Annotated in this window: 52 protein-coding genes and 4 pseudogenes (1 of these 56 cut by a window edge); 41 read left to right on the top strand and 15 right to left on the bottom strand. The window is 56.2% G+C overall.

The window, feature by feature from the left end; all coding sequences use genetic code 11:
- The 3 genes in view from ATY79_RS16400 to ATY79_RS16390 are tightly spaced (at most 59 nt apart) and all read right to left on the bottom strand, a layout consistent with a single transcriptional unit that may run on beyond the window.
- Positions 1–19 carry the beginning of an amino acid ABC transporter permease gene (locus ATY79_RS16400; RefSeq protein WP_245312396.1) on the bottom strand. The gene continues 1118 nt to the left of window position 1, outside the view, so the window shows 19 of its 1137 coding nt (coding positions 1–19); the start codon lies at positions 17–19; the stop codon falls past the left edge of the window.
- Positions 19–1203 carry an ABC transporter permease subunit gene (locus ATY79_RS16395; RefSeq protein WP_245312395.1) on the bottom strand — a complete coding sequence of 395 codons (1185 nt, stop codon included), beginning with the start codon at positions 1201–1203 and terminating at the stop codon, positions 19–21. The genes ATY79_RS16400 and ATY79_RS16395 overlap by 1 nt, the downstream gene beginning before the upstream one ends.
- Positions 1204–1262: 59 nt before the next feature.
- The gene (locus tag ATY79_RS16390) at positions 1263–2285 is read right to left on the bottom strand and encodes a transporter substrate-binding domain-containing protein (protein ID WP_088704438.1); all 1023 of its coding nucleotides are present in this window, start codon (positions 2283–2285) and stop codon (positions 1263–1265) included.
- A gap of 204 nt (positions 2286–2489) precedes the next feature.
- Here ATY79_RS16390 and ATY79_RS16385 point away from each other — a divergent pair, with 204 nt between their 5' ends.
- The 3 genes and pseudogenes from ATY79_RS16385 to ATY79_RS16375 all read left to right on the top strand — a co-directional run.
- A complete protein-coding gene (locus tag ATY79_RS16385; RefSeq protein ID WP_088704437.1) occupies positions 2490–3425 on the top strand; it encodes a LysR family transcriptional regulator in 936 nt (311 codons plus the stop codon).
- 409 nt (positions 3426–3834) lie between these two features.
- Positions 3835–4989, top strand: coding sequence for a M20 aminoacylase family protein (locus tag ATY79_RS16380; protein WP_088704453.1), 1155 nt, complete (start codon positions 3835–3837; stop codon positions 4987–4989).
- Between the two features lie 583 nt (positions 4990–5572).
- Positions 5573–5799 (top strand): annotated as a pseudogene (locus ATY79_RS16375) (L-serine ammonia-lyase, iron-sulfur-dependent, subunit alpha); the annotation flags it as partial.
- A gap of 139 nt (positions 5800–5938) precedes the next feature.
- Here ATY79_RS16375 and acs read toward each other — a convergent pair.
- Positions 5939–7906: an acetate--CoA ligase gene (gene acs, locus ATY79_RS16370; RefSeq protein WP_088704436.1), complete on the bottom strand. Its 1968-nt coding sequence runs from the start codon at positions 7904–7906 to the stop codon at positions 5939–5941.
- 295 nt (positions 7907–8201) lie between these two features.
- On the bottom strand, positions 8202–8630 hold the full coding sequence (locus tag ATY79_RS16365; RefSeq protein WP_189638031.1) for a hypothetical protein: 429 nt from the start codon (positions 8628–8630) through the stop codon (positions 8202–8204).
- 132 nt (positions 8631–8762) lie between these two features.
- Between ATY79_RS16365 and ATY79_RS16360 the strand changes: the two genes are divergently transcribed.
- From ATY79_RS16360 to ATY79_RS16340, 5 genes are read left to right on the top strand one after another with little or no spacing between them, the layout of a single operon-like run.
- Positions 8763–9665 (top strand): branched-chain amino acid ABC transporter permease LivH, encoded by a 903-nt coding sequence (locus ATY79_RS16360; RefSeq protein ID WP_088704434.1) that lies wholly within the window; start codon positions 8763–8765, stop codon positions 9663–9665.
- A gap of 52 nt (positions 9666–9717) precedes the next feature.
- Positions 9718–11064 carry a high-affinity branched-chain amino acid ABC transporter permease LivM gene (gene livM / locus ATY79_RS16355; protein WP_189638037.1) on the top strand — a complete coding sequence of 449 codons (1347 nt, stop codon included), beginning with the start codon at positions 9718–9720 and terminating at the stop codon, positions 11062–11064.
- A 1-nt stretch (position 11065) separates the two neighbouring features.
- A complete protein-coding gene (locus tag ATY79_RS16350; protein ID WP_088704432.1) occupies positions 11066–12058 on the top strand; it encodes an ABC transporter ATP-binding protein in 993 nt (330 codons plus the stop codon).
- Complete coding sequence (locus tag ATY79_RS16345) at positions 12058–12786, top strand: ABC transporter ATP-binding protein (RefSeq protein WP_088704431.1); 729 nt, start codon at positions 12058–12060, stop codon at positions 12784–12786. Before ATY79_RS16350 ends, ATY79_RS16345 begins: the two co-directional genes overlap by 1 nt.
- Before the next feature lie 17 nt (positions 12787–12803).
- On the top strand, positions 12804–13151 hold the full coding sequence (locus tag ATY79_RS16340) for a DUF6867 family protein (protein WP_088704430.1): 348 nt from the start codon (positions 12804–12806) through the stop codon (positions 13149–13151).
- Between the two features lie 513 nt (positions 13152–13664).
- On the opposite strand, the pseudogene ATY79_RS16335 reads toward ATY79_RS16340, so the two are convergent.
- Positions 13665–13961, bottom strand: a pseudogene (locus ATY79_RS16335) (transposase); the annotation flags it as partial.
- A 140-nt stretch (positions 13962–14101) separates the two neighbouring features.
- Here ATY79_RS16335 and ATY79_RS16330 point away from each other — a divergent pair.
- Positions 14102–15220, top strand: a complete 1119-nt coding sequence (locus ATY79_RS16330; protein WP_088704429.1) for a branched-chain amino acid ABC transporter substrate-binding protein — start codon at positions 14102–14104, stop codon at positions 15218–15220.
- Between the two features lie 287 nt (positions 15221–15507).
- Here ATY79_RS16330 and ATY79_RS16325 read toward each other — a convergent pair.
- The 3 genes and pseudogenes from ATY79_RS16325 to ATY79_RS16315 form a co-directional block, all read right to left on the bottom strand.
- A pseudogene (locus ATY79_RS16325) lies at positions 15508–16408 on the bottom strand (IS110 family transposase).
- A gap of 564 nt (positions 16409–16972) precedes the next feature.
- Complete coding sequence (locus ATY79_RS16320; protein WP_088704428.1) at positions 16973–18169, bottom strand: amidohydrolase family protein; 1197 nt, start codon at positions 18167–18169, stop codon at positions 16973–16975.
- Positions 18170–18178: 9 nt separating this feature from the next.
- Entirely contained in the window at positions 18179–18784 is a 606-nt protein-coding gene (locus ATY79_RS16315; protein WP_088704427.1) for an amino acid synthesis family protein, read from the bottom strand.
- A 130-nt stretch (positions 18785–18914) separates the two neighbouring features.
- Between ATY79_RS16315 and ATY79_RS16310 the strand changes: the two genes are divergently transcribed.
- Positions 18915–19589: a GntR family transcriptional regulator gene (locus tag ATY79_RS16310; RefSeq protein WP_088704426.1), complete on the top strand. Its 675-nt coding sequence runs from the start codon at positions 18915–18917 to the stop codon at positions 19587–19589.
- A gap of 37 nt (positions 19590–19626) precedes the next feature.
- Here the strand turns inward: ATY79_RS16310 and ATY79_RS16305 are convergent, their stop codons facing one another.
- From ATY79_RS16305 to ATY79_RS30555, 3 genes are read right to left on the bottom strand one after another with little or no spacing between them, the layout of a single operon-like run.
- Positions 19627–20328, bottom strand: coding sequence for an aspartate/glutamate racemase family protein (locus ATY79_RS16305; protein ID WP_210421406.1), 702 nt, complete (start codon positions 20326–20328; stop codon positions 19627–19629).
- Positions 20329–20337: 9 nt separating this feature from the next.
- The gene (locus ATY79_RS16300; protein WP_088704424.1) at positions 20338–21786 is read right to left on the bottom strand and encodes an NAD-dependent succinate-semialdehyde dehydrogenase; all 1449 of its coding nucleotides are present in this window, start codon (positions 21784–21786) and stop codon (positions 20338–20340) included.
- 30 nt (positions 21787–21816) lie between these two features.
- Positions 21817–22149 (bottom strand): hypothetical protein, encoded by a 333-nt coding sequence (locus tag ATY79_RS30555; protein ID WP_141105731.1) that lies wholly within the window; start codon positions 22147–22149, stop codon positions 21817–21819.
- 202 nt (positions 22150–22351) lie between these two features.
- Here ATY79_RS30555 and ATY79_RS16290 point away from each other — a divergent pair, with 202 nt between their 5' ends.
- From ATY79_RS16290 to ATY79_RS16210, 16 genes are all read left to right on the top strand, one after another.
- Positions 22352–22855, top strand: a complete 504-nt coding sequence (locus ATY79_RS16290) for a type II 3-dehydroquinate dehydratase (protein ID WP_088704422.1) — start codon at positions 22352–22354, stop codon at positions 22853–22855.
- 20 nt (positions 22856–22875) lie between these two features.
- Positions 22876–23373, top strand: a complete 498-nt coding sequence (locus ATY79_RS16285) for a type II 3-dehydroquinate dehydratase (protein WP_141105730.1) — start codon at positions 22876–22878, stop codon at positions 23371–23373.
- Positions 23370–24623 carry an FAD-binding oxidoreductase gene (locus ATY79_RS16280; protein ID WP_088704421.1) on the top strand — a complete coding sequence of 418 codons (1254 nt, stop codon included), beginning with the start codon at positions 23370–23372 and terminating at the stop codon, positions 24621–24623. Before ATY79_RS16285 ends, ATY79_RS16280 begins: the two co-directional genes overlap by 4 nt.
- Positions 24624–24768: 145 nt before the next feature.
- Complete coding sequence (locus ATY79_RS16275; RefSeq protein WP_088704420.1) at positions 24769–25119, top strand: RidA family protein; 351 nt, start codon at positions 24769–24771, stop codon at positions 25117–25119.
- A 120-nt stretch (positions 25120–25239) separates the two neighbouring features.
- Complete coding sequence (locus ATY79_RS16270; protein ID WP_189638030.1) at positions 25240–26115, top strand: FAD binding domain-containing protein; 876 nt, start codon at positions 25240–25242, stop codon at positions 26113–26115.
- Entirely contained in the window at positions 26112–26597 is a 486-nt protein-coding gene (locus tag ATY79_RS16265; protein WP_088704418.1) for a (2Fe-2S)-binding protein, read from the top strand. Before ATY79_RS16270 ends, ATY79_RS16265 begins: the two co-directional genes overlap by 4 nt.
- Positions 26594–28846: a xanthine dehydrogenase family protein molybdopterin-binding subunit gene (locus ATY79_RS16260; protein ID WP_088704417.1), complete on the top strand. Its 2253-nt coding sequence runs from the start codon at positions 26594–26596 to the stop codon at positions 28844–28846. The genes ATY79_RS16265 and ATY79_RS16260 overlap by 4 nt, the downstream gene beginning before the upstream one ends.
- 144 nt (positions 28847–28990) lie before the next feature.
- Complete coding sequence (locus tag ATY79_RS16255; protein WP_088704416.1) at positions 28991–29317, top strand: XdhC family protein; 327 nt, start codon at positions 28991–28993, stop codon at positions 29315–29317.
- Positions 29317–30015: an XdhC family protein gene (locus ATY79_RS16250; protein ID WP_088704415.1), complete on the top strand. Its 699-nt coding sequence runs from the start codon at positions 29317–29319 to the stop codon at positions 30013–30015. Before ATY79_RS16255 ends, ATY79_RS16250 begins: the two co-directional genes overlap by 1 nt.
- A complete protein-coding gene (locus ATY79_RS16245; RefSeq protein WP_088704414.1) occupies positions 30012–31622 on the top strand; it encodes a molybdopterin-binding/glycosyltransferase family 2 protein in 1611 nt (536 codons plus the stop codon). The genes ATY79_RS16250 and ATY79_RS16245 overlap by 4 nt, the downstream gene beginning before the upstream one ends.
- Positions 31623–31746: 124 nt before the next feature.
- Positions 31747–32538, top strand: coding sequence for an SDR family oxidoreductase (locus tag ATY79_RS16240; protein ID WP_088704413.1), 792 nt, complete (start codon positions 31747–31749; stop codon positions 32536–32538).
- 314 nt (positions 32539–32852) lie between these two features.
- Entirely contained in the window at positions 32853–34952 is a 2100-nt protein-coding gene (locus tag ATY79_RS16235; RefSeq protein ID WP_245312394.1) for a methyl-accepting chemotaxis protein, read from the top strand.
- 305 nt (positions 34953–35257) lie between these two features.
- A complete protein-coding gene (gene gabD, locus ATY79_RS16225) occupies positions 35258–36709 on the top strand; it encodes an NADP-dependent succinate-semialdehyde dehydrogenase (protein ID WP_088704411.1) in 1452 nt (483 codons plus the stop codon).
- A gap of 640 nt (positions 36710–37349) precedes the next feature.
- Positions 37350–37775, top strand: coding sequence for an Rrf2 family transcriptional regulator (locus tag ATY79_RS16220; protein ID WP_088704410.1), 426 nt, complete (start codon positions 37350–37352; stop codon positions 37773–37775).
- A gap of 188 nt (positions 37776–37963) precedes the next feature.
- Positions 37964–38725: a nuclear transport factor 2 family protein gene (locus ATY79_RS16215; protein WP_088704450.1), complete on the top strand. Its 762-nt coding sequence runs from the start codon at positions 37964–37966 to the stop codon at positions 38723–38725.
- Positions 38726–38774: 49 nt separating this feature from the next.
- Positions 38775–39158 (top strand): nuclear transport factor 2 family protein, encoded by a 384-nt coding sequence (locus ATY79_RS16210; protein WP_088704449.1) that lies wholly within the window; start codon positions 38775–38777, stop codon positions 39156–39158.
- Between the two features lie 1095 nt (positions 39159–40253).
- Here ATY79_RS16210 and ATY79_RS16200 read toward each other — a convergent pair.
- A complete protein-coding gene (locus tag ATY79_RS16200; RefSeq protein ID WP_088704408.1) occupies positions 40254–41567 on the bottom strand; it encodes a glutamine synthetase family protein in 1314 nt (437 codons plus the stop codon).
- Positions 41557–42465, bottom strand: coding sequence for a MurR/RpiR family transcriptional regulator (locus ATY79_RS16195; protein WP_088704448.1), 909 nt, complete (start codon positions 42463–42465; stop codon positions 41557–41559). The genes ATY79_RS16200 and ATY79_RS16195 overlap by 11 nt, the downstream gene beginning before the upstream one ends.
- 286 nt (positions 42466–42751) lie before the next feature.
- Here ATY79_RS16195 and ATY79_RS30890 point away from each other — a divergent pair, with 286 nt between their 5' ends.
- The 11 genes from ATY79_RS30890 (at position 42752) to ATY79_RS16145 (ending at position 50948) form a co-directional block, all read left to right on the top strand.
- Positions 42752–42916 carry a hypothetical protein gene (locus ATY79_RS30890; RefSeq protein WP_189638029.1) on the top strand — a complete coding sequence of 55 codons (165 nt, stop codon included), beginning with the start codon at positions 42752–42754 and terminating at the stop codon, positions 42914–42916.
- Between the two features lie 2 nt (positions 42917–42918).
- Complete coding sequence (locus tag ATY79_RS16190) at positions 42919–43140, top strand: hypothetical protein (protein ID WP_088704407.1); 222 nt, start codon at positions 42919–42921, stop codon at positions 43138–43140.
- The gene (locus ATY79_RS16185; protein ID WP_088704406.1) at positions 43137–43346 is read left to right on the top strand and encodes a M20/M25/M40 family metallo-hydrolase; all 210 of its coding nucleotides are present in this window, start codon (positions 43137–43139) and stop codon (positions 43344–43346) included. The genes ATY79_RS16190 and ATY79_RS16185 overlap by 4 nt, the downstream gene beginning before the upstream one ends.
- Positions 43347–43472: 126 nt before the next feature.
- On the top strand, positions 43473–44276 hold the full coding sequence (locus tag ATY79_RS16180) for an N-formylglutamate amidohydrolase (protein ID WP_088704447.1): 804 nt from the start codon (positions 43473–43475) through the stop codon (positions 44274–44276).
- The gene (locus ATY79_RS16175) at positions 44266–44931 is read left to right on the top strand and encodes an isochorismatase family cysteine hydrolase (RefSeq protein WP_088704405.1); all 666 of its coding nucleotides are present in this window, start codon (positions 44266–44268) and stop codon (positions 44929–44931) included. The genes ATY79_RS16180 and ATY79_RS16175 overlap by 11 nt, the downstream gene beginning before the upstream one ends.
- A 62-nt stretch (positions 44932–44993) precedes the next feature.
- The gene (locus ATY79_RS16170) at positions 44994–46166 is read left to right on the top strand and encodes an ABC transporter substrate-binding protein (protein ID WP_088704404.1); all 1173 of its coding nucleotides are present in this window, start codon (positions 44994–44996) and stop codon (positions 46164–46166) included.
- Positions 46167–46219: 53 nt separating this feature from the next.
- On the top strand, positions 46220–46963 hold the full coding sequence (locus tag ATY79_RS16165; protein WP_088704403.1) for an ABC transporter ATP-binding protein: 744 nt from the start codon (positions 46220–46222) through the stop codon (positions 46961–46963).
- Positions 46950–47657 carry an ABC transporter ATP-binding protein gene (locus ATY79_RS16160; RefSeq protein WP_088704402.1) on the top strand — a complete coding sequence of 236 codons (708 nt, stop codon included), beginning with the start codon at positions 46950–46952 and terminating at the stop codon, positions 47655–47657. Before ATY79_RS16165 ends, ATY79_RS16160 begins: the two co-directional genes overlap by 14 nt.
- A 3-nt stretch (positions 47658–47660) precedes the next feature.
- Entirely contained in the window at positions 47661–48551 is an 891-nt protein-coding gene (locus tag ATY79_RS16155) for a branched-chain amino acid ABC transporter permease (RefSeq protein WP_088704401.1), read from the top strand.
- 12 nt (positions 48552–48563) lie between these two features.
- Positions 48564–49616 (top strand): branched-chain amino acid ABC transporter permease, encoded by a 1053-nt coding sequence (locus tag ATY79_RS16150; protein ID WP_088704400.1) that lies wholly within the window; start codon positions 48564–48566, stop codon positions 49614–49616.
- The gene (locus ATY79_RS16145) at positions 49617–50948 is read left to right on the top strand and encodes an aminotransferase class III-fold pyridoxal phosphate-dependent enzyme (RefSeq protein WP_245312393.1); all 1332 of its coding nucleotides are present in this window, start codon (positions 49617–49619) and stop codon (positions 50946–50948) included.
- Positions 50949–51536: 588 nt separating this feature from the next.
- Here the strand turns inward: ATY79_RS16145 and ATY79_RS16135 are convergent.
- Positions 51537–52004 carry an Lrp/AsnC family transcriptional regulator gene (locus ATY79_RS16135; RefSeq protein WP_088704398.1) on the bottom strand — a complete coding sequence of 156 codons (468 nt, stop codon included), beginning with the start codon at positions 52002–52004 and terminating at the stop codon, positions 51537–51539.
- A 178-nt stretch (positions 52005–52182) separates the two neighbouring features.
- Here ATY79_RS16135 and ATY79_RS16130 point away from each other — a divergent pair, with 178 nt between their 5' ends.
- From ATY79_RS16130 to ATY79_RS16115, 4 genes and pseudogenes are all read left to right on the top strand, one after another.
- The gene (locus ATY79_RS16130) at positions 52183–53586 is read left to right on the top strand and encodes an aspartate aminotransferase family protein (protein ID WP_088704397.1); all 1404 of its coding nucleotides are present in this window, start codon (positions 52183–52185) and stop codon (positions 53584–53586) included.
- Between the two features lie 822 nt (positions 53587–54408).
- A complete protein-coding gene (locus ATY79_RS16125; RefSeq protein ID WP_088704396.1) occupies positions 54409–55587 on the top strand; it encodes an ArgE/DapE family deacylase in 1179 nt (392 codons plus the stop codon).
- A 24-nt stretch (positions 55588–55611) separates the two neighbouring features.
- Positions 55612–56730, top strand: coding sequence for a branched-chain amino acid ABC transporter substrate-binding protein (locus tag ATY79_RS16120; RefSeq protein WP_088704395.1), 1119 nt, complete (start codon positions 55612–55614; stop codon positions 56728–56730).
- 177 nt (positions 56731–56907) lie between these two features.
- A pseudogene (locus ATY79_RS16115) lies at positions 56908–57203 on the top strand (DUF3422 family protein); the annotation flags it as partial.
- Positions 57204–57361: the final 158 nt, after the last annotated feature.

Genomic DNA, 57361 nt, shown 5'->3' with positions numbered 1-57361 from the left:
GGGCGACTGATGTGTTCATCATCGTGCTCCCGGAATTCTAAGCTTTATATTAGCCAGATTTACGAGCCCGCTGATCACCCAGCTCATGAGAAGGTAGACAATCATGACGATGATTACGCCTTCCATGCTTCGACCTGTTTGGTTGGCAATAGTCCCATACACGTTGAAAAGATCGGGAAAGCCAATGGCGATGCCTAGTGACGTATTTTTCGCCAGACTGATGTATTGATTTCCAAACGATGGCAGCACAACCCGGAAGACCTGCGGCAAGATAATGTCTCGCAGTGCGTACTTCCGAGAGAAGCCTAGCGAAGCAGCCGCTTCCCATTGGCCTTTCGGTAGACTTTCAATCGCGCCGCGAACGACTTCCCCGATGTAAGCGGCAGAATTGACGGATATTGCGATGAGAATGGCGCTAAATTCTGGCGTTAATTGAAGGCCGCCGGAGGCACGGAATTTTCCGGTCGAGGGAAGGTCCAACGTGAGTGGAAATCCGGAGGAGCAAGCCCAGCCTGCGAGTGCAGCAGCGACCGCGAGACAGACAATGCGGCGGACGTTCGTCTTCGATCTAATCGCGAACCCCGTGGCGACAACCGCAATAAGCAGCGTTAGCACCGAAAGGGTTGTCGCACCCTCGGTCGCCGCAAGCGACGGAAACCAAACACCCTGCTGCGCGAATATCATCCCGCAGAAGTGAAGTGCACTTGCTAGGGGCGGCAATTTCAATACGACGGCCACGTACCAGAACGTCAACTGGATCAACAAAGGCGTGTTCCGAAGGAACTCAACGATCCAAAAGCATATTTGCCGGATGAGCCAATTTGTCGAAAGTCGGCCGGTACCAAGGAAGACGCCCAAGACAGTCGCTAGGACGATGGCGAGAACGGCGGTCTTAATGGTGTTGAATAGTCCGGTCAAAAGGGCCTGGGCGTTGGTCATCTCCGAAGAGAACGAGACCAGGCCGAACGGATCGCTGAGCTGAAGGGTCATGCCCTCACTTAATTCGAAGCCTGCGGAAGCGTTCATATAGTTGAAGCTAAACGCAATTCCTCGCGCCGCTAAGCTTTCCCGAAGCGCATAACCTAAGCCGAAAAGAGCGACGGCAACGACAAGCACGACCAGGAATTGAATGACATTCTTCCTGATGATGCGCATTTGTAGATTATGACGGTCCGGGATCATGGTTGACACACTAGCTGTCATTTCTAGTCCCTAACTACGATAGTCGGGGTGGCCAGCGATCGCTGGCCACCGGGGCTGCTTTAGTTCCAAGGAGGCGAGATCATGCTCCCGCCTTCAGTTCCCATGGCATTAGGCGTGCCTTTGCGGTCGATAAAGTAGGGCGTCCTGGGTCCAAGGTTGCGGTCGTAAATTTCGCCGTAATTGCCGACTTGCTTGATGGTCTGAGCAACAAAATCGGCGGGAAGGCCAAAGTCCTTGCCAATTGTGCCATCTGCACCGACGAACTTGCGGATGTCGGGGTTGTCGGACTTGTTCTGTTCATCGACTTTGTCGGAAGTGATTCCAGACTCTTCTGCCTGGAAGGTCGCAAAGACGATCCAGCGAAGCGCGTTGCGCCACTTGGAATCGTTGGCAACCACGAAACCTGCAAAGGGCGATTTCGCCAAGATGTCCGGAAGGATGGTATAATCATCGGGCTTGGTGCTGTTGCCACGCCATGATGCCAACGCCGTTTTGTCGGTTAGCATCGCGTCGCAACGACCGCTCGATAGGGCTCCGAAAAGCTTTTCGAGATTTTCGTAGGTGAGAACCTGGTTCTTCCACCCATTCTTCTTCAGGAAAGCTGCGATTTGAGGCTCCGTTCCAGAACCTTGAGTCGTGCAGAGGCTCGCGCCCTCCAATTCAGCAGCCGTTTTAACCTTAGATGCCGTCTTCACCATCACGCCGGTACCGTCCCAGAACGTGATTGGTAGAAAATCGACGGAGATCGCCGATTCACGGACCGGGTAAACGGTAGTGTGAGCGAATACGACATCAACCTGTGAGGTCTGGAGGGCCGTGAAACGGCTCTTGTCAGTAACTGTTACGAAGTTGACTTTTGTTGCGTCGCCCAAAACGGCTGCGGCCACCGCCTTGCAATAGTCGACGTCAAAGCCTTCCATCTTTCCGTTCTTGGTGTTGAGATAACCGAAGCCAGGAGCCGTATTATCCGTGCCGCAGTTCAACGTGCCCCGCTGTTTTACGGTATCAAGGACGCTTGCCTTCGCTGGCACCGTTGCAAGAACTGAAGCTGCAACAGCGGCGAGGAGTAGGGTGCATTTCATTTTGTTCCCCTGTCGTTTGACGGTTTTGAGCTTTGCAGGCGGAATAAATTCTTCCCAGTTTGTACTCTTCGGCCTGCTGATGGGATGATGTTTGACGATTTGATTGAAGTCTAGTTAAATGATTTCAGGTAAATCATTAGCAAAAGTGTGGAATGACCTAACGCATGAATTTTACTCCTCTTTTACTTGGAAGGTCGTTGGATAATGGACGTTCAACGTTTGAGAACCCTGCGCGAGCTGGCAATCAGGGGCACCATGGCAGCCGTTGCCGAGGTCATCAAAATCTCGCCATCAGCGGTATCCCAGCAAATCTCGCTACTAGAGGACGAGGTAGGCGTTCCGCTGATCGAGCGGCGCGGGAGAGGGGTCACCATCACGCCAGCCGGTGAGGTGCTGGTCAATCACGCGGCTCGGCTTCTGAATATCCTAGAAGAGGCGAAGACAGATATCGCAGAGCTAAAAATGACAGTCGCTGGGGACCTGGTACTTTCCGCCTTTCCCTCCATTGCTGCGAGCCTTTTGCCAGGTTCGCTACGTGATCTCCAACTCCGGTATCCCGAGCTGAACGTTTCCGGTGTCGAGATGGAACCGCTTGTCGGTTTAGCGTCCTTGCGTAGCTGGCAGGTCGATCTTGCGATTATCGATGACCTAACCTTGAAGCAAGACAAGATCACAGACACGCTGGAAACGTTTCCGATCTACGAAGACCGCATCGTAACCATCTTCCACAAGAACCATCCTCTTGCGACGAGAAACGACCTAGACCTTTTGGATTTACGGCACGAGTTCTGGGCGATTGATGCTAGGCCGAACACGTTTTCGGACACGCTTTTTGCAATGTGCGCTAACCGTGGATTTAGCCCGAAGGTTATTGGTCGCTTCGACGGCTTTGAGGTGATCTCTGCGATGGTGGCCAGCCAGTGCGCGATCTCGCTTCTTCCACGAATTCGGGCAAACCTCCATAGTGATGAGCTTATCTCGCGCGAGCTTGATCCACCGATCGAGCGTTCGATCATCTTGGCTATACGTAAAGGTGAGTCTAGGCGGCCAACGCTAAAGATACTGATCGAGTCGCTTCGGGACCATGCTAAGCGGATTCGGTTGACCGCAATGCCTGACTACGGTGCCATCAAGCGGTAGTATAAAGGCGGTGGAGCGGTGGAGAACCGGCACCCTAAGCTTGGTGGCATCGTCGATAGCGTCCGGCAAGTTGAAAAGGTTAGTCTCAGCAAAACCGATGCCTCGGCGAAACAGTGCGCTAAACGTCTGCGATCTGTCGGCTAACGATGGACGGCGCGACGATAGCTGCTCGGCCGCGCTTCTTATCGTTCGAGCGACAGTGGTGCAGATCTACATTGCTTTGGAATCAAGCACTCCATGGATCTGCCTAGCTTCGTGCAGTAGTCGGCTGATTTTCGTCGCCGCAGACGCCATGTGCAAGGCGGTGCAGGGATGCGACCGTTGCTCTTCGCGCAACGCTTTGTACCGGCCGCGTCGTTTAGCCCGCCTTATGCTGAGGCTAATACTGCAGGATGATGAGGAGTTAGAGATGAGTTTTGAACTTCCCGCCGATCATATTGACGAAGCAGTTAGCTGGCGCAGACACCTGCACGAAAACCCTGAACTAGGATTTCAGGAGGTAAAGACCTCGGAATTCGTCGCAAGGAAGCTCAACGAATGGGGCTACGATGTGGTTGGCGGCTACGGTAAGACAGGCCTGGTGGGAACCTTGCGTAAAGGTACGTCCTCCCAAACAATTGGAATTCGTGCTGATATGGACGCGCTACCCATTTCGGAAGCGACAGAGTTGCCGTACTCCTCGCGGACGCCCGGAGTGATGCACGCTTGCGGTCACGACGGCCATGTGGCGTCTGCTTTGGCCGCAGCTCGGGCTTTGGCATCAGTCGAATTCAACGGAATAGTGAAGTTCGTATTTCAGCCGGCCGAAGAAAATGAGGGCGGGGCTAGAGCGATGGTGGGAGATGGATTGTTTAGGGATCACCCCATGAGCGCAATCTTCGGCATGCACAATTGGCCTGCCTTACCTGTCGGATCGTTGGTCGCTCGCTCGGACCAGATGATGGCAGCATTCGGCACGTTCGCGATAATCGTTAAAGGTCGCGGGGCCCATGGAGCGATGCCGCACGAAGGGGCAGATCCAGTAGTTGCCTCATCGCAACTTGTCACGGCGCTCCAAACCATTGCGAGCCGAAATATCTCGCCCTTGCAATCGGCCGTCGTCTCCGTCACCCAGATACATGGCGGCGACGCGTGGAACGTGATCCCCGAACGTGTTGTTTTGAGCGGCACCACCCGCTGGTTCGATGACGAGATCGGCATATGTATTGAGAAACGGCTAAAGCACGTAGCAACGTCCGTGGCTGAAGGACTGGGCTGTGAGGCGGAGATTAACTATCAAGTTCGGTATCCTGCCACTATAAATGATCCGACCCAAGCCTCTGTTGTCCGCGAGGCGGCATCTAGATTGACAACCCTTTCAATTGTTGATGCCCTTCCCAGCATGGCCGCAGAGGACTTCGCTTTCATGCTTCAAGACCAGCCAGGTTGCTACTTCTGGCTGGGTGCGGCCCGATCGGGTGGTGAAAACCCAGGACTTCATTCGTCTCGCTACGACTTCAATGATGCGATCTTGCCACAGGCCGCACAAATGTGGGTCGCCCTAGCGCAGTCGATTTTGAGATGAGGGTTACGGTGAGTATCGGCGTGGTTCTTTTTGAGCCTTCAAGCTGGTCCTGTGCAATTTATTAAGGGCTAACCGGCCCATGTACGAGGGCACCATTGTCGCTGTCCGTGGGCCAATCCGGGCAGCGATAACATCGCGGCCGGACAGAATGACATCGTACCATCGTACTCACTTGTGCAACCGGTCAAAACCTCCCGATCCATAACTTAGGATTTTAAGACTGTTCTCATCAGTATTCGACATCTACAAATCGGCATCGGCCCACCCAAACTCGCACACTATGGGTCCAATGATTGCGGCCGCTTTCTTGATGAGGTCAAAAAACGGAGAGTGCTCGCCTGCGCGGAGCAACACTGGATCGACTTATCTAGGGCATCATTACATCGTTCGCTCGCTTACACTGGTGTCGGTCATGCCACGGACCGCGCGCCTTGATCCTTGGACTCTGCGGCTTCCTGCCTGCGACAATCGGTTTGGACGCATCTGGCAGTCCGGCCGAGGTGGATGCTAATTGCCAAGTGAAATCCGATCGCCACCCCGCCTGCCGGTTCGATTCAAAGGTAGACCTGGGTTTACACGGCAAGAAATAGCGCTTGAACATCGTCTTGGGGTGACCTGTGTGGCGAGATCTGTCCAATTGCCTTGTATCGAGCGAAATGCGTTCGGGGCTGTGAAAGCGATTGCAGCAGCGTCGCTAGCACTTCGCCGGATAGCTGCCAGTTCGTAAGTCTGGACGCGCGCATTGAGACGATGCGCCAGACAGGAAACGACATGTCAGTGAAGTGTAAGGGGACGCGCTTGGGCGGGTGAGCGGTCAATGTCCCTGAATGTCGATCGCCGCGAAATACCATCGGTTGAGTGGAGGAAAACGACTTCCAGGAGCGACCTGCCGACGTCCATCTCTTCTGTCAATTTAACGGATCGGTCCACCGGGACGGCCCATCGCCAATCAGCTCGTCGCTTTGGTTTCGCAGCGTGCTTGCCGGTTGGCGATGAGATCGTCGACAACGGCAGGATCGGCAAGCGTCGAGGTATCTCCGAGCGCACCGAAATCGTCTTCGGCGATCTTGCGCAGGATGCGGCGCATGATCTTGCCGGAGCGGGTTTTCGGCAGGCCGGGCGCGAACTGGATCTTGTCGGGCGAAGCGATCGGGCCGATCTCGGCGCGAACATGCTTGACCAGCTGCTGGCGCAGCTCGTCGGAGCCCTGATTGCCGGCCATCAGCGTAACGTAGCAATAGATGCCCTGACCCTTGATCGGATGCGGATAGCCGACGACTGCGGCTTCCGAGACGAGATTGTGCGAGACGAGTGCCGATTCCACTTCGGCGGTGCCGAGCCGGTGGCCGGAGACGTTCAGAACGTCATCGACGCGGCCGGTGATCCAGTGATAGTCATCCTCGTCGCGCCGGCAGCCGTCGCCGGTGAAGTACTTGCCCTTGTAAGTCGAGAAATAGGTCTGGATGAAGCGCTCGTGGTCGCCATAGACGGTGCGCATCTGGCCGGGCCAGCTGTCGGTGATGCAGAGATTGCCGTCGGCTGCCCCTTCCAGCACCTTGCCCTCATTATCGACCAGCTGCGGCTTGACGCCGAAGAACGGCACCGTCGCCGAACCGGGTTTCAGATCGGTCGCACCCGGCAGCGGCGTGATCATGTGGCCGCCGGTCTCCGTCTGCCACCAGGTATCGATGACAGGGCAGCGCTTGTCGCCGACGACGTTGTAATACCACTCCCAGGCTTCCGGGTTGATCGGCTCGCCGACGGTTCCGAGCAGCCGCAGCGACGAGCGCGACGAGCGGGTGACGAAATGATCGCCGGCGCCCATCAGCGAGCGGATCGCCGTCGGTGCGGTGTAGAAGATGTTGACCTTGTGCTTGTCGATAATCTCCCAGAAACGCCCCTGATCCGGGAAGTTCGGCACGCCCTCGAACATCAGCGTCGTCGCGCAGTTCGAAAGCGGTCCGTAGACGATATAGGAGTGACCTGTGACCCAGCCGACATCGGCCGTGCACCAGTAGATATCGCCGGGGTGATAGTCGAAGACATATTCATGCGTCATCGACGCGTAGACGAGATAGCCACCCGTCGTGTGCAGCACGCCCTTCGGCTTGCCGGTCGAGCCGGAGGTGTAGAGGATGAACAGTGGATCTTCCGCCTTCATCTTCACCGGCGGGCACTCGGCCTTCACGGTGGCGACTTCCTGGTGATGCCAGAGATCGCGGCCCGGCGCCCAGCCGATCTTGCAGCCGGTGCGGCGCACGACCAGCACCTTGCTGACATGCACATGCTGGCGGGCGGCGATATGGATGGCCGTATCGGTATTGTCCTTCAGCGGCACCGGCTTGCCGCCGCGCAGACCTTCGTCGCAGGTGATGACGAAGGTGGATTCACAGTCGACGATACGCCCGGCCAGCGCCTCGGGCGAGAAGCCGCCGAAGACCACGGAATGCACCGCGCCGATGCGGGCGCAGGCGAGCATCGCGTAAGCCGCCTCGGGGATCATCGGCATATAGATGGTGACGCGATCGCCCCTCTTGACGCCGTGCTTCTTCAACACATTCGCCATCCGGCAGACGTGCTCGTAGAGCTCGTTATAGGTGATCTTCTTATCGATATAGGGGTTGTCGCCTTCCCAGATGATCGCCACCTGGTCGCCGTTCGTCTTCAGATGGCGGTCGACGCAATTATAGGAAACGTTGGTCTGGCCGTCCTCGAACCATTTGATCGAGACCTTGCCGGTAAAGGAGGTGTTCTTGACCTTGGTATAGGGCTTGAACCAGTCGATCCGCTTGCCGTGCTTGCCCCAGAACTTGTCCGGGTTCTCGACACTTTCTTCGTACCACTTTTCGTATTTCGCCTTGTCGATCAGGGCATGGCTCTTCACCGACTTGCTAACCGGATAAATCTTTTCCGACATTCACCTGTCCCCAATTCCAACCGATAGATGCCGTGACCAGCTGGCCAAGCAGCTGGTGACAATGGCATTCTGAAGAGTTGGTGAATAGGTCAATCCTCAGCAACGACGCGTTGCTGGTTGAGCAATTCGGCTTGACTGGCGTACGCGACTGTTGAAGTCTCTAATGGGCGCCCATGAACTTTAGTCAGCGATTTGCCGGTCATACTCCACCCGGTCAGCTTCCTGGCCGGGATCATTCAGAAATTCTTGCGGAGCGGTTCGTTACTCGACGCCAGTCACGAAGCGATATAGAAGCTCAAGCTGTCCGTCGAGCATCTCCGTTCCTGAGTGGGTGAGGGCGCCTAATTAGTTTCTCAGCCTTCGCCATGAAAGGCGTCACGGCAGGTTTAGTTATCACGTCGGCTACAAGGGTTCCCGCCTTCAAGGTTCTCAGGTTCATGGGCAGCGGATCGCCGTCGCGAAGGCCCGTCGAAGTCGCGTTGATAACGATCGGGAAGTCAGAGAGGTCCGGCTGTTCCTTCGCGCGTACCACTCGCCCAGGATAATAGTCGAGAAGTCGTTCGACAAGCGCTGCCGCGACTTCTGTCTTGCGGTCGAAGATCGTGATCGAATCCAAGCCGCTGTCCAACATGCTTACAGCTATCGAAGAACCAGCTCCGCCGGCGCCAGCGATAAACGCCTGCCTCCCATTGATGTGATGGCCGCGGTTCTTCAGTGCACTCAAGATCGAGCGATCCCACCAGCATTCGCGGGTTGACAAGTTGTCTGCTTAGCTTAATGTAAGACAATCTTAAGCGGCGCGCTTTACCCCGATTGCCGCAAAACCGAAATCGGTTCGGAGGAGGCCCGGCAATCCATGGAATATTTTGTCCAGCAGTTCATAAACGGCATAACGCTAGGTTCCATCTATGGCCTGATCGCGATCGGCTACACGATGGTGTACGGCATTATCGGTATGATCAATTTCGCGCACGGCGACATCTTTATGGTCGGCGCCTTCGCGGCCTTGATTGTTTACCTTATTCTCGGCGCACTGTTTTTTTCCGTGCCAGTCATTGTGGCGCTACTAATCATGATGATCGTGGCCATGTTGTTGACCAGTCTCTACAACTGGACGATCGAAAAGGTAGCCTATCGCCCATTGCGTGGCTCGTTTCGTCTCGCCCCGCTCATCACGGCCATCGGCATGTCAATCGCGCTGTCCAATTTCGTCCAGGTCGCACAGGGTCCCCGAAACAAACCGATTCCCAGGTTGTTTACCGATGTTTATGACGTCGCCGGCGTCGCGATATCACTGAAGCAAATCATTGTGGTTGGAATTACCGCCGTGTTGCTGGCCGTGTTCTGGTATCTCGTCAACCACACTTCGCTTGGACGGGCGCAAAGGGCATGCGAGCAGGATCGCAAGATGGCAGCACTGCTTGGGATCGATGTCGATCGCACGATCTCGATTACATTTGTTATGGGCGCTTCGCTTGCTGCTGTCGCCGGCGCAATGTTTCTGACCTACTACGGGGTGGTATCCTTTTCAGACGGCTTCGTGCCAGGTGTAAAGGCGTTCACCGCCGCGGTGCTGGGTGGAATCGGATCGTTACCAGGTGCCGTCCTCGGGGGACTTTTGATTGGTCTGATCGAGAGCCTTTGGTCAGCCTATTTCTCAGTCGACTACAAGGACGTTGCTGCGTTCTCTATCCTGGCGATCGTCCTGATCTTTTTGCCGACCGGCATACTTGGCCGTCCTGAAGTCGAAAAGGTCTAAGTCAATGACTATAGCAATTACTAACTCGAGCGACGTTAACCTCGTCAGCCCAATGAAGCACGCTTTTCGCGAGGCGCTTTTCGCGGGCGTCATAGCCTTCGGCTTGTTCGTACTCCTTATCGGATTGAAAACCGACCAGAACATTCGTAACGAGCTCGTTCTCGTTCAGCGCTGGGGAACACTCGCGGTTATTGTATGTCTTGTGATGGCTGGCAGGTTTCTTTACGTTGGCTTCATCCAGCAGGCTCTCGAGCGTCGAAAGGCGGCTAAGGCCAAAGCGCCAGCAATCACAATTGTTCCGGGTATCATAAGTCGGAATTCTGGCTCGATTGGTATCGTAGCATTGTTCCTGCTTCCGATCGTCGCTGTATTAGTCTTTGGCTTCCAGGGTTCACTGAAGTGGGTCGATAACTTCGGCATCCAGATTCTGATCTATGTAATGCTGGGCTGGGGCTTGAATATCGTTGTCGGTCTAGCCGGACTACTCGATCTGGGCTACGTTGCCTTCTATGCTGTCGGGGCATATTCATACGCTTTGCTCGGTACGCACTACGGACTGTCTTTCTGGATCCTCCTTCCATGTGCCGGGATTATGGCTGCAACATGGGGCGTCGTACTCGGCTTCCCTGTATTGCGTCTGCGCGGTGACTACCTCGCCATCGTCACGCTGGCCTTTGGGGAAATCATCCGACTAGTTCTGATCAACTGGCGCGAAGTTACCAACGGAGCTGCTGGTATCTCGGGCGTGCCGAAAATATCGTTCTTCGGACTGGCAAGCTTCAACATGGGTGACGCAAATTACATTGGGAAGATTCTCGATATCGCTCCGTCGGGAGCTTATTACAAGATCTTCCTGTACTATCTCATCCTGGCTTTGTGCTTGCTCACTGCGTTTGTAACGATCCGACTACGTCGGCTGCCGGTCGGTCGGGCGTGGGAGGCCTTACGCGAAGACGAAATTGCCTGCCGTTCACTTGGCATCAATACCACGACGACAAAGCTGACCGCGTTCGCCACCGGCGCCATGTTTGCGGGCTTTGCGGGCTCGTTCTTCGCCGCTCGGCAGGGTTTCGTATCACCAGAATCTTTCGTCTATCTGGAGTCGGCAATCGTTCTTGCCATCGTTGTCCTCGGAGGCATGGGATCTCTCGGCGGGATCGCCGTCGCAGCATTCGCCATGATCGGCGGCACGGAAATACTTCGTGAGCTTAGCTTCCTGAAGGCAATTTTCGGCCAGGATTTCACACCTGAACTCTATCGAATGCTGCTGTTCGGCGCGGCGATGGTGGTGGTGATGCTTTGGAAACCTCGTGGGTTCGTTGGCAGCCGTGAACCGACGGCCTTTTTGAAGGAGCGCAAATCGGTGTCTGGTGCCTTCACCAAGGAAGGTCACGGTTAAAATGAACACGAAGGCAAGCGTTTCCATGGACGACACCATCCTCAATGTAGAGCACCTGTCGATGAAGTTTGGCGGACTGATCGCGGTCAATGACCTCTCGTTTCAGGCGCGTCGCGGCGAAATCACCGCCTTGATTGGCCCAAATGGTGCGGGAAAGACGACAGTTTTCAACTGCATAACTGGCTTCTACAAACCAACCGAGGGAATGCTGGCACTTACCAGCAAAACGGGCTCACGCCATCTGCTGGAGCGGCTCGCTAACCATGAAATTCCGGCACGGGCAGGAGTTGCCCGTACATTTCAGAACATTCGATTGTTTTCCGGAATGACGGTTCTAGAGAATCTCCTTGTTGCTCAACACAATAAGCTGATGAGTGCCTCGGGCTATTCTTTTCTTGGCCTGTTTGGAGCGCCCAGGTACAGGCAGGCTGCAGCGCGGTCGATCGAGCTAGCGAGGCATTGGCTTGAGCAGGCCGATCTAACCAACCGTGCTGACGATCCGGCCGGCGACCTTCCGTACGGCGCTCAGCGCCGACTTGAGATTGCACGAGCTATGTGTACAGAACCCGAATTACTCTGCCTTGATGAACCAGCAGCTGGCCTGAACCCCAAGGAATCCTTGGCGCTCAATAATCTTTTGACCGATATCAAGAAAGATTCGGGAACATCAATTCTTCTAATCGAACATGACATGTCAGTGGTTATGCAAATCTCCGACCATGTCGTGGTGCTCGAATATGGCAGCAAAATCTCAGAAGGTGATCCGCAGTCGGTCCGTAGCGATCCGCGCGTAATTGCGGCCTACCTGGGTGTCGAAGATGAGGAGGTGGAAACTGTCCTCACTGAAGTCGGCGATGAGGACGTCATCGACAAGCTGGATATCGGGTCGCAACCGGCGCACGATCCAAACCACTCCCCGAGCTCCTTCCAAGCGGAAAAAACGATCGAAAAGGCCGTGGTGCCTAATCCGGAAAAGCCTGAAGGAGACAGATAATGGCGGGAACAATGCTGCTCGATATCAAGGGCGTTCAGACCTATTACGGGAATATCCGCGCGCTGAATGGCGTTGATGTCAGTGTTAAGCAAGGTGAAATCGTGGCGCTTATCGGAGCCAACGGTGCCGGTAAATCAACGTTGATGATGACGATATTCGGATCACCGCGGGCCCGGGCTGGCACGATCACGTTCGCCGGCACAGATATAACTCAAATGCCTCCGCACGAAATTGCCAGGATGCGCATCGCGCAGTCGCCAGAGGGCCGCCGAATCTTCGCCCGGATGACGGTTATGGAAAACCTGCAAATGGGCGCCAGCCTTGATAACCTCAAACATTATTCGGACGATGTGGAGCAGGTTTTTACGCTATTTCCGAGGCTAAAGGAGCGCATCGGACAGCGTGGCGGAACTCTATCAGGTGGCGAGCAGCAGATGCTCTCGATCGGTCGCGCACTAATGGCAAGGCCAAAACTATTGCTGCTCGACGAGCCGTCGCTGGGGCTTGCGCCGTTGATCGTCAAGCAGATCTTCGATGCAATTCGTGTACTAAATAAGACGCAAGGACTAACCGTATTCCTCGTGGAACAAAACGCATTCGGCGCGCTCAAACTGGCAGACCGTGGCTATGTAATGGTCAATGGTAACGTGACAATGAGTGGGTCCGGCAAGGAACTACTAGCGAATCCGGAAGTAAGAGCGGCTTATCTTGAAGGCGGTCATCACTAAGATCGGGAAGATCAATCATGCAGAATATTTTCTACGAGGAAACGTCGATTTGGCAGTTCCTATTTGTCACCTGCTTGCTCGGCGGGTGGGCGGCGTGGATGACCGGCAAGGCGGCAGCGCGAACCTGGACAAGCTATCTCAAACTGTTTTTCTACATATTAGGGCTCGGAGTTGGAATCAGGTTCATCCATCACGCCTTGTTCCAGGGAAGCATGGTTTCCATACATTACTTCATCGTTGATATCATAGTGTTGATGATCCTTGGCTTTCTCGGTTATCAATACACGCGCACCAATCAGATGGTGGGTCAATATCGCTGGCTTTATCGAAAGACTTCATTGTTTAGCTGGAAACCGAAAACTTGATTTCCACTGTGGTTTGTAGGCGGCGGCTTTGGCAACATCAGCTGAAGGCGCCTCCACTCCTTGCGGCAGGCGAATAGATTCTCGATCCTGTTGCGCCGGCGAAGCTGCTGGACACGATGTTTTGCACGGGGCGGGGTAAAAATAAGGTCGCCCTCCAATCTGTCGGCCTTTGCCGGGCGCGGAACTGCGCGCTCTGTCGGTCAGCGGAAGGCGAACAGGTGAAGTTGCACAAGAACAGGAGACGCCCTTTTGTAATCGATGGCCATTTACTCGGCCAAGTAACAGGAGCCGGCCCTCGTTGTCTTAGCAACCATCGAAGCTTGTTGGTCAGGCGACCTCGGCCACCCTCAGACATTGGGATGGACTATTGCCATTTTTGGCAGCCTTTCCGCTGCGACGCGCTTTGAGCTAGACTGCATCGATCATCAGTTCGTCGCTTCCGACCTGTGCCGCCAGCTCGGCCAGGGTATTATTGAACGGAGCACGCCTCAAAGTTCTGACGTGACGCCGGATCTCAAGGATCTCGGCGGCATATTCGCCCCTAAGGCCGGGCCGGTAGAGGAATACCGCTCCTGACGGCGCGGAGCCTTTCAGCCGCGGGCGTCACGTAAAACCGCCCAGAGATAATGCGTCCTCGTCTTGCCTTCGCCCCGGACCACCGGCGCGGTCGTCTCATCCCCATCGAGCCTAGTGCTTTCCAACAAGAGCCTCTTTGGCATGTGGTCGACGACCGGTGCGATTTCCCGACCCATGCGCCACATCCGATCCGGAAAGGACGGTGCAGTCGATTGGCACCCCGTGTCTCGGGATCTCAAATAAATATTTGACAAAATGTCAGACAATATTAATGTAATTCAATCTTTCGAAACCGTGCTTTGCTGGTAAGGCTCGGTGTCCGTTGTAGCGATGCAAGGATCGACAGATAGGCTTCAAAAAGAGGGAACTATACCATGAGAAAAATGTTGCTCTCCGCGATTGCAGCAGGCGCGATTGTCGCGTTCAGCTCCCCTGCGTTCGCTGATGTTTTAATGGGTGTTGCCGGTCCTGTTACCGGGCCAGGTGCTGCGTTTGGCGCCCAACTAAAACGCGGAGCGGAAAAGGCGGCTGCCGACATCAATGCCGCCGGCGGTATAAATGGTGAGAAAATTTTGCTGGAAATCGGGGATGATGCATCCGATCCGAAGCAAGGCATCTCGGTGGCTAACAAATTCGTCGCCGACAATATCAAGTTCGTCGTAGGGCATTACAATTCTGGAGTCTCAATGCCGGCCTCGGAGGTCTATGCTGAAAACGGCATACTTGAGATCAGCCCCTCGTCGACTATTCCTGATTTTACCGAACGCGGCCTATGGAACGTTTTCCGTACATGCGGGCGCGATGACCAGCAGGGAAAAGTGGCTGGCGAATATATTGCGGCTCATTTCAAGGACGGAAAGGTGGCGATCATCAACGATAAGTCAGCCTTCGGCCAGGGCATGGCTGCTCAGGTGAAAAAGGCGATGAATGCCGGTGGTGTTACGGAAGTCATGTACGATGCCGTTAACGTTGGCGAGAAGGACTTTTCGGCGCTGGTTTCCAAAATGAAGGATAGTGGCGTTACATTGATTTACTACGCAGGCTATTACGCTGAAGCGGGCCTCATATCGCGCCAAATCGCCGACCAGGGACTGAAGGCAGTGTTGATGGGTGGAGACGATCTAGCCACGGCTGAGTTCGCGGCTGTTGCGAGCGATGCTGCGGAAGGTGCATTGTTTACCTTCGCGCCTGATCCTCGCAAAAACCCAGAGGCCGCGGATATCGTGAAGAAGTTCCGTGACGACGGTTTTGAACCTGAAGCTTATACGCTTTATAGCTATGCAGCTGTCCAAATCATTGCTCAGGCGGCAACGGCTGCAAAGAGTCTCGACCCCCAAAGCGTTGCCGAAGCGATTCACTCCAAAGGTCCTTTCAAAACCGTCATCGGTGACATCAGCTATGACGCTAAAGGAGACATCACGCGAGCGGACTATGTCGTTTACCGCTGGATGAAAAGCAGTGACGGGACCTACAACTACGAACAAGTTAATTAATATCGTCTTGGCCTCGGATCCGTGACCTCCCATCGGAAAGGCCCGCGCCGAGCAACAGGTTTGTTGCTCGGCGCTGTTTCGCCCTCAGGCCTGACCGACCACTATATGTGTTATGCGGCAGAACCGCCCTACGGGCTTTACGAATTTCAACGCAGAAATCAGTAGGTGTGTTACCGGCACCTTTCCGAGCGGCGACGTCATTGAAGTTCTTGGATTGAAAAACCAGTGGACCAGGCGAAGGACGTACAAGAAAACCGGCCAGATGAACGATGATCCAATCATCAGATTTAGATCTGTGGACTGTTTATATTCTCGGCTTGACCGAAGAATTCAGTGACCGCCAGTATGCCCCATCTACGCAGATCGCTCTCGGCCCGGCTGCGTGTGAGGATGACTAACGCGGGTTCATAGAGAAGCGAACGCACATAGGTGTCTCCACGTTGGGAGATATGGCCATCATAGTCTACCTCGCCTGATTGATAGCGCCGCGTCATCAATCCCAGCCATGCGCCTACCGAGCGCGATCGCTTGAATTTCGCTGGATCCTCGACGGCAGTTAGGTAGGCAGTGGCTGTGATCGCACCAATGCCGCGCGACCTCAGCAACTAACATTGCTGGTTTCTACGCGCTTCGGCGAGGAGCTGCTGCCCGACCTGACCGCCTGGAGGCGCAGGTACGCCACGCTTCGAGGAAGGGCAGGATTATCCGCGAAAGGCTGGCGTTGTCAGCTTGGAGGGAGTGAACATTCGCCTCGAACTTGCCGCCCATACTGCACGGAACGATAAGGCCGAACGTCTTCATCAATCCCCAAATCTGGTTCGCGACCTCCAGCGTCGTTCGCATGAGTTTCGTTCGAGCCGCAACCAATGTCCGAGAAAGCATGCTGTCGAAGGCCTTTACTCGGACTTCGCGGAAGAGACCGACCTCCGCCAGATGCGCGAGCCCGTCGGCGTCGTTGGCGTCAGTTTGGTTGGCCGCCATATCGAGCGCTGCTTTGGCGTGACGGGCGTCGACGCAAATAGCAGGCAATCCCTCGGCGCGAAGCGCATGATAGAACCATACCCAGAGAAGGCCCGTTCCGAACACCGCGCGCTCCGCATTTGGTGCTCGCATGCGTACAAGTTCGTTTATGGCGGCGGGATCAGAGGCACACTTCCCGCGCCAGATCCGCTTGCCCGCGCGACGGATCGAAGATCGAAATTACTGTCTCTTTATTGATACGTCGAGACCGATATACTCTGTCATGGCTATGCTTTGATGCTGGGCGCGGCGTCGAGTCGAGAGCCCGTATCTCATCATATCGGGGAGCAGCCACCTTCCGAGGTCATGATCGGGTCTTGAGAGGCCTCGTGCCCGCGATTACACCATGTATGTCCGTCTTCGAGACTGATCAATTTCTGTTAAGGCCGCTCAGCACGAGTTCGCTCGGATCGTGCGAGACATTGAAAGGACCCACCCGCGAAGCGCGTTAGTGCGCCGCCACTGTCGGCCGCGAGGACGGCCGCGCTTTCGGCACAGCCCTCCACAGCCTAAAGCGGCGCTTGCAAAATGGGAGGGCGGCTTTAAACACGGGTTTTGGCTGAAGAGCTTCCCCCAAACTAAGCTAAAACAGCTCCGGCAGTCCTCACCTTGTAGGTCTTGGCTGGTGTTATTTCCTGAGCGACTAAAGTTGCTAGCACTCTCAGTGCTTATGTACTAGGCGCTCGCCGGAATGCGGGATGTCCTGTTGCATTCCGGCCAACGAGAGATCGATTAGTGGCCTATACTAGAAAAGTCTTGCGTCACATTGCTTTTGGCCACTCTGACTTTCCGCATAGTCTCGGGTGTATTCCTGCTTCGACCGACGAAGCGTGGAATACCATCAGTCAGGACTGCACCCACGGCCGGGATGTCGCCGTTCTTGAGGCCGGACATGGCGTCCGCCTTCGAGCCGCCCATACAAGCATCGATCAGCACGATATCGGCGTCACGGCCCTTCGCGATGATACCGCTGTTGAGACGGTACACGCGTGCATTGTTTCCGGTTGCCGCCGCAATGGCGATTTCCGGAGCAACGTTACCTAGGGAGGCGAGATGACTGATCGTATAGAGCATCCCGAGCGGCATTATCCCGCTGCCCGTGGGTGTGTCAGTCGCAATCAACAACCTGGCGAGTTGATCCGATCCGGCCAGAAGATCAGAAACAAGAAGGGTCGTGCGCAAATTTCCGGCCGTGCAAATCTGCAAAGCCATGTCCGATTCGTTGACCAGTCGGCCAAAGTCCTCATCAGGCATTGCAATTGGCCCGCCATTCACATGATAGGAGACGTCGGGTTTAATACGAAGTAGGTGATCGGCCCAAATCCCGGAGGATCCAGGGATCGACGCACCGCCCGTGTGCACCATCGAGACCATGCCATGGCGCCGTGCTAGCGCAACGAGCGGCGCATATTCGTAGGGTGAAGAGAAAGCGCCGAAACCTGCCTTGACCATCCAAACCCCGGCAGCCACCAGGTCAGAAAAGTCATCGTCCTGGAGCCCTGGCTCGAGAATGAGAGACCCTGCGTGGACGCGCATCCCACCTGGACGATAGTTCTGGAAGCATTTTGAGGCTGCAACCGCGAGTGCCTTCACACCCACAACGTCCTTGGGCCGCCCGGGTACGTGAACCTCCGATGCGCTGATAGAAGTTGTCACCCCACCGTGAACATAGCTTTCAAGAAAGCCGACTGTCTTTTGGCGAGGTGTGTAATCCCCGAAAGTCACGTGGACATGGGAGTCGATCAGGCCTGGGATAGCGATAGTTCCGTTCGCGTCGATGATGACATCACACTGCTCAACGTCGGCAGCAACAATGTTGCCGACTGCTTCAATTTTGCCATCCGACGTGATGATCGTATCGCCATCAGCAAGAGGCTTCGTGAGGTCGCCAGTTACTATCGACCCGATATTAACAATCGCCGTCTTCATTACGCGCCCTTATGCTCCAGCCGCTTTGGCTCCGAGGCTCCTATTCCGTCCAGACACCTCTTCGTGCGTGAGCCCCCCAACGCGCGCATTAATACGCCCGTTGCTCACCAGGCAGAAGATGATCGCGATCTCGTCGGGCATGGGCGTACCTTGTAAGGTAATCGTCATTCCGTCGTAATGCGATCGCACATACACATCGTCTTTGTGATTCATGGGAATATCGATCGTGCTGCCAGGTGAAACAACCTTCTGCATCGAGGAAATCCAAGCTTCCCCTCCACCGATCGCATCGCGGATCGGGTTTGCAAACACGGTGGTGAGTAGCGCGTTGGCGTGCTCCTGCTCGCCATCCAGGCCGACTAGCGCACCCTTGCCGTATCCTTGGGCGGTGTAGTCGCCGAGTGCCTGCCGAGCCATTTGTCCCATATGCCGCCCGAGCTCCACGCTCTCTTTCGTCAACGGTGAAAGATCTTTCACGAAGCCCGCGGAGGCGTATGGGTTCTCTAGAACCGCGATGACCGCAACTTTACGGACAGGCGTCGGTGCCAACTGACCCGCTTCTTCGAACTTGTCTTCGATTATAGTGAATGTGCGGCGGATGTTCAGATTGTTCACGGCAAAATTTCTCCTGGTGTTTAATCCCTCTTTATTTCTAGCAGATCGTCTGACATTCTGTCAATCTTAGTTGATGCAAGGCTGACATAAATCAGCTAGATGTTGAACAAGCTAAGGAGGCTGGTATACGATGACACTTATGGATCTTCGCGTCTCACCGAAGACTGTGCAGCAGCAGACTGTTGAGAAGCTACGGCAGGCGATTATCACCGGAATGTTCAAGCCTGGAGACCGCTTACTCGAGGCAGAACTTTGTGGACTCTTAGGTGTAAGCCGACCCTCTGTCCGCGAAGCGTTACGGAGCTTGGAAGCGGAGCGGTTAGTTGCGATTGTCCCGAACAAAGGTCCCCATATCCCGATTTTGACTTGGGAGCAGGCGACTGAAATCTATAAGGTGCGTGCCTTATTGGAAGGAGAGGCCGCGTCTCTCGCCGCGCACACTAGAACCGACGACTCGATCAAGAAAATGCGCCGTGCGTTAAGCGCTTTTGATAAGGCCGGGCGAAGTGGCGACGCTGCCGGCCAAGTGAGTTCGACCGCTGATTTTTACGCCGAAATCCTTCGATCCTGCAACAACAGCATCATCGAGGAGATTTTAAGTGGGTTGCTGGCGCGCATAAACCTGTTACGAGCTCGATCGATGTCAATGCCGGGTAGAGCCAAGATCAGCCTTGAAGAGATGACTGCAATACTTGGCGCAATCGAAGCCCGTGACAGTGATGCTGCTCGCGTTGCTGCTATCTACCATGTTGATCAAGCGTATGCGTCTGCTGGTCAGGCGTACCGCCGCGAGCCTTCCCGATGATGAAAAGCCGCCCTCGGAAAATGGGCGGCTTTGAAAACTAGAGCGTGTGGAGAAGCTGGCGGATTGAAGCAATGACCGCGCTGTTGCTGGTCACCACCGGCACTCCGAATTCGCGCTCCAGCATTGGTTGGGCTTCCAATGCTCGAAAATTCGTACACGAGACCAGAAGTAAATCGAAATCAATGCCCGTCAAATTTGTGCGGCTGAAGTCAACGATTTCCTCTGGAGTGGGTTCGCACAGTCTAACATTGTCGCTAATACCCATGCCGGCCGCGCGCACAACATGGCGGGTTGCGGATTGAGCGGCGCGCGCGACCGAATTAGTGAGATCTTCGACGTACGGAGTGATCACCGCGAGCCGCTGCCCAGGCAGCGCATCCAGTTGTTGGCCGACAGCTGTCAGCACGCCAAGCGTTGGAGCCCGCGCAATCGCACTAAGCTTGTCGCATACGTCGGCATCATAAGCCGTCCCAAATAGCGATCCGGCCGACGTGCACCCAAACACTACAAGGTCAGGGTTAAGAGTCCCGAGATCCCTCGCGGCCTCTGGTGCATAAGTTTCCACCATGGAGATTTCGGCTGCCCGCGTGGTCTCTACCATGTACATACGAGCCGTATGTACATCGTATTCCCTCGATAGCTCCCGGTTGAAATCAAGCTCCATAACCGTATTCGATGAGGGCACCATCAAACCAACACGTGGTCGGCGGTCGTTCTTTCGTTCTTTTGCTTCAGTCATTTGCGCCACTTAGGTTTCCATACACACGTATTTAAGTTCAAGATATTCGTTGATTCCGTATTTGGAACCCTCCCGACCAATGCCGGACTGTTTGATTCCTCCAAATGGCGCCTGCGCAGTTGATATCGCAGCGGTATTGACACCCACCATTCCAACGTCAAGAGCCTCGGCAACCCGCCATGCGCGACCAAGGTCCTGCGTATAAAAATAAGCAGCCAGCCCAAACTCAGTGTCGTTGGATCGTTCGATGACCTCTTCCACGGTGTCAAAAGCAAAAAGCGGAGCAACCGGGCCAAAGGTTTCTTCGCGCGCCACCTTCATTTCATCTGACACGCCCGTCAGCACTGTCGGTTCGAAGTATTGCCCACCACCGGGGTGACGGCGTCCGCCCTGCCTAATCGTCGCACCGTTCCGGACGGCGTCTTGAATGTGCTCTTCAACCTTCAGCAGCGCTGCGGGGCTAATCAATGGACCAATCTGAGTGTCGTGTGACATCCCGTCACCAACGTTGAATTTGGCGATCGCTTGAGACAGCTTTTCAGCAAAGGCGTCGTAGACACCTTTCTGTACATAGATTCTATTTGCGCAGACGCATGTCTGGCCGGCATTCCGGAATTTGGCCAAGAGCGCGCCCGCTACCGCCTTGTCCAGATCGGCGTCATCAAAGACGACAAAGGGCGCATTGCCGCCTAATTCCAAGCTAAGTTTTTTGATGTCCCCAGCCGCCTGCCGCATCAGCAATGAGCCAATGCGGGTTGATCCGGTGAACGAGAGCTTGCGAACTTTGGTATTGCTACAAAACTCTGCCCCTATGCCAGCCGCATCAGTGCTCGGGACTACGCTCAAAACGCCTGATGGAATGCCTGCTCGCTCAGCTAGGACGCACATGGCCAGAGCTGACAATGGCGTCATCTCTGAGGGTCGGGCGACAACGCTGCAGCCTGCCGCCATTGCTGGTGCCGCCTTGCGAGCAATCATTGCGGAAGGGAAATTCCAAGGTGTAATCAGCGCAGCCACTCCCACTGGCTGCTTCAGAACAAAGATCCGTTTCGTTTTCTCGTGCGCGGGTATGATGTCCCCGTAGATACGCCGACCTTCCTCGGCGAACCAATCAATGTAGCTAGTAGCATACTCGATTTCCGAGCGCGCTTCCGCTAATGGCTTTCCCATTTCTGCCGTCAGAATAACACTAAGATCTTCTATATTATCGCGCATCAGCCGCGACCATCGAAGCATCAGCGCACATCGCTCGTCCGCGGTCCTTGCGGACCAATCTGGCCGAGCGACGTAGGCCGCATCAATTTTATCGCGCACGCGCGTCACATCTAAATCTGCGACGTCGGCGATCGCAGCCGCCGTCGCTGGATTGAAAACCGTGAAGTGCCCGCTGACCGCTCCCGTTTGATTTGGCGCCGCAGCATAAGGCCCTAAAAGCGAGGGGTCTTTCAGAGAAAGCATGATTTCAAATCTCAAAAAAGTCCGTCATCGTCAGCTTGAAAGCCAAACGATGAACTGGAGGGATGCAACGAATAGGGTCAAGACCCCTAGAATTTTTGCCAGACCTTCGGCAACATCGAGACGGTGGATCTTAAGAGATTCCAGGCGTCGGGCTTGCGATTGCATGAATGAGATGTCGTCGAACATATACTCCACTATCTCATCATCGTAGATGAGCACCAGCGAGTTTCCGCTCAGCCCTGAGTAGAAGCTGTTAGGACCATTGTTCCCGCCAAGTCGCAAAGTAATATTCCTGCAACGACGCACAGGCCTGTCTTCATACGGAATGCGATTTGCCCCGGTCTGTCTTGAAGAGTCTTTCAACGGCCCCTCCGCTCTGTGACGATGAGCATTGGTTTCAACTCCCCTGAAACTCCTTGACTCATCGAAGATTGTCTGACATTCATAATGTAAATTAGATGGCTTGTCAATTGCGGTACTGCCGCTTAACGTCAGGTCGACGCCGGGGGCGCGCCAAGCTTTTAGAAGGCTTCCGCGCCTGTTCAGTTAACAGAAGGAGAGGAAATTGCGACTGTCTGATCTTAGAAAGGGCAAGACCAAATGGCACATTGCTGTGCTTGGTGGCCCGGGTGTTCGAGCCATTCTTGGCGATATCGGAGAATTCGAAAAAATCCTTAAAGAAGGCGCATCACAGCTCGGCGTCGAGGTGGAGCATTTCCAGTCCAATCACGAAGGGCACTTGCTGGAGTTCGTGCACTCCAGTCGTGACCGGGCTAATGCCTACCTTGTCAATCCGGGTTCTCTCGTCCGGGTCGGCGAATCGCTTCGCCACACGTTGAAAGATGCAAAGAAGCCGAGTGTGGAGATCCATTTCCACAATCACGAGCTTTGCCAAAAATCGATTTTCTCGCCAAGCGTACTGTCGATCTTTTCCGGACTGGGGCCCTCCAGCTACCTCGGAGCGATGACCTCGCTGGTGCTGGCGTTGGATGATATCGACTTCCTGAATCCAGACGGAACCGGCCCTCTCAATCGCTCCCACGGTGCGCCGCGGTCTCTTTACACCTGAATACTCGATCGGAGAGCCAAATGACTACTCAGGAAAATTCTAATTCATCCCGGCACGCTCCCGCGATTCGGATTGGCTTGCTGAACGGCCTTAATATGACGAGCCTTGGGCGGCGCGACAAGAATATCTACGGCACGATCGGTTCGTTGCAGGAGCTTGAAGATCTCGTTTGCGAAGTCGGTGCGAAGATCGGTGTCGAGGTGGTTCCTTACCACTCGAACCACGAGGGTGACCTTGTGGACTTCATCGAGGCACAATCCAACATCGATGCCTACCTGATCAACCCGGGCGGTTTATGGGCGTTTGGCGAACCGACAAAGCTGGCTCTGCATCAATCGCGCAAACCATTCGTGGAAGTCCACTTCGCCAATATTTACGCGACCGGTCATGACTCGGTCTTCACATCGGTAGCGACTGGCACAGTTATGGGTTTCAGGCATTTTGGCTACCTTGGTGCCTTGATTGCACTCGCTGCTGAACTTCGGGCCGGTCGCCTGACAACGGAGGCGCGGGTATGAGCAATAGTCCGGACGTCCTCGTCGTCGGTTGCGGGGCAGTTGGCCTAAGCGTTGCGTACAATCTGGCGGTACAGGGGTTGCGAGTTCGCGCGATCGACCGGGTCGGGCCTGGAGCTCAGACATCGAGGCGAGCTGCCGGTCAATCAGTCATTGCCCAAACAGATCCTGCGATGGGCGAACTGATGCACGGCAGTATCGATCATATCGTCAGCTTTGAGAAGCGCACCGGGGTTGGTTTCAAGTATCATCAGGTCGGAAGCGTAAAATATGCACTTTCCGATTGGGCAGAGGCGCAACTCCATCGTGAGGTCGAGCGCGCCCGATTGCTCGGTGCTGATGTTTCCATTGTCGCTCTCGACGACGCTCAACAACTCGCTCCGCACACGAATTCAAAGGCCGCGGTAGCAGCTTGGCACGCTCCAAAAGATCTCTATTTCAGCCCGGCTGATATGCTTGCCGCCTACCACACGGCGGCGAAAAATGCCGGTGTGGAGTTTCAGTTCGACGAGGACCTTTCCGAGATCGTAGTCGAGGCAGGTAAAATCGTTGGTGTGGTGACGAACAATGGAAGAATCGAAGCCGGGGCAGTGGTCATGACCACAGGCCCTTGGACGAAAGAGCTTATTGAGAGGACCGGTCCGAAGCTTCCGGCGGTTTACGTACGACACCAGTATTCAATTCGCTCCGGTGTTCCAAACATCCATCCCGCTTTACCGTCTGTCCGCATTGTTGATCATGCGGTCTACGCGCGGCCCGAGGGGACAAACCTGATGTTCGGGACCTATGAGCCACATCCGCTTGAGCTTCAGTCCGTTCCTAATCGTACTGAGCAAGTTCCGCTGGACGGAAAGGCGATCGACACTGCGCTGGAGAAGGTCTCGGCTGTGTTCCCTGGGCTGGCAGGTTCCAGCGTAGTCGAACTGCGCGGCGGCGTCACTACCATGACACCAGATGGAAGTTACCTGATTGATGAGGTCGCTTCAGCGCGAGGCCTTTACTTTATTACGGGTTGCAACGTTATGGGGCTCTCGTGCGCGCCAGCACTAGGCGAGCATATGGCTGTCTGGCTCAAGACCGGCAAGCGGCCCGCTGTCCTAAAGGGCTTCTCGCTCGGACGGTTTGATAACTACAATATGTCATCCGAAGAAATCCGGAATCGCTCCTTGTCGGAGTACGAGGGTATATATCGCGACGGCGAAACTGCGGGACATGTAAGGCACTACGGCGACGCTCCTGGTGTCAGCCCATAATTAGTTGAACCCAATCGAATACGGCGACGGTCACAAATCCAACGCTCTGGATGTGACCGTCATTGGGCTACGTGTGTGAGCGTATCCTAAAGAGGCAGGCAGGTCATGAACTTGCCAAAACACTGAAGTTTATGGAGGATAGCACGTGAGTGTCGTACGTTTTGGATCCAGTAAGAGACTTTCTGACGTCGCCGTATTTGGCAAGACAGTTTATCTCACGGGTCAAGTGGGTTCGGAGGCGGCCAGTCTTGGGGATCAAACGCGATCCGTACTGGCTTCGATTGACCGATTGCTCGCGCTTGCTGGGACCGACAAATCGAACGTGATCCAAGCCACAATCTGGTTGGCGGATCGCAGTGATTTCCCCGGAATGAACGCTGTCTGGGATGAATGGGTTGATAAAAGCAATCCTCCTGCACGTTCGACCGCCCAGGTTGATCTTCTGGTTCCGGGACAGAAAGTCGAAATTACTGTCGTTGCTGCATTGCCCGATTGATTCTGTCCGTTGAAAGGCCTTTGTCATCGATCAAACATCGCCGGCCGGTCTTTGATTTTCCCCTCCGACATGAGGTCGGGACCTAAGGGATCGAGCTATACATTCTGGACGAACCGAACCATGCTAAGCTTGACCAGCGTTCCTTACGCGAAACCAAAATCCATTGTCGAGGCTTTGTCTTTCATGGCGCAGGAACGCACATGCGTTCTTGCCGGTGGAACAGACTTGGTTGTCATGCGCGCAAATTCAGCAGTCAGTGCTGACACGCTCGTTGACATCAAAGGGATCGTGGCCCTTTCCGGCGTCAATGTTGAGCGTGATAGAGTAAGCATTGGCGCTTGTACCAGCCTCGATAGCCTCTCTTCTCACAAAGACTTCAGCTCAAACGCAATTACCGATGGCGCAAGCGTCGTCGGTGGATGGCAGACTAGATGTCGTGCGACGATCGGCGGCAATATCTGTCGGGCCTCTCCGGCTGCGGACACGTTATGCGGCCTGCTGGTTCTTGGTTGCGACCTCGATGTGGCCTCTCTGGCTGGCAATCGAACCGTTTCGGCTTCGTCTTTCTTCAAGGGACCGGGAAGAACGGTAATGAATCCCGGTGAATTGCTTACGCGCATTGTGGTCCCCCATAGCGCAGGAGGCTCAGCATATGAACGTTTTACCTATCGGAATGCGATGGACCTTTCAGTCGCGGGGGTAGCAATCTTCCTGGAGATGGATGGAGACCGGTGCAAGGAGGCAAGAGTGGCCGTTGGAGCCTGTGGTCCCACGCCAATGCTGGTGCCAGAAGCAGCTGCTGCGTTGATCGGTACCGTCGTGCACGCTGACGCCATTGAAGCAGCAACTGCTGCCGTCGTTGCTGCAGCCAAGCCAATTGATGATGTGCGCGGCACCCGAAAGCACCGGTTGCATGTGTTGCGTCCTCTGGTCCGTTCTGTCACGGCAGAGGCTCTGAGACGGGCTCGCCAAGCCAACAAGGATAGCTATTCATGACAGTAACAATTGAGGTCAACGGCACACAGCAGTGCGCACAAGCTGACGCAGATACTCTACTGATCGATGTGATCCGCTACGCGTTTGGTTTAACGGGGACCAAGCTGGGCTGCGGTACTGGCGATTGTGGCGCCTGCACCGTTCTCTTGAACGGAAGTCCGGTCAATTCTTGCTTGGTCTATGCGCTCGAGTGTGAAGGCGCTCGTATCGAAACGATCGAGGGCGTCGCCGCTTCACCAGCCGGACGGATTATCGTCGACGAGATGATTGAGACTGATGCGGCGCAGTGCGGTTTTTGCACGCCTGGTATTGTCGTCACCGCTTGCGCACTCGCCAAGCAATCAGGTGGTCGGAGGTTGACGGAAAATCAAATCTCAACCGCCCTCGCAGGCAACCTATGTCGTTGTACGGGATATCTGCCCATACGACAGGCGCTGCAAACTGCCCTCGATAAACTGGCCAACGGAGGGAAATCGCTGTGAATGTTCTCGGGACCAAATTCCTCCGCCGTGATGCCCGAGAGCGCATTACCGGTACTATCAAGTACACTGAAGATTTGGTGATGCCGGACATGCTCTACGCCGTTCTGGTGCGCTCGCCGCTGGCGGCCGGGACGATAAGGCAGATTAACATCGATGCAGCGCGACAGGTGGATGGCGTAGTCTGCGTCTTGACGGCCGAAGATCTGCCAGATCGGCCGTATGGAAACTTCTTGCGTGATCAACCGGTGCTTGCCCGACACGTAGTACGGTATGTCGGTGAACCGGTAGCAATGATCGCGGCGACAAACCTGAGCGCGGCACGCAAAGCATCAAAGCTTGTCGAAACACACATCGATCCCCTTCCGTTTGTTGTCGATCTTGTCGCAGCGGCCGAACCTCAAGCGAACCCCGTACACGCGGTTGCGGGCAACGTTCTGGATGCTGCACGCATCGTAAGGGGAGACGTGGAAGCCGCGTTTCAGCGGGCCCACAAAATCATAACGACGCGAATTGAGACGCATCGCGTGCATCAGGGCTATCTTGAGCCTCGTGGGGTAACCGCCATGCCCCTTGCAGATGGTCTCTCTCTCATCATGAGCACTCAGCAGCCGTTCGGTGTACGCATAGTGCTCAGTGAGTTGCTTGAAATCCCAATCGGCAAAATAGATATCCAGGTTCCCGCGGTGGGAGGAGGGTTTGGCGGCAAACTGCATGTTGGCTATGCGCCCCATGCTTCCGTCCTTGCTCTGGCAACAGGGCGTCCAGTGCAGCTGATCTGCGAGCGTGGCGAGGACATGCGCAACGGGAGCCCTCGGGAGAATTCGATCGTTGAAATGGCGAGCGCCGTCGATTCCGATGGTCTTCTTCTGGCGAGAAAATGCAACATCCTCCTGGATTCAGGCGCTTATGCACTCGATATTCAAGCATTGAATTCGATGGCTGCATTCTACGCGACAGGGCCCTACTACATCGAAAACATCGATCTGTCGTCGCGTGCTGTCTACACTAACACGTGCCCGACGGGGTCGTTCCGTGGGCCGACCGGTCCCCAACTCGTCTATGCTGGCGAAGCACATCTCGACGAGATTGCCTCGGAGGTAGGCCTCGACCCCGCCGAAATCCGTCGCCGCAACTTCATCCGCAAGGGACAGCGAGGCCCCGGTGGCGAAATGATGTCGGATGTGACCGTTGAACAGTGTATGGACACAGTGCTGGAACGTCTGCGGGCATTCCGTTCAGAGAAGCCGCCAGTCGGAGACAATCGGAAACGCGGCTACGGTTTTGCTTGCACGTGGTGGTCATCACTGGGGACGCCGTCATCTGCAGTCGTACAAGTGCATGACGATGGAAGCGCCACCATTTCGTCAGGTGGAACCGAAATCGGTACAAGCGTGATCTCGACGACGCTGCCGGCGATGGTCGCCGAGGTTCTGGGGATTGAGCTCGAACGCGTGGCCCTTAACAATGGCAGTACCCGCGACGCTCCGTTCGAATCCGGCTCCAGAGGAAGCAGAACGCTATTTTCTACTGGAAACGCGACATTGCGTGCCGTCAACGAAGTCGTCAGGCAGATCAAGGAGGAGGCGTCCGAGATGTTGGGCGTTCCTGCTGAGAACTTGATTCTGCGGGGGGCCCGAGTCGAAGGCGTCGGTCAGTCCAATGTATCGCTACCCCTGGCGGAGGTGGTATCATCGGCCAGAATGAGGTCGGGTCCTGTCGTTGCGTCAGCGCGTTACAAAGCCGTGCCCTCGGAGATCCAAGGTTCGACGTTAGATAACGCGCGCGTTGCTCGATTGGGGGAAGCCACTTTCCATTGTCACGGTGTCGAAATCGCATTGGATGAAGAAACGGGACGGATAGAAGTCCTCCGGTACGTTGCGGTACATGATGTGGGGCGCGTTCTTAATCCTCTTGCTGCACGAGGACAGGTCGAAGGGGGCGTCGTGCAAGGTATCGGCTATTCGCTGTTCGAAAACCTTGAAATCGACGAAAAAGGCGCTGTCCGCAACGACAACTTCCACGATTATCGGATGCCAACCATCGCAGACGTGCCAAAGTCGATTGAAACCATATTTATCGAGACGAACGAAAGTGCAACGGGACCTTTGGGTGCAAAAGGAATTGGCGAGCCCCCCGTGATCATACCCGCTGCCGCCATCGGATCTGCATTGCGCGATATCTTGGGGCGACAGCCTCAACGCCTTCCGTTCGATGCCGCATCTATTGCGGAGTTCGTTAGTCAACCATAGGCCATAGGGATAACCGAATGCATACGCCAAGCGATCCGATGCGCTGGCTGAGGCCATGGGGCGAGGTGATTGCTGCGTTGGCCTGAATCTGCCTGCAATGATGGTGATGCATCGGTAGAGGAACATTTAGGTAGGGCACGCAAAATGGGTACAACCTTTACGCTCGACCCGCTGGTTATCGCTGAGCGTTGGGTGCAGGATGGGCGTATCGTGGCGCTCGCCACCGTCATGGAGACTTGGGGCTCGGCGCCGTGCCCGGTGGGCAGCCACCTGGTTATCAACGGCGACGGCAATTTCCATGGTTCGGTTTCCGGCGGTTGCGTGGAAGGTGCGGTTATCGGTGAGGCGTTGGAAGTTATCAGCGACGGCGAGCCGCGTTTGCTGGAATTCGGCGTTGCCGACGAGATTGCCTGGGGCGTCGGCCTGTCCTGCGGCGGGCGCATCCGCGTCTATGTAGAGCGCGTCGGCTGATGGAGCCCTTTCTCCTACGCAAGCTCAATACGGAGCGCGCCGCCCGTCGCGCGGTGCTCTACCTCACCGATCTCGGGGACGGACGTGACCGGGTTATCCGGGAGGGGGATCGGGTGGCCAGCCCGCTCGGCGAGGCGATTTGCAGCGCCTTTCGTTCGGGAAAATCCGGGCTGGTGGAGGTGGAGGAACGAAAGTTCTTCCTCAACGTCCACCTGCCTCCCGTTCGCATCCTCATAATCGGCGCGGTGCATATCAGCCAGATCCTGGCGAGGATGGCGGATATCGCCGGCTTCAATGTCACGATCGTGGACCCGCGCACCGCCTTTGCCACTAAGGAACGCTTTTCCGGCGTCGACCTTATCGCGGATTGGCCGGAGGACGTATTTCAGACGCGCCCGCTCGATGCCTACACGGCGCTTGTCGCGGTAACGCACGATCCGAAGATCGACGATTTTCCACTATCGCAGGCGCTTACGACTCGCTGTTTTTACGTTGGTGCGCTCGGCAGCCGGAAAACCCACGCCAAGCGCGTCGAACGCCTGTCGGCGCTTGGGCACAGCGAATCGGAAATTGCGACGATGTCCGCACCCATCGGCATTGATATCGGTGCGTCAAGCCCGGCCGAGATCGCTGTGGCAATCCTTGCCGACATTATCGCCCATTTGCGCCTTCGATCCGGGCCGAGCGCGACGCCATGATATTCGGAGAGTTCCCGGCATCTGATGCGATCGGTACGCGGTTGGCGCATGGCGTGCGCGCAGGCGGCCTGTCACTACACAAGGGCCATGTAGTGACGGCTGAGGATTGCGAAGCGCTTCGTGCCGAGGGTGTAGCTACCGTCATCGCCGTGCGGCTAGAGCCCGACGACATCGGTGAGGACGAGGCGGCGTCGCTGATCGCGGCTGCTATTCCATCGGATTATCTGCACTTCACACCATCGGCGACAGGGCGCGTCAACCTGCATTCGACCGCGAACGGCCTTTTCGTCGCTGATCGGGCTACGATCGACCGCTTCAACCGGGTGGACCCGGCAATCACCATCGCCACCTTGCCTGACCATGCAAGCGTCCATGCCGGCGACATGGTGGCGACGATCAAGATCATTCCGCTGGCCGTATCCAACAGTCTGGTGCGCAAGGCCGCTGCGGTGATGGCATCGAACCGGGCGCTGGAGGTCAAGCCCTTCAAGCCTCATCGCGTCGCGCTCCTCTCTACGGAATTGCCGACACTCAAATCATCGGTCATGGACAAAACGCGCCGCATTTTTGAACAGCGGCTGCAGTTTTCGGGAAGCCGAGTGGTGGTGGAGGTACGCGCGCCGCATCGTGTTCCGCAACTCGCTAAAGCAATCGCCGCGTCGGCGCAGGACAACGACCTCGTTGTCGTCTTCGGCGCGTCGGCGGTGACGGATCTGCACGACGTCATTCCAGCCGCTATTGGCGCCGCGGGCGGCGTGGTCGAACACGTCGGCATGCCTGTTGACCCTGGCAACCTGCTTGTTCTCGGCCGCATCGGCACGGTGCCGGTGATAGGGGCGCCCGGATGCGCGCGCAGCCCTAAGGAAAACGGCTTTGACCGGGTTTTGGCTCGCATCTTTGCCGGTGAAAATCTGGGCTCAGAGGAGATCACAAGCATGGGGGTCGGCGGTTTGCTGACGGAAATCCGGAGCCGACCGCAGCCGCGCGATCTGCGTTCTCCGAAGCAGCCTCTGTCCGTTACCGCGCTGGTACTGGCTGCCGGCCGCGCCCGCCGCATGAACGGCAGCCACAAGCTCCTGGCGGCCTTCGACGGAAAAGCGCTGGTAAGGCGTTCGGTTGAGTCGGCCATAGCCGCCGGTCCGGCGCGTGTGCTGGTGGTGACGGGGCACCGGGCAGAGGACATTGAGGCGGAGCTGATCGGGCTCAACGTGGACATCATCCGCAATCCAGATCACGCGGATGGTATGTCGACCTCGCTTAAGGCGGGTGTTTCGGCGCTTGGGCAGGGATGCGATGGTGTCGCAGTGATGCTTGCCGATATGCCGCATATTACGGGTGCGGATGTGCGCCGGCTCCTGGATGCTTTTGCGGCGTCCGGCGGCCAAGCCGTAGTGCGGGCGGTTTCGGGAGGCAAGCGCGGCAATCCCGTCATCCTGCCACGCGCGACATTTTCGGCAATCCTTCAGCTCGACGGTGATATTGGCGCACGGCACATCTTGGAAAGCACCGGGCTAAATATCGTGGATGTCGAGATCGGTGAAGCGGCGCTCGTGGATGTCGATACACCGGAGGCGGTGCTGGAAGCTGGCGGCATTCTGAAAAGGTAGTGATCACTCACCACCTGGCGTTCACCGGTCGAAGGAAGAACTATCGCGGCCTGCGCATATTGACAGAATGTATGACAATCCTTAGTTAGGTAAAATCTCTTTTGATAAGATGAGGAGCTTCAGAATGAGATCTCGTGTCGCAGCAATTACCGGCGGAGCAAGCGGACTCGGAGAGGCGGCGGCCAAGCGCCTCGCTGCCGACGGCTACAATGTAGCCATTATCGACGTCGATGACGCTCAAGGCCAGCGCGTAGTAGGGGAACTCGCTGATGCGGGTCATACCGCAAACTACTATCGTTGTGACGTTTCTGATGCCGCCGCTGTCGAAGCCACCGCTGCGAAGGTGGAGTCTGATCTGGGTGTTGTTGAAGTTCTAGTGAGCTCAGCAGCCATGCAGCCAAACCCGGAGTGCGTCCTCGACATGGACATGGCTGCACACGAGCGCATGTGGAAAGTTAACTATTTCGGCACCATTCACGCTTGCCAATCATTTGCCAAGCGAATGATTCCGCATGAGCGAGGCGCTATTGTGACCTTGGGATCCATTCATTCGCGTATGCCCTTGCCGCTGCCAGCCTATAATCCCGGCAAGGTGGCGATTGAGCGCATGACGCAATTGCTCGCTGCTGAACTCGGGCGCTTCAATATTCGCGTAAACTGCATCGGACCGACCCACGTTATGACACCACCTCTCGTCGCCGCAATAGCCGCCGGAGAACGTGATCAATCCAAGATCATGGAGCCTCACGCGCTAAACTACCTGCCCGAGCCAAGTGACGTGGCCGAAACGATTGCCTTTCTGGTCTCAGAACGGGCCCGTGCGATCACAGGAGTATTTCTTCCTATCGATAGCGGTATCATCTCCAAAGACGCGTTTGTGACTTATGCAGGAGGTATACCTTGGTCGAGAAAATGATCTTTATTGCGAGAACACCCTGATTTAGGATTTTAGTATTGCGCCGTCAGTTCCAATGCAACAGAAACTGGTATCAAACTCGAGCGACCTAAGAAGCTATTCTAGCTTGGTCGAGTGGCCGAAGACATAAGAAGTCAGTTTGCTTCATCAGTCTAGGAGCGCTCGACCGTATCGAGATCGAAATCTCGGTGGGTAAGCTGATGCATGATAGTAAGCAAGCCTCGATCTGCTTTTCGACGCGAGGCCGTCTTTTCCGAAACCCGTTTGAGGCCGCTGGAAACCAGCAGTCGAGACTTACCGCACAGGGTTACCCCATGATCGCTCATCCTAGACTGATGTCGAAGATTCTTGCAGTGGCGTCGATTGTCGTAATAGCCTCATTATGCGGCTTTGCGTTCTATATAGACAAGCTGCAGCAACATGTTGGCGGCCAAGCGGTTGAAAGCGAAATCAAGATTGCAGGGCTGCAGTCTTCACAGAGCATTTCGAACTGGTTACGCGCACGGCTCATGCTCACGGAGCTTGCCGGTAACCTTGCAAGCAAGGCGAAGAGCCAAGCCGAGATCAGTGCTGCATTCGATAACCCGATTTTCGCGCGTGAATTTGTTGTAACCTATGTCGGTGATGAACAAGGCGCCTACACTTCGGTTCCCCTAGACCCGGTGCCGGCAGACTATGATCCGAGAAAGCGCCCCTGGTATAAAGATGCCGTCAAGCTCGACAAACTCGTATTGACTGATCCATATATGGACGTCTCTTCCCACGATCTTGTGATCAGTGCGGCCGTCCCGGTCAAACGCGACGGGAAACTTATTGGCGTAGCCGGAAGCGATTTCTCGCTGCATTCCTTGGTGGCGATGGTGAATTCAGTCGACATTGGGGGAAAAGGCTCTGCCTTTATTGTTAAGGCCGACGGCACGGTGCTTGTGCATCCAGATATCGCGTTTGTTACTAAGAAGTTGTCCGAGATCTTTACAGCGAACACGCCCGTTGTTGGACCTGGATTGTCTGAAGCCACTTTAAATGGCCGAACAGTTCTCATCAGCTTCGCGCCGATTACGGGGCTCCCTGGGGACGACTGGTACGTCGCTGTGACTGTTGATCGTGATCTCGCATACGCTGGTATCAGCAAATTTCGTCTTGCCGCAGCAGTCGCGACAATCATCAGCGTGATAGCGTTAATTGGCGTTCTCGCCGTTGTTCTTTCTCAACTCGTCGTTCGTCCAGTGCTTAGGATGACTGATGCCATGGGTCGCCTTGCTGGCGGTGAGATGTCTGCCGACATACCTGGGACCGAGCGAAAGGATGAAATTGGTCGGATGGCAGCTGCAGTCGCGATATTCAGAAGCAATGCTATTGAGCGAAACCGCCTTTCACGCGATGCAGAGAAGGCGCGAAGCGAGGCAGAAGCCGATCGGTTTGAGCGAGACGCAGTTAAGGCCAAGGAAGTTGAGGATGTGGCCGCTGCAGTCAGCGCTCTCGGTGAGGGTCTTCAGCGGTTGTCGAGCGGCGACCTTCTTTGTCGCATAGAGACGCCGTTTAGTGCCAACCTCGATCGCCTTCGTACTGACTTCAACGATTCCGTTTCTAGTCTTTTGGAGGCAATGGCAACCGTCGGTCAGAATGCACGTGCAATTGATTCTGGCGCAATCGAAATCCGTTCTTCAGCCGACAGCCTTGCTCGACGCACGGAACAACAAGCTGCGTCTGTCGAGGAAACTGCAGCTGCACTGGAAGAAATAACAACGACTGTCCAGGACAGCGCCCGTCGCGCCGAAGAAGTTGGACAACTCGTCGCACGGGCTCGCAGTGGGGCGGAACGATCGGGTGACATTGTGCGCCGGGCGGTAAGCGCGATGGAGGATATCGAGAGGTCCTCCGAAGAAATCTCCAGTATTATTGGCGTTATTGAAGAGATCGCGTTCCAAACCAACTTGCTCGCGCTCAATGCCGGCGTGGAGGCTGCGCGGGCTGGCGAAGCTGGAAAGGGCTTTGCTGTTGTGGCACAGGAAGTCCGTGAGCTGGCGCAGCGGTCTGCAACCGCAGCGAAGGATATAAAAGGCTTGATCGAGTCCTCTGGAGAACAAGTCGGCGCGGGTGTGGAATTGGTCAATCAAACAGGTGAGGCACTGAGCCGTATTGTTCAGGATGTAACGGAAATCAACGGTCATATCAGCGCGATCGTCCTTGCTTCGCGAGAGCAGTCTACTGGGCTCCAGGAAATAAACAAAGCTGTCAGCACGATGGACCACGGGACGCAGCAAAACGCAGCCATGGTCGAAGAGCAGACAGCAGCAAGTCATTCGCTTGCCGCCGAGGCAGCGGCTCTAACGAAACTACTGGCCAACTTCAAGCTAGACAGACAACTGCAGGCACAGCATCGGACTGATAGACCAGAGTTTCATGCTGCATGATAGAACGAGCGCCGTCTTGGCGTGCACCGAGGCCGATTTAGTCTCCGAGACACAGACGACCAGTTCACCGCGAAGGCCGTCAGCACGAGGCCGATGAGAATGAGTATGATGCAACCCATGTCCTTTTGGCCGTCATTCGATCTATGGGCAGAGCTGACACCGGTGCAAGTATGGAGAGGTTTCGGGAATGACGTGCCGAAAAACAAGGGATGAATACGGAACTGGCGTAAGGCGCTCCTGATTCGGGACGGCCGATGCGCAGGATAGGGCGCGATTGGCGCGTCTCACCATTTTAGGAAGCCATCATGCAGCTGAAAGACCCCTCTCTCTTCCGTCAGGCCGCTCTCATCGGCGGCGAATGGATTGAACCCGGCACCAACGCCATCGAGGTCAACAATCCCGCTACCCGCAAGATCATAGGGCGCGTGCCGAAGCTGGGTGGCACGGAGACCAAGACGGCGATCGATGCTGCCCGTGTTGCACAGAAGGGCTGGGCCGCCCGCACTGCCAAGGAGCGCTCCGGCATCATCCGCAAATGGTTCGAGCTGATGATCGAGAACAAGGATGATCTCGCCAAAATCTTGACCTTGGAACAGGGCAAGCCACTGGCCGAGGCTGCCGGCGAAATCGTCTATGGCGCAAGCTTCATCGAATGGTTCGCCGAAGAAGCCCGCCGCGTCTATGGCGATCTCGTTCCCGGCCACCAGCCGGACAAGCGCATCATGATCATGAAGCAGCCGATCGGCGTCGTCGCGGCAATCACGCCGTGGAACTTCCCGAATGCGATGATCACCCGCAAGGCCGGCCCGGCCTTTGCCGCCGGCTGCGCCATGGTGCTGAAGCCCGCCTCGCAGACGCCGTTTTCGGCACTTGCGATCGCCGTTCTCGCCGAACGCGCCGGCCTGCCCAAGGGTCTCTTCAGCGTCGTCACCGGTTCGGCCGCTGCCATCGGCGCCGAGATGACGGCCAATCCGACGGTGCGCAAACTGACCTTTACCGGTTCGACGGAAATCGGCGCCGAGCTCTACAAGCAGAGCGCCCCGACCATCAAGAAGCTCGGTCTCGAGCTTGGCGGCAATGCGCCCTTCATCGTGTTCGATGACGCCGATCTCGATGCCGCGGTCGAAGGCGCGCTGATCGCCAAATTCCGCAACAATGGCCAGACCTGTGTCTGCGCCAACCGTATTTATGTGCAAGACGGCGTCTACGAGGCCTTCTCCGGCAAGCTCGCGACCGCTGTCGGCAAGTTGAAGACAGGCAATGGTCTCGATGAAGGCGTCATCCTCGGGCCACTGATCGACAAGCCGGCGTTGGAGAAGGTCGAAGAGCATGTGAAGGACGCACTGTCGAAAGGTGCGCGCGTCGTGCAGGGCGGTAAGCGCCATGAACTCGGCGGAACCTTCTACGAGGCAACGGTTCTGGCCGACGTCACCAAGGACATGGCCGTTGCCCGCGAGGAAACCTTCGGTCCCGTCGCGCCTCTCTTCCGCTTCAAGGATGAAGCCGATGTGATCGAACAGGCGAACGACACCGAATTCGGCCTTGCCTCCTATTTCTACGCCAAGGAACTCGCCCGAGTCTTCCGCGTCGCCGAGGCCCTTGAATATGGTATGGTCGGCGTCAACACTGGCCATATTTCCACGGCGGAAGCGCCTTTCGGAGGCGTCAAGCTTTCCGGCGTCGGCCGTGAGGGCTCGAAATACGGCATCGAGGAATTCATGGAAATCAAGTATGTCTGCCTCGGCGGCATTGCTTGAGATCATTGTGCTTGCGGCATCATTGACGCCGGTCTCTTCGCGAAGAGCAACATTGAGCTTGCCAACATTCTCGCCAAAAACTGACCTGCCCCACTATGCAGGTGGGACGACGGGTGACGAGACATCGAACGATGATCGAGCGGATGGCGGTGCGCCATGGCAATTCCTATTCGTCACGTCTCATCTGAAGCCGGTTCGACTCTCATTTACGTAGATCGGCATGACGGCTGGGTTCGCGATACCGTTGCCTCAAACAACCATTGCGAGGTAACCGTTCGTGTCGGCACACGTCTGGCGCACAGCAGTCGTGCCAGTACTCTTATGCTGCATAAGGGACATGTTATGACCGAGGAGGGTCGGGATGCTCTCCTTGTCAGTGGTGTCGCGTCCGTCATTGCTGTTCGTCGCGAAGAGGGCGATGTCACTGAAGACGACGCAGCGTCGCTGATTGCGGCGGCCATTCGGCCGCGTTCCGGGACATGTCGTTCGCAAGGCAGATGGCGTGATGGCCGAGATCTATGCTGCCGACTGATCCAATCCTTGCCGAGATGTGCCGCCTCCATGGCCTGCCCTGGAAGTTTCGTCACTTGCTCTTCGCCTCATGTGTGCTTATATCGCGCACATATGAGGGCAGTCTTCCATGAACACCCGTTTCGCGGTCGCGACACACATCGTAACGTTTCTACAAACCCAGCAAGGCCGTCCTGCATCGTCCGAGCTCATTGCGTCGAGCGTCAACACGAATCCGACAATCATTCGACGCCTTCTTTCACAGCTTTCCAAGGCGGGTTTGACAATCTCTCAAATGGGAGCCGGCGGCGGAGCCCTGCTGGCCCGGCCGGGTGATGCGATCACACTGCTCGACGTGCACAAGGCCGTGGACGAGGACCTCGTCATTTTTCCTCTGCACCAGGAGCCGAATCCGAAGTGCCCAGTGGGCCGCAACATTAACGCGGTACTGCGCGGCCGCGTTGCGACGGTCGAAAAGGCAATGGAGCAGGAACTTTTCCGCACGACGATCGCTGACCTAGCCGCCGATATCTCGGCAGCTGGGCCAGCAGGGTGAGACTGGTCGATTTTCGATAGCAACCCTTTACATTAATATGTGACCGATATAGACACACATTTGTGTTACAAAAACGGTTACATATGATCAAAACAAAGCTCTCCCGCCATCTGCTCGCCGCCATGACGGCAATGCTCCCTCTCGCGAGCGCTGTCGCCACCAACGCTGCCTACGCAAAGGACATCAAAATGACTACGCAAGAAAAGCAAGTTGTCGATCTTCTCAAGGCTATCGAAACCGGTGCCGCCGAGCCGGTGGGCGTGATCAACCCCGAGAACTACATACAGCATAACCTCGGCGCAGCCGACGGCTTAAAGGGCTTCGGCGAGCTCCTCGCCGCGCTGCCCAAGGGATCAGCCAAGGTGAATACTGTGCGTGTGTTCCAGGATGGCGAATTCGTCGTCGCCCATACGGACTATAACTTCTTCGGCCCAAAGGTCGGTTTCGACATCTTTCGCTTCGAAAACGGCAAGATCGTGGAACATTGGGACAATCTGCAGGAAACGACTGGGCCGAACCCCAGCGGCCACACGATGATCGATGGCCCGACCGAAATCAAGGACGTCGACAAGACGGCAGCCAACAAGAAACTGGTGGCTTCGTTCGTCGACGACATCCTTGTCAACGGCCGCATGGAGAAGGTTGCCGGCTACTTTGACGGCGACAACTACACGCAGCACAATCCGCAGATCGGCGACGGCCTATCGGGGCTCGGCACGGCTCTCAAGGCAATGGCAGAAGCAGGCGTCACCATGAAGTACGACACGGTTCATAAGGTTTTAGGCAAGGGCGATTTCGTCCTCACAATTAGCGAAGGCACGTTTGCCGCTAAGCCGACGTCGTTTTATGATCTGTTCCGGGTCGAGGATGGCAAGATCTCCGAGCATTGGGACACGATCGAAGCTATTCCGTCCAAGGCCGACTGGAAAAATCAGAACGGCAAGTTCTGAGATGTCTCAGGGGGCCTTGCGGCCCCCTTTCGATTGGGAGGATGATGAAATGGTTGATCTTGAAACGAATAAACGCAATGTGACCACGTTTTACGAGATGATGTTCAACGACTGTCAACCGCGACAAGCCATCGAACGGTTCGTGGGCGACGATTACATCCAGCACAATCCGCATGTCGAGACGGGCAAGGAAGGCTTCATTTCTTATTTCGAACGGATGGCGCGCGAGTGGCCCGGCAAGCGGGTGGCCGTCAAGCGCGCTATCGCCGAAGGTGAGTTTGTCGTCTTGCATTGCCATCAGCATTGGCCCGGCGACCACGACTATGCTGGCATCGATATCTTCAGGCTCGATGGGAACGGAAAGATCGTCGAACATTGGGATGTGCTTCAGATTCTCCCTGAACGCTCGGCGAATTCGAACGGAATATTCTAGCGCTGCCGAGCAGTTGGGAAGAAAGCGCCTCTGATCCAATTTTGATGTCGGAGAGATTGCCGACCTTGTGAACTACCCGGAACTGATCAATGCTCTCGAGATCGGTCACCCCGGCTTGCCGCCGTGCGGCCAGATATGCCTTGGAGCCGCAGAACGGCGGCGCTGGCCGCTTCGTGTCACGCGCCTCCGCAAGCTGATCCCCGACGCAAACCGAAACCGTCATTCGGTGCCGGTCCAAAAAACGAGCGAAATGGCTGATACCACCAATTTGGCCCGGTACAACGCTTGATTAAAGATGATGGTTACCGATGGAATATGAACTTCATTGTAGGCCCTGGTGCGGCAGGTTGCGTTCTTGCCGCGAGGCTCAGTGAAGATCCAACAACAAAATTCACTGTTCGAATATGGCGGGTCGGATGCATCTATCTTGATTCAGATGCCCAGCGCGCTATCGGCTTGAGATCGGTGAGGCGGCGCATATCGATGCCAATGCGCGCGAGGCCGTGCTGGCCGCAGGTGGCATTCTGAACGGGTAGTCATGGATCACCAACTGGCGTTACTGTTCGACCGTGGTGGACGAGGTCAGGGATGTTCTCCGTGTCAATACTTGATAGAAATGTATGACAATGGCCAGAGCTGTTTCACAGTATGAGGAGCTTCAAAATGAGATCTCGTGTTTCAGTGATTACCGGCGGAGGAGCGGACTAGGAGAGGCTGCCGGCCGTTCACGCAGCAAGGACTTTGCCAGCGGCAAACTTGGCGATCATTGATCGTCGATGACGCTCCGTGACAACGCGTGGTACGCGCACTCGCTGATGCGGGTCATAAGGCGAACTACTATCGTTGTGACGTTTCCGACGCTACGGCTGTTGAAGCTACTGCTGCGAACGTGGGATGAGATCTGGGTGTAGTTGAAGTCCTGGTGAGCTCGGCACGAGCGGGTCGAAGGCTTCGACTCCTGCCACTCTGTTATTCAGCCGCCGTTCACCCGGACTGTAACTCGCGAGTGATATGTAATGTGTGAGTGCGTTGCACCGATTGCCGCCTTCAAGGTCGCTGGTAGCGATCTGTCGACCGCTACCAAACTCAATCGCCTCAATAGGCCCGTTCATAGGCGAGACATGCTTCCTCGTCTGATAGACCTTCCACGTGTTTGATCTCGCGTTGCTTGTGCTTGATATACACATCGGCAAAGCCCTTCGGGAACCAGCCCTTGACGATGTCATTGCCTGAGAAGCGTTCGAGAGCTTCTTGCAAGCTTTGTGGCAGGCGCACCAAACCCTTCGCTGCGAGTGCGTCGCCGGAAAGTGCGGTCAGGTCTTCGGTGGTCGCGTCTGGAACGGGCAGGTCGTCCTTAATGCCCTGCGTACCCGCATAGACGAGTGCCGCAAGTTGCAGATAAGGGCTCGCCGTCGCATCTGCGGCGCGGAATTCGAAGTTGAACTGTGAGGCCCTTGCGACGTCGCTGATGTCGGAGACCGGGCAGATGCGCACCGAAGCTTCGCGGTCGCGGAACCCGAGATTATTGAAGGCCGCGCTCCACCTGTGCGGCGTCAGACGCAGATATGACACTACGCTTGGGGCGGTTATCGCGATTATACTGTCGAGATACTTCAAGATTCCCGCCACGAATTTGGACGCGACGGACGAGAGTTCGTGCTTGGCGCTCCCGTCCCATGTCGCCGGATTGCCTTCCTTGTCGAGGAAGCTCATGTGAATGTGCACACCATTGCCAACGCCGGCGGGATCCCGAATTGGCGTAAAGGTCGGCTGTCGTCCGAGCGCATGCGCGACTGTGCCAACCGCCTCACGCGTAATCACGGAATGATCGGCAATGGTGACCCCATTTTGCGGGTTCATCGTAACTTCATACTGGTTGGAGCCGAACTCGCGCAGGATCGTATCAGGCGACACGCCAGCCTGACGCATTGCTGCAATCACTGCTTCGCAAAATTCTCTCTCTGCGCGAAATCCGGAAAGCGTGAATGCGCCATGGTCGTCAACGCCCAAGTTCTTAAACTGAAACTCGTGCTCAAACGCACCAAATAGAGTTAGACCGCTGGCCTCTTCGAACTTTCCCAGCGCATCCTGAAGGATCGAACGCGTGCAAAACTCCCACGGCCGACCGTCCGGGTAGCGGATATTGCCGAGCACGAACTGCTCGGGAGGAACACTATCGTCAGTTTCGATCGCGACTTTCGTTTCGGCGTCCGGAATCAGAACGAGATCGCCGAGCGAGCCGAAAGGGCTTTCAGCAAGCACGTCGAAGCAGGTTATCTGAACATTCGTGGGTGTCCAGCCGACGCCACGTCGAAGCCGCTTGTCGAACTGCTGAGCAGGGAATGCCTTGCCGCGCACCTTGCCGGCCAGATCGCTGCAGCACGCGATCATCATTTCTTCACGTTTCATTTGTTCCCTCAAGTTCAGTTGGTGAGTCGGATTCTTCTCCGAGCGTGGGCGAATCTATTCGAACTTCGTCCCAGGCCTTGATCCTTGCCTGGGTGGAGGCCCAGTCGAATTCGGAGACTTTTACGATAAGCGCTTCGACGAATGCGTTCGCCGCCGCAATGGTGTCCCAAGCAGTACCCGCATCGATCGGAAGCGCGATGATCTCCGAACTGTGCCGTGCGATGGGGGACATCCATTTGTCGGTGATAAGGATAATCCTCGCCTGGCGCTTTCGCGAAATTATTTCGGCAAGTGCGGCCAGATTGGGCTGGTAGCGACGGAAATCAAAGAGGACGACAACGTCTTTCTTGCGCATCCTTAGAACATGCTCCGGCCAGAACTCCGGATTGTCGGGAATATGATAGATCTGGCTGCGTATCTGGCGCAGATGAATAGAGAGGAAGGCGGCCAGCGTGTTGGAGACACGTCCGCCGAGCAGAAAGATGTTGCGGGTGGTGTCAGCGATAAGGCTGCAAACCTGATCGAATTGTTCCTGAGATACGGTCTCCGTCATTTCCCTGAGAATGACGCTAAGACGGTTTGCGTAATCGACCAAAAACTCGGGCTCGGCCGGCGCCTGACGCACCTTCAGATCGAGCGGAGACTGGTTGCCTTCCTTCAGCTCGCCAATGAGCTGACGTTGAAAATCCTGGTATCCGCCACCACCAATCTTGCCCACGAACCTCGTAATCGAGGCGGAGCTGACTCCGGTCCTATCTGCAAGCTCCTGGATAGGGAGCAAGCCGCTAAAAGGGTAATCTGCCAAAATCGCTTGCGCGATCTTCCGCTCACTTGCGGTTAACTGCTCCGTCATTTTGCGCAGTCGCGCCCTAATCGTCTGCATTTTTCCTCTCCACATCACCACATAGCGGTAGCGAAAGTTTTTTGTCAAATCATTTGTAAATCGCGCATAATGAATGAAAATATTCATTCAATCGATGCGTGACGATTCATTACCACGCCTTAAAGGTCTCCTCCATCCCACCATTAACCACTTCCCCGCCGTGAAAATAATGAATCAATCTATCTTTAAATGTTGACATTGATAAAAAACATTCGTTTGATTATGCCAATGTGGAAGTGGCTCAATATTACCGAGGGAACCGCAAGCCGAACTGGCAGCCGTAAGAACGTGAGGAAGCAAGATGCAAACAGCGACAGAGGCCATGTGGAAGATCCTCGACGTTGAAGAGGACTACGTCGTTGACCTCACCCAGCGCATGGTCCGCGTTCCCTCCGTTAATACGAAGTTCGTCGTTGTCGAGGGTCGAACGGCGAAGCGGGCGTTCAAAATGTCGTCCAGGAGCTGATCATGACCAATCCAGCAATCATCCCAGAACTCGCCGTGATCGATCTCGATTTCAAGTTCCTTCCCAATGAAGAGCCTGTGGAAGTCAAAGAGGAATTCGAAAGTTTTGTGCATCATTTTTGCGCTGACCTGATCGAGATCAACTGGTCGCTCGGCGACCTCTACTTCCCACCGATGGACACCCCCGTGACCATCCGCTCGTTCGTTCCTTTGTTTCCTACATGACTGCGCTTGGGAGAAACCCGGACGTTCGCAGCGTCGAGTTCGTCACAGACGCTGGGCATTATGCTGGAGCGGGAGTGTCACCAGTCATTTTCGGACCAAGTGGTGACGGCTTCCACAGCTATGACGAAAAGATCGAGATCCCCTCGCTTCTCGAGACAACGAAAGTCATCGCAGCCTCGATCCTCGATCGGTGCGGCACGCGTTAGGCCAATTGAATACCCAACAGCATCTCCGCCCAACAGCGAGGAATGCGCCTCCACGCCTTCGCACGGAGAGCCCTGAAGCTCGACCAACAGGAACAAAAACAAGAATGTCAATTCACGGAGTTTCACATGCGCGACCGCAACCGCTTTCATCTGAGTGAAAGCGATCCGCACCCGCTTGAGGTCTTGGGAGAGCGCTATCGCGGCAATTTCCTCCTGACCTGTGAGCACGCGGGCAGGGCCATCCCCTCATGCCTTGGTGATCTCGGTATTGACGCCCACGAAATGGAACGGCACATCGCCTATGATGTCGGAGCGGAAGCAGTCTCTCAAGAGCTCTCCGATCTGCTCGGCGCGCCGCTTTATATTCAACGTTACAGCCGGCTCGTCATTGACTGCAATCGGCCCCCACATGCAAGCGATTCGATCCCAGAGATGAGCGACGGCACGAGTATACCGGCGAACGCTGGCTTGTGCCCTGAGCAACGCGAAGAGCGGCGTTTATTGATCCATCGCCCTTACCACGATGCCGTGGAAGCGGCCTTGGTTCGGCGCGCCACAGAAGGCGGCACGCCGATCCTTCTCGCTGTCCATAGCTTCACCCCGGTGATGCGGAGCACAGGTGAGGTCAGGGAGTATGAGCTCGGGCTCCTTTATAACCGCGATGACCGGTTCGCCCGCGCGATGCTCGACGAAGTGAACCTAAAATATCCCGACATCAAAGCCGCGTTGAACGTTCCTTACACAGTCGATGACCTGTCGGATTACACAATTCCGGTCCATGGGGAGGGTCGAGGCATCCCACATGTTCTTATCGAGATCAGAAACGATCTGATTACTGATCAAGCTGGCCAAGCACGCTGGGCCGACATCATCTCGCAAACGGCGCGTGCCGCTGCTTTCAGAATGGAGCTTAAAAGCAATGGACTATAATCAGTTGACGACCCGCAATGTGAAACTTGACCCGAGGAATTCGGCGATCCTCTTCATCGATGTCCAGAACTTCTGCGCCCGACGCGACGGCGGTGAATTCAAGGACATTTCACGGAGCGAGATGGATACAAAATACGCCTACTACTTCGATCGCCTGGCAAAAGTCGCCGTCCCGAACATGCAACGTCTGCTGGCGAATTTCCGCGAAGCTGGCATAGAGGTTCTCCACACGACAATCGAGAGCCTCACGCTCGACGGCCGCGACCGTAGCCTGGATTACAAAATCACCGGCTTCAACGTCCCGAAGGGTTCATGGGATGGGAAGGTGATCGACGAGCTTAAGCCGCTTGAGGACGAGATTGTCCTGCCGAAAAGCTCCTCGAGCGTGTTTGTCTCAACTCACATCGATTACCTGCTGCGCAACCTTGGTGTCCGGCAACTCGTCATCTGCGGTTTGCTGACCGATCAATGCGTTGAATCTGCAGTCCGAGACGCTTGCGATCTAGGCTACCTGGTCACCCTGATCCCGGATGCCTGCGCCAGCTACACGCCGGAGCGTGAGCAATTCTCGCTCGACGCCATTAAAGGTTACTGCCGCCAACTTTCGACCGACGAACTGCTCGCAGAAATTCAGGAGGTCGCTTCGAAAAACTAGCATCAGCCGGTTCGGCGGATGCCGGGCCACATTCATATGACCAAAAAAAGGGGAATGAAGAAATGCAGAAATTAAAATGGGTTCTAGCTGCGACATCTCTTGCGGCTATGCTGGCAAGCAGTGCTGCCGCCGACGACAGCAAAATCGTCATTGGTGGTGCGCTTTCGCTCACTGGCGTTCAGGCTCCGCTTGATACGCCCGGCTATAAGGGCGCACAGGTTGCCGTCAAATTTTTGAACGACAATGGCGGCATTTTGGGCAAGCCGGTTGAGTTCATCAACATCGATGGCAAGTCCGATCCTGTGACAGTCGGAAACGTCGCAGTTGAACTGATTGACAAGGGCGCACAGGTCATTGTCGCGCCGTGCGACTTCGATTTCGGCAGCCCAGCAAGCCGTGAGGCACAGAACGCCGGGCTGGTCGGGATTTCCACCTGCGCCTCCGATCCGCTCTATAGCTCATGGTCGCTCGGCGACAAGCAATTCACCTTGTCGATGTGGAACACAACAATGGCTGCGACCGCCGCGGACTACGCTGCCAAGGAGCGTGGCTGGAAGACGGCGTATGTCGTGACAGACCAATACATCGCTTACACCAAGTCACTCTCAAAGTACTTTGTTGAGCAGTTCAAGGCCGACGGCGGCGAGATCATTCTCGAAGACACCTACACCAACGGCGATAATAACTTCTCCGCTCAGCTTTCCAGACTTAAGGCGCTCGGCAAGAAGCCGGACGTCATCTTCGTTTCCTCCTACGGCACGGACATCGCTGTGATCGTTCGCGCTCTTCGTGAGGTTGGCTACGATGCTCCCATCCTCGGCGGCGACGTCTATGACGATCCGGCGCTCCACCAAGCACTCGGCGAGAAGATGGGCAATAACATCTACTTCGTTACCCACACCTGGGCTGGCGAGGGCGCAAGCGAGGACATGAAAAAGTTTCAGGCCCTCTACAAGGACATGTTCAAGGTGGAGCCTGATACCGCCTTTGTCGCCACCGGTTGGGACACGATCATGATGATCGCCCAAGCGGCCAAGGCGGCGGGCTCCGTCGAGGGTGCCGCTCTGGCAAAGGGCCTTGAAGACCAGCAGTTCAAGCTTCTGACGGGCGATCTCGACTACGGCACGGCCGAGGAAGGCCATGTGCCGAACAAAGCCGCCGCGCTTGTTGAACTGCAGGGCGGCAAGCCGAAGTTCCTCGGTTGGCGCAAGCCCGAAAGTCTTCCGAAACCCTAACCCAACCGGCTGCCGGACCACAGGTTCGGCAGCCGATTCCTATAGGATTGGATATGAACGCAACGCTGACTGTAGCGGGCGCGACGGTTGAGTTTTCGGGGCTACGCGCGCTGGACAACGTCTCGCTTTCCCTCGCCCCTCGCGAGATCGTCGGCCTGATTGGTCCGAACGGCTCCGGCAAGACGACGCTTATCAACGCAATCACGGGACAGGTTCCGCTGTCCTCTGGATCGATCACCCTTGGTGAGAAAAAAATCTCCGGTCTGGCACCCCGGCAGATTGCCCTTGGCGGCATCAGCCGATCCTTTCAGATCGTTCGGTTGTTCAATAACATGACCGTCGTCGAGAACGTGGAGACGGCGGCGATCGCCCGCGGCGACAGTCTGCGAGACGCGCGCCGGAAGGCAGAACGACTGATCGAGGAGTTCAAGCTCGAGACAAAGGCGCACGATACTGCCGCGGCTCTAAACTACGGCGACAAGCGACGCGTCGAAATCGCCAGGGCACTTGCAGCAGATCCGCAGTTTCTGCTTCTCGACGAGCCAGCCGCCGGAATGAACGACGCGGAGACGGAGCTTTTGCTCCAAACCTTGACCAATTTGCCTGCGCAACGAGGTCTCGGCATCATGATCATCGATCATGACATGGCGCTCATCATGCGGCTCTGCCATCGCCTCCACGTGCTCGCTTCCGGGAAAACCATTGCCGCAGGAAGTGGAGAGGACGTACGTCGCCATCCGGAGGTTATCAAAGCTTATTTAGGCAGCGCGGGAGCTGAAGCACATGCTGCAAGTTAAAGATCTGGAAGTCCGTTACGGGGCCATCCGGGCGGTTCGTGGCGTCGATATCTCGGTCGCAAACGGCGAACTCGTTGCTCTGCTCGGGGCGAACGGCGCCGGCAAATCCTCGACCCTTATGTGCATCGCCGGTGCCGTGAAGCCGGCGGCGGGTACGGTGCATCTTGAGTCGGTTGCGATCGACGGCTCATCGCCGGAGCGCATCGTCCGACGCGGCCTTGCCACCGTGCCGGAAAACCGGGACGTCTTCCCCGACCTGACGGTCGCGGAAAATCTCCGGCTTGGCGCCTACATCCATCGCCGCGACATTCAGGGCAACAAGCAGAACCTGGAAAAACTACTCGACCTGTTCCCGAGGCTGGCGGAGCGCGCCAACCAGGCGGCAGGGACATTGTCGGGGGGCGAACAGCAGATGCTGGTGATCGCGCGTGCCTTGATGGCGCGGCCGTCCGTGCTCCTCCTCGATGAGCCGTCGCTTGGGCTCGCGCCGGCGATCGTCGAGCGGATTTACGAGATGATCGCGACCCTGAAGGCGACTGGCCTGACGATGCTCTTGGTCGAACAAAGCATGGCGACAGCGCTGTCGGTCGCCGACCGTGCCTACGTAATGCGTCTGGGAAAAATTGAATTCACAGGCACGGCCGCGGAAATTCGCTCGCACACCGATCTCGGTGCCATGTATCTGGGAGGTTGAGCAATGGCTTTTACAATTCAGTTTGTCATCGATGTACTTAGTCTCGGTGGGGCCTATGCCCTGATCGCTCTTGGCTTGGTGATCGTGTTCGGCATTTTGAAGCTCGTTAATTTCGCTTATGGCGAGCTCATCATGGTGACCGGCTACGGCCTTTACCTCGTCGGCGGCGCAGAAATTCCATGGATCGGGATGGCCATCCTGGCGATCTTGGTTGCTGTGATATTTGGTATCGCCACGGACTACATTGCCTTTCGGCCTGTGCGGGCAAAATCGATGACAGCGGTGCTGATCACCTCATTTGCATTCTCGAACCTGCTTCAGAACCTTGCGCTGTTGCTCATCTCGCCAAGGCCGCGCAACGTTCCTCTTCCTGCACTCTTCTCCGACACTGTCGAGATTTTCGGGGTGATAACGCCACTCAGGAACCTGATCACGATCGCCGCAGCTCTCGTGCTTCTGTCGGTCTTCGCGTGGCTCATGCAGAAGACAATCCTCGGGATAGCCATGCGGGCGGCGGCGACGAATTTCACGATGGCGCGCATGCTGGGCGTTCCGGCCAATCTCATCGTTTCCTCGGCCTTCGCCATGAGCGGCTTCATGGCAGGGGTCGCGGGTATCCTTTGGGTCGCCCGGATCGGGACGGTGGTGCCAGGCATCGGCGGCGAGCCTTTGCTGATCGCCTTCATCGCGACGGTGATCGGTGGCATGCGTAGCCTCCCAGGTGCTGTCCTTGGCGGCTTCCTTCTCGCGTTCATCGATACAACGCTCAATTACACCTTGCCGCAGGATCTCTTGAAATTCAGAGACGCTTTCACGTTCGCTCTGGTGATCATCATCCTTCTGTGGCGGCCGGAAGGGCTGCTGAAGGGCCCAGCCACCGGCGCACGGACCTAAGAGGAGGAAACCATGCAACGTCAACTTTACACGGCAGCCCTGCTTGCGCTGATCGTCGTGGTGATCGCGACCGCGACCACTATTCTCGGCATGACGCTATATCAGCGCATCGTCACCAATATGATGATCATGCTGGTCCTGGTGGTCAGTCTGCAAACCTTCATGGGAAATTCGGGCATCCTTTCCTTCGCGCACGTCGGCTTCATGGCGATCGGCGCCTATGTCTCCGCGGTATTCACGATCCCCGTGCAGATGAAGGGAATGGCACTGCCGGATCTCTACCCGTTCATGAAGGACATGCATCTGCCAGTCTATGCCGCCATCCTGCTTGGCGGTATTGTAGCCGCAATCGTCGCGGCGGTGGTTTCCTTCCCGTTGATGCGGCTTTCCGATTCAGCTGCCGTGATCACTTCCTTCGGCCTGCTCGTCGTGATCTATACCGTCACCAACAATTGGAGCGCGGTCACGAATGGCCCGCGAACTTTGTTCGGCCTGCCGAAGGCCACCGATCTTGGCATGGCGTCGGTGGCCGCGATCGGGGCCATTATCGTTGCAGTCTGGTTTAAGGAGTCGCGGACCGGCAAGCTGCTTCGCGCAAGTCGCGACGACGAGCGCGCCGCTGCAGCGATTGGAGCCAACATCCCTGTGCTTCGGTGGCGCGCCTTTGTGCTCGCCGCACTGCTGGCCGGCATTGGTGGCGGATTGTGGGGCCATTTCATCACCTCGTTTGCCCCCAAGGCATTTTATCTGAAGGAGACATTCCTGATCATCTCGATGCTGGTGATCGGTGGGACGAACACGGTGACAGGGGCTGTGGTTGGGACACTGCTCGTCACTTTCGTCTACGAGGGCTTGAGAGCTTTCGAAGGACAGCTCAACGCTCTCAACATTGCTGGTGGGCAAGTCGTCGGATTGACTGAGATCGTGCTTTCGCTGGGAATGATTGCCATTCTCGTGCTTCGACCAGGCGGCCTGATCGAGAACCGCGAATTAGGGAGCCTCTTTAATCAACGGAAGTCCCGCTCCATTGCGAGACCAACAACATTGACGGAATGGGAGGGATAAGTGAGACGCCGCAAACCGATCGCAACGACGGCAGATGTCGCCGCGCCGAAAGAGACGTTGTATGAGCGTGAAGCGCGCTCGGTCTCAAAGCTCGCCCATCTTCGGTTCTTTCCTCTCGCCGTGACCGGCGGCAAAGGCGCAACATTGCGCGGCGACGATGGGCGGATATTTATCGACTTCTCCGCTTCGTGGGGGGCCGCTTCTCTTGGACATTCGCATCCGGCGATCCGGTCCGCGGTGGACGCCGCGCTGCGCGACCAGGCGGGTGCGAGCTACCTTTCCAGCGCTAATCTACCTGCGATCGAGCTTGCTGAAATGCTTCTCGATCTTGCGCCGGCGCGGGCTGCGGGCAGGGTTTGGCTTGGTCATTCCGGATCCGACGCCAATGAGACGACAAGCCGCGTCGTACGAGCCGTCACAGGTCGCCCCGGCATCCTTGCGTTCAAGGGGGCCTATCATGGCGGGACAAGCGGTTCGATGGCATTTTCCGGGCACCCGTCGCAACAGGAAGCCCGGTCGCAACATCTGACACTCGTTCCATATCCGACGTCTTCTGCTGAAGTTGCCCTCAGAGCTATAGACGAAGCCATTGCCGTAAACCCGAATTATTACGGCGCTTTCTTTATCGAGCCAATCCAGTCGGATGGCGGCATGCTTGTTCCGCCGCCGGGCTTTTTCGAAGCGGTGCAACGTCGCTGCCGCGATAATGGCATCCTGCTGATCTCGGATGACGTGAAGGTTGGGATAGGCCGTACCGGCGTAATACATGCCTTCCAAAATTTTGGTATCGAGCCGGACGTGCTGGTCCTCGGCAAGGGCCTTGGTGGGGGGCTTCCCATTTCCGCTGTGATCGGCCCGGAGTGGCTGATGAATGATCGCGCAGCATTCTCGTTTCAGACATTGCATGGCAATCCCGTATGCGCGGCAGCAGCCGCCGCGGTCCTGCGCACGATCGAACGTGAGAAACTGCTCAGCAACTCCGCAAAGGTCGGCTACTGCCTTAAGGAATTGCTTAGTGAACTTGCTTTACGGCAACCGGCAATCGCGGAAGTACGGGGGATCGGCTTGGCGCTCGGAATCGAGTTGCGGGATGACGCCCTGCCGGGTATGACCGCTCGCGAACTGACAGCCCGCGTCGTCTATCGTGCCTTCCAGCTTGGACTGGTCGTTTATTACGTTGGCGTCAACTCGAACGTCATCGAGGTCACGCCGCCGCTCAACATCTCTCATGAGGAAGCAAGGCGTGGCGTTGAAATTCTCGAGCGGGCGATAGAAGACATTGTCTTGCGTGACATAGATTTGGGCGAATACCAGCAGTTCGGCGGTTGGTGACACCGCAGAGCGCGGGCCGGCAATTTGACGTATCTGAAGCGTCAGCTTCTGAAATCTGGGCTGGAAAATAGACGCGAGTTGGCCGGCTTTGGCCTCGCCGTCGACATCAAGGGGAGGCCTCGCCGCCCGACCGCAAGGTGGTCGCGTGCCGACGTTGATGCTTTGCCGGTCAGCGAGGAGTGTGATGAAAGCTTGGGTTCTGAGGCTCCCGGCGTCATGCCGGCCTGCGGGCAGGAGGCCCATGCTGCGATGGGATAATGCAGTGGCGGTACTGCTCAATCCCCAGAGCGCCCTTTTCCAGAACCGTTTGGATCATCTTTCAGTCAGTCGAGGAGGCTGAACCTGTCGGTGGACGCCGGATGGTGGAGCGAGGTCTTCTCGAGGATGTGAGCGCCGCAATCGGCAACCACGTCGTTCCATACAGGCCGACCGGACAGATTGGCGTGGCCCAAGGTTCTCCGGCATCCGCTATTTTCGACAGCGTTATGACAGGCGTTTCCGCGGAATTTTGGCGCGCTTGGTGACCGCACATTGGGCACGACCCACTTACGAGATGATTGTAAAGGGTCAGCTATCTGAGCAGTCAGGTTAATTGTCGATCGGAAGCGCGAAACTCGCCTTGACCCTGTCCATGACCACCAGCGTCTTGAACCCCTTGATGTCGTGATTCTCGTAGAAGAAGCGCCGTGTGAATTGCTCATAGCCCTCCATGTCCTTGGCGGTCACAACGAGAAGAAAATCCGCATCGCCAGTCACGTAGTAGCCGATCATCACTTCACGCGTATTGCGGATTGCAGCTTTGAAGCGATCGACAATATCTGCGCGCTCCCGTTCAAGCGAAACCAAAACGATCATGGTGACCGGCCGGCCGACCGCCTTGGGCGAGACGATCGACACGTCGGCTTCGATAACGCCTTGAGCCCGCAATCGCTTCAAACGGCGCTGGCAAGCTGTAGGAGAAAGATTTACCAACTCAGAAAGTTCTTCGGATGTCAGGCGATTGTTTTTTTGAAGAGCGTCCAGCAACGCCACATCGGCGCGGTCAAGTTCCATCATGGCGAAATCCTGCGCGAAGACTTTCGAGATTGCAGGAATCCTGCGTACAGCGCGCGGACGTCGATGTCAAACGCCTCGCTCAACTGTTTAAACTGTAGCCATCATGATCTCGTCGCCACCTCGGCAGCACGGGACATCTCTCTTTAAATCCCGAAAGCGACGACGGAAAGGGCAACCGATGACCATCAATATTAACGACATCGCTGAGAAGGACCGCAACTCGGTCCTGCATCCCTTCACGCAGTTGAAGGACTTTGCGACCGGCAAGCTCGGCGAACCGACGATCGTCGAGACGGGGAAGGGGATCCGCATCCAGGATGCGCATGGCAACCAGCTCATTGATGGCTTTGCCGGTCTTTATTGCGTGAATGTCGGCTATGGCCGCACCGAGGTTGCCGAGGCGATCTCGCGTCAGGCTTATCGCCTGGCCTATTACCATTCCTACGCTGCGCACACGACGGACGAGCTTGCGATCCTCTCCGACCGCCTCGTTAAGATGGCGCCCGGCAAGATGAGCAAGGTGTTCTATGGCATGTCCGGGTCGGACGCCAACGAGACCCAGGCCAAGCTCGTCTGGTACTACAACAACCTGCGCGGCAAGCCGACCAAGAAGAAGATCATCTCGCGCGAACGCGGCTATCACGGCTGCAGCGTGGTGTCCGGTTCGATGACCGGCATGAGCTTCTACCACGACCATATGGATCTGCCGTTGCCGCAGATCGATCATGCCGGTGTTCCGCACCACTACTGGGGTGCCAATCCCGGCGAGACCGAACGCGAATTCTCGGCCCGCCGTGCAGCCGAGCTCGACGAGATGATCGGAACGCTCGGGTCGGACAATGTTGGCGCCTTCATCGCCGAGCCGGTGCTCGGTACCGGTGGTATTACGCCGCCGCCGGAAGGCTACTGGGAAGCGATCCAGGCGGTGCTTAAGAAGCACGACGTGCTTTTGATCGCCGACGAAGTCATCACTGGCTTTGGCCGCACAGGCTCGATGTTCGGGTCACAGCATTACGGCATCAAACCGGACCTGATCACCGTCGCCAAGGGCCTGACTTCGGCTTACTTCCCGCTCTCCGCGTCGATCGTTGGTGAAAAGGTCTACAAGGTCATGGAAGAGGGAGCCGATAAGGTCGGTGCCTTCTCGCACGGCTATACCTATTCTGGACACCCGATCGGAGCGGCGGCCGCCAATGCAGTTCTCGACATCGTTGAGAAGGAAGATCTGCCGGGCAACGCCCGTGAAGTGGGCGGCTACTTCCAAGTTCAACTCAAGGAAAAGTTCGCACAGCTGCCGATCGTCGGTGAAGTGCGCGGCGTTGGCCTGATGGGCGCCATCGAGTTTGTCGGCGACCGTGAGAACAAGAAGCGCTTTGACCCGTCGCTGAAGGTCGGTGCCCGCGTCTCCAAGGCTGCTCGCGATCTTGGCCTCATTGCACGCGCCATGCCGCACGGCGACATCCTGGGCTTCGCGCCGCCGCTTGTCACCACCAAGGCAGAAGTCGACGAGATCGTCTCTATCGCTGAGAAGGCCGTGCGCTCGGTGATGGACGACCTCGTTCGCGACGGTCTGAAGATCTGATGGGGGCCGTTGGTAGGTTCCGATCCCAACGCCGTTCAGGCAGCGCAGATATCATTTGGACCGAAATATGGAACGGGCTGGCTCATCAAGCCAGCCCTGACGGATGAAGTTGTCCGTCGCATGGGGGCGTACCAAGGAATTGAAAGTCAGCCATGAGTGCTGTGAAACTTCATGTCACGACAAGCCCGGCGTCGATTGCCGTACAAAGCAACGGGCCGCTGTGGGGACGGTTGAGTCGACTGACGCGCAAGAGGAGTGAAGCCATGGCACACCTGCTTGCCGAATATTCCCATATCGAGGAGGTAGGCGCCCCCGGTACGTGCCAGACTACTAATTCTCGACTAGTTCGACAACAACAAGGAAGTGCGCCTATCCTGCGGGGCAAGCAGCCGCTGACGATCTACCGCCAAGTTCCAACGCCACGGGCCGGCAAGGGATAGAAGGAAGGAAACGTCGACCAGGAGAAATCATACCCAGCGGCCTCCCAAGACGAATGCTTGGTAGGACGGCCTCGCAATGTTGTCATTGCGGAACCGGTACGACCCTCGCAGGCAAGGTGCGCTGAACTGCCTCGGCGGCATTGCCTGAGAGCATTCAGCTGATGGCATCATTGTCGCCAGTCTCTTCCCGAGCGGTCGCGCTGAGATTGGCAACTAAAACTGACCCCCACCACTATGCGCGGTAAGCGAAAAACCGAGGCCGTTCAGGCGGATGGTTCAAGGCATGAGCGCGTCAGTTTCCGTGCGCAAAGTCTTATTGACAATATGTCAGACATTGTTAATGTCATACCCCTCTGAAGGCGACGAGGAGGGCACGCCAAGCATGGCCGTGGACAACTTCGCAGACACGTTCGTAACGCGTCCACTCGATGATCCGATTGACCTCTTGAAGCAGTTGATAGCGATCAACTCCGTCAACCCGGACCTAGTGGAGGGAGGTGATGGCGAAGCGAAGATTGGAGCATTCTGTACCAACTGGTTTCGCGAACACGGCTTTGAGGTTCATGTCTTGGAAGAGTGCCCAGGCCGTCCATCAATCGTTGGGATCGCGCGTGGGACCGGGGGAGGCCGTTCGCTTATGTTCAATGGTCATATCGATACGGTGTCTATCTCTGACTATGACGGACATCCGCTTGAACCGGTAATACGAGACGGCAAGCTTTTCGGTCGCGGGGCCTTTGATATGAAGGGTGGCGTGGCTGCAATGATGGTGGCTGCGGCGCGCGCGAAGAACCGGGGCGTCCGAGGGGATATTCTCGTCGCCTGTGTTGCCGACGAGGAATTTGCATCTTTTGGCAGCGAGCAGGTCGTTGCCCGATTTACCGCCGACGCCGCCATAGTTACCGAACCCAGTCATCTAGAGCTCATCGTCGCACATCGGGGTTTCGTCTGGTGCGAGGTTACTGTCCACGGTCGCGCAGCTCATGGCTCGCGTCGAGATTTAGGCGTCGACGCGATTACCAAAGCGGGCAAGTTCCTTGCAGCGTTGGAGGCCTATGATAATCAACTTCAGACATCGTCCTCACATGAAACTCTTGGAACTGGTTCAGTTCACGCCTCGTTGATAAGCGGCGGAAGGGAAATTTCCAGCTATCCAGCTGAGTGCCGAATATCGCTCGAGCGCCGCACCATTCCTGGGGAGACGCCTGATTCTGTTGCGGTGGAGCTTCAAGCCATTTTGGACACTCTCACGTCGAAAGACCCACATTTCCGCGCCACACTAACGGTCGGTCTCGACCGGCCTCCATTCTCGGTGGCCGCGATCGAACCGGTTGTCGTCACGCTTGACCGCGTTGCAACTAGGATAATGGGAGAAAAGCCAGTTCGGCGAGGCGAGCCGTTCTGGACCGATTGCGCCATTTTACAAGCCGCGGGCATTCCAAGTGTCATGTTTGGAGCAGGAGGCGGCGGAGCGCATGCACCCACTGAATGGGCCGACATCACGTCGGTCGAAGTCCTATGTGACATTCTTACCGATAGCGCGATCGAATTTTGCAAGTAGTCACCAGAGAAGAGGAGGACAAAAATGAACAGAAGTCTACTCATGGTCGTAGCAGCTGTAGCGCTTGGATTGGCTCATGGCGCCGCGGCCGAGGTCTTGATGGGTGTTGCCGGGCCCATTACTGGTCCGGGAGCAGCTTTTGGCGCCCAACTGCAGAGGGGCGCCCAGCTAGCTGTAGATGACATCAACGCCTTGGGCGGAATGAATCATGAGAATATTCGGCTTGAAGTAGGGGACGATGTTGCGGACCCAAAGCAAGGTATCTCAGTAGCAAATAAGTTCGTCACCGATGGAGTAAACTTCGTCGTTGGGCACTACAATTCTGGAATTTCCATTCCAACCTCGGATGTCTACGCTGAGAACGGGATACTTCAGATAAGCCCTTCTTCAATCAACCCAGACTTAACAGACCGTGGGCTTTGGAACGTGTTTCGTACTTGCGGCCGTGCGGACCAACAAGGTGCAGTCGCTGGTGTCTATGTATTAAAACATTTCAAAGCCGCGAAGATCGCCTTCATTCATAATAAGACACCGGTCGGGCAGGGCATGGTCGATGCCGTCAGGACGCAAGTGAATGCCGGTGGCCTGCAGGAAGTGGCTTACGAAGGAATCAACGTTGGAGACAAGGACTTCTCAGCGCTTATTTCCAAACTCAAGCAAGTTGGCGTATCGCTGGTCTACTACGGTGGCGATCATACGGAAGCGGCACTGATAACCCGACAGATGGCTGATCAAGGAATGAAAGCCAAGCTCATGGCCGGTGATGCGATCGCTACTGACGAATTCGCCGCCATCGCTGGCGATGCGACCGAGGGCACTTTGATGACTTTCCCGCCAGACCCACGCGAGAATCCAGCATCTGCCCAAATCGTCGAGAAATTTCGCCAATCAGGTTTCGAACCTGAATCGTATACCCTTTACTCGTATGCGGCCGTGCAAGTGATCGCCGCGGCCGCGAACGTAGCGGGCACAAACGACCCTGCGAAAGTGGCCGAGGCAATCAAAGCAAAAGGGCCTTTCAAAACGGTAATCGGTGATCTCAGCTATGACGCGAAGGGCGACATAACAAGAGCCGATTATATCGTCTACGAGTGGCGAAAAGGAAATGACGGGAAATACACGTACTTCGCGGTGAACAACTGACGATGATTTCGAAATCAGCCCGTCCATGTTCGGACGGAGGGGGAAACTTTAAAGCTCCGTCCGAGCTCTGAGTGAGGTGTCTGCAGGCTTTCCGACTGCAGAGGATCCAACAGCTAGGACGGCAACCTTTGCGTCTTTCATTCGACGCGGGTTCGTTTCAAAGCTGGTGGAGATGCAGATCGCAATCTGGCTACGCCCTCAACCGAGCAAAAGGCGCTGCTTGATGAGATCGCCGCGCTCTCGTCCCAAATCATTTCGACGACGGCAGCAACAAGAAATCGCTTTGGCCCAACGGCTGCCTACGCGGATCGTCGAAGAACGCATTGCGGAACTGCGCGAAACACGTGTCGAAGGGTTTCAACGGTTCGGGATGTTTGTCGCACGCCGGTCAAGCTCGCCCAGCTGCGGCACTACATCTCGACAAGTTATCCCACGCGGCGATGCATCTAATCGATGGAGGCCTCGCACAAACTGCGTCAAGGCAATTCGGGCTGTTAGATACGCTGACCTTGCCCCGTTGAAATAATCCATTTTGAAGTAAGCTCTGGCCCATTGAGAGGACCAGAGAATGAAGCGCAACCGTTTCACAGACGAACAGATCATTGGCATCCTGAAGGAGCACGAGGCGGGC

The sequence above is a fragment of the Rhizobium sp. R693 genome (assembly GCF_002211315.1).
Lineage (GTDB): Bacteria > Pseudomonadota > Alphaproteobacteria > Rhizobiales > Rhizobiaceae > Rhizobium.
The sequence above is the reverse complement of the archived record's forward strand: the minus strand, read 5'-3'. Positions and strand labels throughout refer to the sequence as shown.

Bases quoted from the DNA above. Each gene is read 5' to 3' on its own strand.
- ATY79_RS16220 (WP_088704410.1), top strand. From the start codon at position 37,350: ATGAACACCCGTTTCGCGGTCGCGACACACATCGTAACGTTTCTACAA.
- ATY79_RS16320 (WP_088704428.1), bottom strand. From the start codon at position 18,169: ATGAAGACGGCGATTGTTAATATCGGGTCGATAGTAACTGGCGACCTC.
- ATY79_RS16280 (WP_088704421.1), top strand. From the start codon at position 23,370: ATGAGCAATAGTCCGGACGTCCTCGTCGTCGGTTGCGGGGCAGTTGGC.
- ATY79_RS16390 (WP_088704438.1), bottom strand. From the start codon at position 2,285: ATGAAATGCACCCTACTCCTCGCCGCTGTTGCAGCTTCAGTTCTTGCA.
- ATY79_RS16125 (WP_088704396.1), top strand. From the start codon at position 54,409: ATGGCCGTGGACAACTTCGCAGACACGTTCGTAACGCGTCCACTCGAT.
- ATY79_RS16135 (WP_088704398.1), bottom strand. From the start codon at position 52,004: ATGATGGAACTTGACCGCGCCGATGTGGCGTTGCTGGACGCTCTTCAA.
- ATY79_RS16170 (WP_088704404.1), top strand. From the start codon at position 44,994: ATGCAGAAATTAAAATGGGTTCTAGCTGCGACATCTCTTGCGGCTATG.
- ATY79_RS16270 (WP_189638030.1), top strand. From the start codon at position 25,240: ATGCTAAGCTTGACCAGCGTTCCTTACGCGAAACCAAAATCCATTGTC.
- ATY79_RS16305 (WP_210421406.1), bottom strand. From the start codon at position 20,328: ATGACTGAAGCAAAAGAACGAAAGAACGACCGCCGACCACGTGTTGGT.
- ATY79_RS16240 (WP_088704413.1), top strand. From the start codon at position 31,747: ATGAGATCTCGTGTCGCAGCAATTACCGGCGGAGCAAGCGGACTCGGA.
- ATY79_RS16150 (WP_088704400.1), top strand. From the start codon at position 48,564: ATGCAACGTCAACTTTACACGGCAGCCCTGCTTGCGCTGATCGTCGTG.
- ATY79_RS16255 (WP_088704416.1), top strand. From the start codon at position 28,991: ATGGGTACAACCTTTACGCTCGACCCGCTGGTTATCGCTGAGCGTTGG.
- ATY79_RS16250 (WP_088704415.1), top strand. From the start codon at position 29,317: ATGGAGCCCTTTCTCCTACGCAAGCTCAATACGGAGCGCGCCGCCCGT.
- ATY79_RS16200 (WP_088704408.1), bottom strand. From the start codon at position 41,567: ATGAAACGTGAAGAAATGATGATCGCGTGCTGCAGCGATCTGGCCGGC.
- ATY79_RS16265 (WP_088704418.1), top strand. From the start codon at position 26,112: ATGACAGTAACAATTGAGGTCAACGGCACACAGCAGTGCGCACAAGCT.
- ATY79_RS16190 (WP_088704407.1), top strand. From the start codon at position 42,919: ATGACCAATCCAGCAATCATCCCAGAACTCGCCGTGATCGATCTCGAT.
- ATY79_RS16210 (WP_088704449.1), top strand. From the start codon at position 38,775: ATGGTTGATCTTGAAACGAATAAACGCAATGTGACCACGTTTTACGAG.
- ATY79_RS16345 (WP_088704431.1), top strand. From the start codon at position 12,058: ATGGCGGGAACAATGCTGCTCGATATCAAGGGCGTTCAGACCTATTAC.
- ATY79_RS16340 (WP_088704430.1), top strand. From the start codon at position 12,804: ATGCAGAATATTTTCTACGAGGAAACGTCGATTTGGCAGTTCCTATTT.
- ATY79_RS16360 (WP_088704434.1), top strand. From the start codon at position 8,763: ATGGAATATTTTGTCCAGCAGTTCATAAACGGCATAACGCTAGGTTCC.
- ATY79_RS16245 (WP_088704414.1), top strand. From the start codon at position 30,012: ATGATATTCGGAGAGTTCCCGGCATCTGATGCGATCGGTACGCGGTTG.
- ATY79_RS16235 (WP_245312394.1), top strand. From the start codon at position 32,853: ATGATCGCTCATCCTAGACTGATGTCGAAGATTCTTGCAGTGGCGTCG.
- ATY79_RS30890 (WP_189638029.1), top strand. From the start codon at position 42,752: ATGCAAACAGCGACAGAGGCCATGTGGAAGATCCTCGACGTTGAAGAG.
- ATY79_RS16285 (WP_141105730.1), top strand. From the start codon at position 22,876: ATGACTACTCAGGAAAATTCTAATTCATCCCGGCACGCTCCCGCGATT.
- ATY79_RS16155 (WP_088704401.1), top strand. From the start codon at position 47,661: ATGGCTTTTACAATTCAGTTTGTCATCGATGTACTTAGTCTCGGTGGG.
- acs (WP_088704436.1), bottom strand. From the start codon at position 7,906: ATGTCGGAAAAGATTTATCCGGTTAGCAAGTCGGTGAAGAGCCATGCC.
- ATY79_RS16175 (WP_088704405.1), top strand. From the start codon at position 44,266: ATGGACTATAATCAGTTGACGACCCGCAATGTGAAACTTGACCCGAGG.
- livM (WP_189638037.1), top strand. From the start codon at position 9,718: ATGAAGCACGCTTTTCGCGAGGCGCTTTTCGCGGGCGTCATAGCCTTC.
- ATY79_RS16160 (WP_088704402.1), top strand. From the start codon at position 46,950: ATGCTGCAAGTTAAAGATCTGGAAGTCCGTTACGGGGCCATCCGGGCG.
- gabD (WP_088704411.1), top strand. From the start codon at position 35,258: ATGCAGCTGAAAGACCCCTCTCTCTTCCGTCAGGCCGCTCTCATCGGC.
- ATY79_RS16385 (WP_088704437.1), top strand. From the start codon at position 2,490: ATGGACGTTCAACGTTTGAGAACCCTGCGCGAGCTGGCAATCAGGGGC.
- ATY79_RS16350 (WP_088704432.1), top strand. From the start codon at position 11,066: ATGAACACGAAGGCAAGCGTTTCCATGGACGACACCATCCTCAATGTA.
- ATY79_RS16310 (WP_088704426.1), top strand. From the start codon at position 18,915: ATGACACTTATGGATCTTCGCGTCTCACCGAAGACTGTGCAGCAGCAG.
- ATY79_RS16165 (WP_088704403.1), top strand. From the start codon at position 46,220: ATGAACGCAACGCTGACTGTAGCGGGCGCGACGGTTGAGTTTTCGGGG.
- ATY79_RS16300 (WP_088704424.1), bottom strand. From the start codon at position 21,786: ATGCTTTCTCTGAAAGACCCCTCGCTTTTAGGGCCTTATGCTGCGGCG.
- ATY79_RS16120 (WP_088704395.1), top strand. From the start codon at position 55,612: ATGAACAGAAGTCTACTCATGGTCGTAGCAGCTGTAGCGCTTGGATTG.
- ATY79_RS16180 (WP_088704447.1), top strand. From the start codon at position 43,473: ATGCGCGACCGCAACCGCTTTCATCTGAGTGAAAGCGATCCGCACCCG.
- ATY79_RS16395 (WP_245312395.1), bottom strand. From the start codon at position 1,203: ATGACAGCTAGTGTGTCAACCATGATCCCGGACCGTCATAATCTACAA.
- ATY79_RS16185 (WP_088704406.1), top strand. From the start codon at position 43,137: ATGACTGCGCTTGGGAGAAACCCGGACGTTCGCAGCGTCGAGTTCGTC.
- ATY79_RS16215 (WP_088704450.1), top strand. From the start codon at position 37,964: ATGACTACGCAAGAAAAGCAAGTTGTCGATCTTCTCAAGGCTATCGAA.
- ATY79_RS16195 (WP_088704448.1), bottom strand. From the start codon at position 42,465: ATGTGGAGAGGAAAAATGCAGACGATTAGGGCGCGACTGCGCAAAATG.
- ATY79_RS16330 (WP_088704429.1), top strand. From the start codon at position 14,102: ATGAGAAAAATGTTGCTCTCCGCGATTGCAGCAGGCGCGATTGTCGCG.
- ATY79_RS16130 (WP_088704397.1), top strand. From the start codon at position 52,183: ATGACCATCAATATTAACGACATCGCTGAGAAGGACCGCAACTCGGTC.
- ATY79_RS16380 (WP_088704453.1), top strand. From the start codon at position 3,835: ATGAGTTTTGAACTTCCCGCCGATCATATTGACGAAGCAGTTAGCTGG.